The organism is Weizmannia sp. WK01 (assembly GCF_025905465.1).
In the GTDB taxonomy this organism is placed as follows: domain Bacteria; phylum Bacillota; class Bacilli; order Bacillales; family Bacillaceae_C; genus Weizmannia; species Weizmannia faecalis.
In genome coordinates, this window is the sequence record NZ_CP109616.1 from 2,531,466 (window position 1) to 2,589,136 (window position 57,671).

The 57,671-nt window shown below is 45.6% G+C and carries 52 protein-coding genes, 3 tRNA genes and 1 pseudogene (2 of these 56 cut by a window edge); 23 read left to right on the forward strand and 33 right to left on the reverse strand.

Annotation, left to right across the window (positions count from 1 at the left end; genetic code table 11):
- From OF158_RS12180 to OF158_RS12190, 3 genes are all read right to left on the reverse strand, one after another.
- Nucleotides 1-82, reverse strand: the 5' end (the start) of a protein-coding gene (locus tag OF158_RS12180; RefSeq protein ID WP_071646896.1) for a four-helix bundle copper-binding protein. 242 nt of this gene lie to the left of the window's left edge; 82 of the gene's 324 nt are visible here — the first part of the coding sequence; the start codon lies at nucleotides 80-82; its stop codon lies off the left edge, out of view.
- A 273-nt stretch (nucleotides 83-355) separates the two neighbouring features.
- Nucleotides 356-1,009 carry a YkyA family protein gene (locus OF158_RS12185; RefSeq protein WP_035184245.1) on the reverse strand — a complete coding sequence of 218 codons (654 nt, stop codon included), beginning with the start codon at nucleotides 1,007-1,009 and terminating at the stop codon, nucleotides 356-358.
- Nucleotides 1,006-1,941: a polysaccharide deacetylase family protein gene (locus OF158_RS12190; RefSeq protein ID WP_026685174.1), complete on the reverse strand. Its 936-nt coding sequence runs from the start codon at nucleotides 1,939-1,941 to the stop codon at nucleotides 1,006-1,008. Before OF158_RS12190 ends, OF158_RS12185 begins: the two co-directional genes overlap by 4 nt.
- Nucleotides 1,942-2,360: 419 nt before the next feature.
- Between OF158_RS12190 and OF158_RS12195 the strand changes: the two genes are divergently transcribed.
- The 5 genes from OF158_RS12195 to OF158_RS12215 all read left to right on the forward strand — a co-directional run bounded on the left by OF158_RS12195 (nucleotide 2,361) and on the right by OF158_RS12215 (nucleotide 6,111).
- Nucleotides 2,361-2,537 carry a hypothetical protein gene (locus OF158_RS12195; RefSeq protein WP_013860069.1) on the forward strand — a complete coding sequence of 59 codons (177 nt, stop codon included), beginning with the start codon at nucleotides 2,361-2,363 and terminating at the stop codon, nucleotides 2,535-2,537.
- A 196-nt stretch (nucleotides 2,538-2,733) separates the two neighbouring features.
- Nucleotides 2,734-2,807 (forward strand) — tRNA-Pro (locus OF158_RS12200).
- Nucleotides 2,808-3,505: 698 nt separating this feature from the next.
- Nucleotides 3,506-3,613, forward strand: coding sequence for a YjcZ family sporulation protein (locus OF158_RS12205; RefSeq protein WP_014097611.1), 108 nt, complete (start codon nucleotides 3,506-3,508; stop codon nucleotides 3,611-3,613).
- A gap of 309 nt (nucleotides 3,614-3,922) precedes the next feature.
- Nucleotides 3,923-4,084, forward strand: coding sequence for a hypothetical protein (locus OF158_RS12210; RefSeq protein WP_264302925.1), 162 nt, complete (start codon nucleotides 3,923-3,925; stop codon nucleotides 4,082-4,084).
- A gap of 851 nt (nucleotides 4,085-4,935) precedes the next feature.
- A complete protein-coding gene (locus tag OF158_RS12215) occupies nucleotides 4,936-6,111 on the forward strand; it encodes an IS256 family transposase (protein WP_017551449.1) in 1,176 nt (391 codons plus the stop codon).
- Nucleotides 6,112-6,733: 622 nt separating this feature from the next.
- Here the strand turns inward: OF158_RS12215 and OF158_RS12220 are convergent.
- The 5 genes from OF158_RS12220 to OF158_RS12240 all read right to left on the reverse strand — a co-directional run bounded on the left by OF158_RS12220 (nucleotide 6,734) and on the right by OF158_RS12240 (nucleotide 11,047).
- Nucleotides 6,734-8,056, reverse strand: coding sequence for a chloride channel protein (locus OF158_RS12220; RefSeq protein ID WP_225620991.1), 1,323 nt, complete (start codon nucleotides 8,054-8,056; stop codon nucleotides 6,734-6,736).
- Nucleotides 8,057-8,472: 416 nt separating this feature from the next.
- Nucleotides 8,473-9,834 (reverse strand): IS4 family transposase, encoded by a 1,362-nt coding sequence (locus tag OF158_RS12225; protein WP_043052472.1) that lies wholly within the window; start codon nucleotides 9,832-9,834, stop codon nucleotides 8,473-8,475.
- Between the two features lie 234 nt (nucleotides 9,835-10,068).
- Nucleotides 10,069-10,365, reverse strand: a complete 297-nt coding sequence (locus tag OF158_RS12230) for a rhodanese-like domain-containing protein (RefSeq protein ID WP_013860072.1) — start codon at nucleotides 10,363-10,365, stop codon at nucleotides 10,069-10,071.
- 81 nt (nucleotides 10,366-10,446) lie between these two features.
- The gene (locus tag OF158_RS12235) at nucleotides 10,447-10,689 is read right to left on the reverse strand and encodes a metal-sensitive transcriptional regulator (protein ID WP_225620992.1); all 243 of its coding nucleotides are present in this window, start codon (nucleotides 10,687-10,689) and stop codon (nucleotides 10,447-10,449) included.
- A complete protein-coding gene (locus OF158_RS12240) occupies nucleotides 10,571-11,047 on the reverse strand; it encodes a hypothetical protein (protein WP_225621026.1) in 477 nt (158 codons plus the stop codon). The genes OF158_RS12235 and OF158_RS12240 overlap by 119 nt, the downstream gene beginning before the upstream one ends.
- 241 nt (nucleotides 11,048-11,288) lie before the next feature.
- Between OF158_RS12240 and OF158_RS12245 the strand changes: the two genes are divergently transcribed.
- A complete protein-coding gene (locus OF158_RS12245) occupies nucleotides 11,289-12,077 on the forward strand; it encodes a thermonuclease family protein (RefSeq protein WP_035184240.1) in 789 nt (262 codons plus the stop codon).
- 102 nt (nucleotides 12,078-12,179) lie between these two features.
- Here OF158_RS12245 and OF158_RS12250 read toward each other — a convergent pair whose 3' ends face one another.
- The 3 genes from OF158_RS12250 to OF158_RS12260 all read right to left on the reverse strand — a co-directional run bounded on the left by OF158_RS12250 (nucleotide 12,180) and on the right by OF158_RS12260 (nucleotide 16,118).
- A complete protein-coding gene (locus tag OF158_RS12250) occupies nucleotides 12,180-12,689 on the reverse strand; it encodes a PTS sugar transporter subunit IIA (protein WP_017551018.1) in 510 nt (169 codons plus the stop codon).
- Nucleotides 12,690-13,092: 403 nt separating this feature from the next.
- Entirely contained in the window at nucleotides 13,093-14,694 is a 1,602-nt protein-coding gene (locus tag OF158_RS12255; protein ID WP_043052484.1) for a xylulokinase, read from the reverse strand.
- Between the two features lie 17 nt (nucleotides 14,695-14,711).
- Complete coding sequence (locus OF158_RS12260) at nucleotides 14,712-16,118, reverse strand: sugar porter family MFS transporter (protein WP_026685165.1); 1,407 nt, start codon at nucleotides 16,116-16,118, stop codon at nucleotides 14,712-14,714.
- A 484-nt stretch (nucleotides 16,119-16,602) separates the two neighbouring features.
- Between OF158_RS12260 and OF158_RS12265 the strand changes: the two genes are divergently transcribed.
- Together OF158_RS12265 and araA (OF158_RS12270) are read left to right on the forward strand one after the other, a co-directional pair.
- Nucleotides 16,603-17,301 (forward strand): L-ribulose-5-phosphate 4-epimerase, encoded by a 699-nt coding sequence (locus tag OF158_RS12265; RefSeq protein WP_035184229.1) that lies wholly within the window; start codon nucleotides 16,603-16,605, stop codon nucleotides 17,299-17,301.
- A gap of 31 nt (nucleotides 17,302-17,332) precedes the next feature.
- Nucleotides 17,333-18,757: an L-arabinose isomerase gene (gene araA, locus OF158_RS12270; protein ID WP_035184237.1), complete on the forward strand. Its 1,425-nt coding sequence runs from the start codon at nucleotides 17,333-17,335 to the stop codon at nucleotides 18,755-18,757.
- Nucleotides 18,758-18,929: 172 nt separating this feature from the next.
- Here the strand turns inward: araA (OF158_RS12270) and OF158_RS12275 are convergent, their stop codons facing one another.
- Entirely contained in the window at nucleotides 18,930-20,069 is a 1,140-nt protein-coding gene (locus tag OF158_RS12275; RefSeq protein ID WP_035184227.1) for a GntR family transcriptional regulator, read from the reverse strand.
- 416 nt (nucleotides 20,070-20,485) lie between these two features.
- Between OF158_RS12275 and chvE the strand changes: the two genes are divergently transcribed.
- The 5 genes from chvE (at nucleotide 20,486) to OF158_RS12300 (ending at nucleotide 27,671) form a co-directional block, all read left to right on the forward strand.
- Entirely contained in the window at nucleotides 20,486-21,559 is a 1,074-nt protein-coding gene (gene chvE, locus OF158_RS12280; RefSeq protein WP_014097595.1) for a multiple monosaccharide ABC transporter substrate-binding protein, read from the forward strand.
- A gap of 120 nt (nucleotides 21,560-21,679) precedes the next feature.
- The gene (gene mmsA, locus OF158_RS12285; RefSeq protein ID WP_080738172.1) at nucleotides 21,680-23,206 is read left to right on the forward strand and encodes a multiple monosaccharide ABC transporter ATP-binding protein; all 1,527 of its coding nucleotides are present in this window, start codon (nucleotides 21,680-21,682) and stop codon (nucleotides 23,204-23,206) included.
- 6 nt (nucleotides 23,207-23,212) lie between these two features.
- Nucleotides 23,213-24,376 carry a multiple monosaccharide ABC transporter permease gene (mmsB, locus tag OF158_RS12290; protein WP_017550147.1) on the forward strand — a complete coding sequence of 388 codons (1,164 nt, stop codon included), beginning with the start codon at nucleotides 23,213-23,215 and terminating at the stop codon, nucleotides 24,374-24,376.
- Nucleotides 24,377-24,497: 121 nt separating this feature from the next.
- Complete coding sequence (gene araA / locus OF158_RS12295) at nucleotides 24,498-25,919, forward strand: L-arabinose isomerase (RefSeq protein WP_035184224.1); 1,422 nt, start codon at nucleotides 24,498-24,500, stop codon at nucleotides 25,917-25,919.
- A gap of 150 nt (nucleotides 25,920-26,069) precedes the next feature.
- Entirely contained in the window at nucleotides 26,070-27,671 is a 1,602-nt protein-coding gene (locus OF158_RS12300) for a xylulokinase (RefSeq protein WP_043052483.1), read from the forward strand.
- Nucleotides 27,672-27,865: 194 nt separating this feature from the next.
- On the opposite strand, the gene OF158_RS12305 is transcribed toward OF158_RS12300, so the two are convergent.
- From OF158_RS12305 to OF158_RS12320, 4 genes are all read right to left on the reverse strand, one after another.
- Nucleotides 27,866-29,014, reverse strand: a complete 1,149-nt coding sequence (locus tag OF158_RS12305) for a GntR family transcriptional regulator (RefSeq protein WP_026685163.1) — start codon at nucleotides 29,012-29,014, stop codon at nucleotides 27,866-27,868.
- A gap of 272 nt (nucleotides 29,015-29,286) precedes the next feature.
- Entirely contained in the window at nucleotides 29,287-31,338 is a 2,052-nt protein-coding gene (locus OF158_RS12310) for a methyl-accepting chemotaxis protein (RefSeq protein ID WP_035184216.1), read from the reverse strand.
- A 219-nt stretch (nucleotides 31,339-31,557) separates the two neighbouring features.
- Entirely contained in the window at nucleotides 31,558-32,244 is a 687-nt protein-coding gene (locus tag OF158_RS12315; protein WP_035184213.1) for a lysophospholipid acyltransferase family protein, read from the reverse strand.
- Nucleotides 32,237-33,331, reverse strand: coding sequence for a glycosyltransferase family 2 protein (locus OF158_RS12320; RefSeq protein ID WP_035184211.1), 1,095 nt, complete (start codon nucleotides 33,329-33,331; stop codon nucleotides 32,237-32,239). Before OF158_RS12320 ends, OF158_RS12315 begins: the two co-directional genes overlap by 8 nt.
- Nucleotides 33,332-33,687: 356 nt before the next feature.
- Between OF158_RS12320 and OF158_RS12325 the strand changes: the two genes are divergently transcribed.
- Nucleotides 33,688-34,470, forward strand: coding sequence for an SDR family oxidoreductase (locus OF158_RS12325; protein ID WP_035184209.1), 783 nt, complete (start codon nucleotides 33,688-33,690; stop codon nucleotides 34,468-34,470).
- A 278-nt stretch (nucleotides 34,471-34,748) separates the two neighbouring features.
- On the opposite strand, the gene OF158_RS12330 is transcribed toward OF158_RS12325, so the two are convergent.
- Nucleotides 34,749-35,219, reverse strand: a complete 471-nt coding sequence (locus tag OF158_RS12330) for a divergent PAP2 family protein (protein ID WP_017554802.1) — start codon at nucleotides 35,217-35,219, stop codon at nucleotides 34,749-34,751.
- 61 nt (nucleotides 35,220-35,280) lie between these two features.
- A pseudogene (gene solA / locus OF158_RS12335) lies at nucleotides 35,281-36,413 on the reverse strand (N-methyl-L-tryptophan oxidase).
- 412 nt (nucleotides 36,414-36,825) lie between these two features.
- On the opposite strand from solA, the gene OF158_RS12340 reads away from it, so the two are divergent.
- Nucleotides 36,826-38,049, forward strand: coding sequence for an IS110 family RNA-guided transposase (locus tag OF158_RS12340; protein ID WP_013858393.1), 1,224 nt, complete (start codon nucleotides 36,826-36,828; stop codon nucleotides 38,047-38,049).
- A gap of 218 nt (nucleotides 38,050-38,267) precedes the next feature.
- Here OF158_RS12340 and OF158_RS12345 read toward each other — a convergent pair whose 3' ends face one another.
- From OF158_RS12345 to OF158_RS12370, 6 genes are all read right to left on the reverse strand, one after another.
- Nucleotides 38,268-39,434: an NAD(P)/FAD-dependent oxidoreductase gene (locus OF158_RS12345; protein WP_035184196.1), complete on the reverse strand. Its 1,167-nt coding sequence runs from the start codon at nucleotides 39,432-39,434 to the stop codon at nucleotides 38,268-38,270.
- Nucleotides 39,435-39,961: 527 nt separating this feature from the next.
- Complete coding sequence (locus OF158_RS12350; protein ID WP_014097581.1) at nucleotides 39,962-41,431, reverse strand: aldehyde dehydrogenase family protein; 1,470 nt, start codon at nucleotides 41,429-41,431, stop codon at nucleotides 39,962-39,964.
- A 14-nt stretch (nucleotides 41,432-41,445) separates the two neighbouring features.
- Nucleotides 41,446-42,375, reverse strand: a complete 930-nt coding sequence (locus OF158_RS12355; protein ID WP_035184194.1) for an ornithine cyclodeaminase family protein — start codon at nucleotides 42,373-42,375, stop codon at nucleotides 41,446-41,448.
- A gap of 12 nt (nucleotides 42,376-42,387) precedes the next feature.
- Nucleotides 42,388-42,606 (reverse strand): hypothetical protein, encoded by a 219-nt coding sequence (locus OF158_RS12360; RefSeq protein WP_264302926.1) that lies wholly within the window; start codon nucleotides 42,604-42,606, stop codon nucleotides 42,388-42,390.
- 412 nt (nucleotides 42,607-43,018) lie between these two features.
- Nucleotides 43,019-43,091: transfer RNA gene (locus OF158_RS12365), tRNA-Ala, on the reverse strand.
- A gap of 18 nt (nucleotides 43,092-43,109) precedes the next feature.
- Nucleotides 43,110-43,182, reverse strand: a tRNA-Ala gene (locus tag OF158_RS12370).
- 166 nt (nucleotides 43,183-43,348) lie between these two features.
- Here OF158_RS12370 and OF158_RS12375 point away from each other — a divergent pair.
- Nucleotides 43,349-44,350, forward strand: a complete 1,002-nt coding sequence (locus OF158_RS12375; protein ID WP_035184188.1) for an NAD-binding protein — start codon at nucleotides 43,349-43,351, stop codon at nucleotides 44,348-44,350.
- 117 nt (nucleotides 44,351-44,467) lie between these two features.
- Here the strand turns inward: OF158_RS12375 and OF158_RS12380 are convergent, their stop codons facing one another.
- Nucleotides 44,468-45,817 carry a glucose-6-phosphate isomerase gene (locus tag OF158_RS12380; protein ID WP_014097578.1) on the reverse strand — a complete coding sequence of 450 codons (1,350 nt, stop codon included), beginning with the start codon at nucleotides 45,815-45,817 and terminating at the stop codon, nucleotides 44,468-44,470.
- Between the two features lie 156 nt (nucleotides 45,818-45,973).
- Here OF158_RS12380 and OF158_RS12385 point away from each other — a divergent pair, with 156 nt between their 5' ends.
- The 3 genes from OF158_RS12385 to OF158_RS12395 all read left to right on the forward strand — a co-directional run bounded on the left by OF158_RS12385 (nucleotide 45,974) and on the right by OF158_RS12395 (nucleotide 47,387).
- Nucleotides 45,974-46,204, forward strand: coding sequence for a DUF378 domain-containing protein (locus tag OF158_RS12385; protein ID WP_014097577.1), 231 nt, complete (start codon nucleotides 45,974-45,976; stop codon nucleotides 46,202-46,204).
- Between the two features lie 143 nt (nucleotides 46,205-46,347).
- Entirely contained in the window at nucleotides 46,348-46,827 is a 480-nt protein-coding gene (locus OF158_RS12390) for a GyrI-like domain-containing protein (protein WP_225620993.1), read from the forward strand.
- Nucleotides 46,828-47,189: 362 nt separating this feature from the next.
- Entirely contained in the window at nucleotides 47,190-47,387 is a 198-nt protein-coding gene (locus tag OF158_RS12395; protein ID WP_014097574.1) for a hypothetical protein, read from the forward strand.
- A 315-nt stretch (nucleotides 47,388-47,702) separates the two neighbouring features.
- Here OF158_RS12395 and yugI read toward each other — a convergent pair whose 3' ends face one another.
- Nucleotides 47,703-48,089, reverse strand: a complete 387-nt coding sequence (yugI, locus tag OF158_RS12400) for a S1 domain-containing post-transcriptional regulator GSP13 (RefSeq protein ID WP_014097573.1) — start codon at nucleotides 48,087-48,089, stop codon at nucleotides 47,703-47,705.
- Nucleotides 48,090-48,354: 265 nt separating this feature from the next.
- Here yugI and OF158_RS12405 point away from each other — a divergent pair, with 265 nt between their 5' ends.
- Nucleotides 48,355-48,564: a helix-turn-helix domain-containing protein gene (locus OF158_RS12405; protein ID WP_014097572.1), complete on the forward strand. Its 210-nt coding sequence runs from the start codon at nucleotides 48,355-48,357 to the stop codon at nucleotides 48,562-48,564.
- A 503-nt stretch (nucleotides 48,565-49,067) separates the two neighbouring features.
- Here OF158_RS12405 and OF158_RS12410 read toward each other — a convergent pair.
- Nucleotides 49,068-50,099 (reverse strand): NADH:flavin oxidoreductase/NADH oxidase, encoded by a 1,032-nt coding sequence (locus OF158_RS12410; protein ID WP_035184184.1) that lies wholly within the window; start codon nucleotides 50,097-50,099, stop codon nucleotides 49,068-49,070.
- A gap of 198 nt (nucleotides 50,100-50,297) precedes the next feature.
- Between OF158_RS12410 and OF158_RS12415 the strand changes: the two genes are divergently transcribed.
- Both OF158_RS12415 and OF158_RS12420 read left to right on the forward strand, forming a co-directional pair.
- A complete protein-coding gene (locus OF158_RS12415; RefSeq protein WP_014097570.1) occupies nucleotides 50,298-51,155 on the forward strand; it encodes an aldo/keto reductase in 858 nt (285 codons plus the stop codon).
- A 173-nt stretch (nucleotides 51,156-51,328) separates the two neighbouring features.
- Nucleotides 51,329-52,171 carry an aldo/keto reductase gene (locus OF158_RS12420; RefSeq protein WP_026685150.1) on the forward strand — a complete coding sequence of 281 codons (843 nt, stop codon included), beginning with the start codon at nucleotides 51,329-51,331 and terminating at the stop codon, nucleotides 52,169-52,171.
- 487 nt (nucleotides 52,172-52,658) lie between these two features.
- Here the strand turns inward: OF158_RS12420 and OF158_RS12425 are convergent, their stop codons facing one another.
- From OF158_RS12425 to OF158_RS12435, 3 genes are all read right to left on the reverse strand, one after another.
- On the reverse strand, nucleotides 52,659-53,909 hold the full coding sequence (locus OF158_RS12425; RefSeq protein ID WP_014097567.1) for a L,D-transpeptidase family protein: 1,251 nt from the start codon (nucleotides 53,907-53,909) through the stop codon (nucleotides 52,659-52,661).
- 415 nt (nucleotides 53,910-54,324) lie between these two features.
- Nucleotides 54,325-54,531, reverse strand: a complete 207-nt coding sequence (locus OF158_RS12430) for a hypothetical protein (protein WP_014097566.1) — start codon at nucleotides 54,529-54,531, stop codon at nucleotides 54,325-54,327.
- A 137-nt stretch (nucleotides 54,532-54,668) separates the two neighbouring features.
- Nucleotides 54,669-55,268: a peptidylprolyl isomerase gene (locus OF158_RS12435; protein WP_014097565.1), complete on the reverse strand. Its 600-nt coding sequence runs from the start codon at nucleotides 55,266-55,268 to the stop codon at nucleotides 54,669-54,671.
- Nucleotides 55,269-55,402: 134 nt separating this feature from the next.
- Between OF158_RS12435 and OF158_RS12440 the strand changes: the two genes are divergently transcribed.
- Entirely contained in the window at nucleotides 55,403-55,786 is a 384-nt protein-coding gene (locus OF158_RS12440; RefSeq protein ID WP_014097564.1) for a kinase-associated lipoprotein KapB, read from the forward strand.
- A gap of 142 nt (nucleotides 55,787-55,928) precedes the next feature.
- Here OF158_RS12440 and OF158_RS12445 read toward each other — a convergent pair whose 3' ends face one another.
- The 3 genes in view from OF158_RS12445 to OF158_RS12455 are tightly spaced (at most 53 nt apart) and all read right to left on the reverse strand, a layout consistent with a single transcriptional unit that may run on beyond the window.
- On the reverse strand, nucleotides 55,929-56,180 hold the full coding sequence (locus tag OF158_RS12445) for a hypothetical protein (protein ID WP_017551365.1): 252 nt from the start codon (nucleotides 56,178-56,180) through the stop codon (nucleotides 55,929-55,931).
- Nucleotides 56,181-56,213: 33 nt separating this feature from the next.
- The gene (locus tag OF158_RS12450; protein WP_035316804.1) at nucleotides 56,214-56,405 is read right to left on the reverse strand and encodes an RpnC/YadD family protein; all 192 of its coding nucleotides are present in this window, start codon (nucleotides 56,403-56,405) and stop codon (nucleotides 56,214-56,216) included.
- Between the two features lie 53 nt (nucleotides 56,406-56,458).
- On the reverse strand, nucleotides 56,459-57,671 hold the 3' portion of the coding sequence (locus tag OF158_RS12455; RefSeq protein WP_043052472.1) for an IS4 family transposase. The gene runs 149 nt beyond the window's last position; only the last 1,213 of its 1,362 coding nucleotides appear in the window; its start codon lies beyond the right edge, outside the window; it ends in the stop codon at nucleotides 56,459-56,461.

Sequence of the window (57,671 nt, forward strand, 5' to 3'; positions counted from 1 at the left end):
TTAAACAGGCACTGTAGCACTGATTACAGGCTTCCATACACTCCTGGCAGGCTTTGATGCACTCTTCATAGGACGTGTCCATTTGTATCCACCTCCAAATTGTCTTCCCCTATTTTTGCCCGTTCTGTTTAACATCCAAACTGCACCATTTCTGCACATTTTCTTATTTATGTATGATTATTTTCGCTTAATTAAAGACCGATAAAGCAGATTTCTTTTAAAATATATAGGATTCTACTCCAAATCGAAAACGATCAATCTGTATCATCCAATTTCACAGTCGTTTTCCTGTCCCGAAAAAGAAGCCCGAGAACCGGCATAAGCCGATCTCGGGCTTTTTAAAAAAGCGTCCAATTTAATAAAGTCCTGCTTTTTTAAAATACTTATCTTTTTCGCGATTATACCGTTTCGTATCCTGGTTGAATTGGCGAATCGTTTCTTCCATTTTCCCATTGTATTCATTTATTTTTTTAATTTGTTCGTCTAACTCATCCGGGCTGAACTTCTCCAGATTTTCATAAAAGGTGCCTTGTAACGCCAATTGTTTTTTATAATCATCAAAAAAAGTGTTCATATATTTTTTACGTTCATCCATGATGGTGAGCAGCTTCCGTGCTTGTTTCTGCTGCCCGCTATCTTTAATTTGCTCCACGTTCTCTTTTATAGATGCCGATTGTTCATATGCCTTTTGAAAATTCTTTTTGGATTCCCGCAGCTCTTTCTGCTGCTTTTCGGTATAGTTGTCCGCCTTTTTTAATTTCTGCTTCACTTCCGGGCGGTTTTCGTCATTCAGTTCAAGCTGGTTTAGATCAGCATAAATGGATGCCACTTTTTCTTTGTATTCGTCCAGCTTCTCCTGGTTCGCAACAAAATCTTTTTCATACGAGGCGGATTTCTTTAATTTTTCGTATATGCTGTCCGCTTGTTTTTTGTCTGAATGGCAGCCGGCAAGAAGCAAAAGAAGCCCCGGCAACATCATTCCCAATACAATAAATCTTTTCACCCTCATCTTCTCCCCGTTTCAACTGGATGGTGGATTGGGTGACAGCGGCCTTCACACGGAAACGTTACCGGGGGCGTTTCATTGGTCAATACTTTTGTTTTATAGCCCTGCTTTTTGATAAACTTTAGCAACTTCGGCAAATATTTAACGGTTTCCGGTTTGTCATGCAAAAGGATGACCGGCGTTTCCCCCGCTTGTTTTTTTTGCCGGATTTGCTGAATCGTATACTGGACATAGCGTCCATTTTTTAATTCCCAGTCACTGCTGTCCACGTTCCAATCCCAAATGTGGAAACCACTTTTATCCAGTAAATCGCGCATTTCATCTGTTAAATACGGAATACTTCCATACGGGAGGCGTACCATATAAGATTTTACACCCGCCACGTTTTCCAATATTCTTTGATCCTCAGCCATTTCGTTTAATGGCGCGGACGTACTGCTGTAAATTGTTCTTGCTTTATGTGTGATCCCGTGCAGTGCAAGCCCGTTTCCATCTTTTAGCATGCGTTTTACGACTGCCGGATGCTCTTTCATCCTCGGCCCGAGCATGAAAAAGGTAGCTTTCATCTGATAAGTTTCCAACAGATCCAATAACTGGTTGGCCGCACTCGACGGGCCGTCATCAAATGTTAAGTAAATGGCATTTTCTTTCAGATCTTTCTCGTTTTGCTTCGCAACTTCTTTTTGTCTCTCCGCTTCTTTTTTCTGCCGCTGTTGCCCGATCATCGATTTGTATAAAGGAGAACCCGCAAACGCTGTCATCGGCGCAGGCGAAAAAGATAAAGTGCGCAGTGAGACAGCATGTGCATCTTTTCCTTTGTCTTTCGCTGACATCTTTTCCCCTTTGCCAACGAGTCCGGCCAAAACAACAACAATCAACGTAAATAAGAGCGCCAACACAACTTTTCCCTTGAAATTTAATTTCCTGCCGCGCATATCTCTCTCCCCTGCTCAAAGGCTCACCGTATTTTTCATTCGCTGCCATCTTCCGACATCATCCGCAAAAACTACCAAACATATATGATTCAGTATACATGAATATCCACAATTTTACCATACTCTACAAAATCTTAATTGTTTGATCATTTTATTCTACATCTTGCTGCATACAAATTTCGACAGATTCAAACACGCATGGTCATATCACTGCTCTTGCTTATCGCCTGCTGCGGCCGTTTTTTTGTTTTTATTCCCTTAGAATTTTTGAAAAAACGTTCCACTCTAAGCACCTTCCCTTATTCCTGAACCCTCCCGCCTTTCCCCCTGCCTGTTTGTAAAAGGCAGCGCAACCCGCTCATGGCGAATGATAAAGCTGAAGGTGATGAAATGAAGGCCATTTTAAAAGCATGATTTTTATGGCCTTTCAGTTTCAGGATTGCCCGGCGTTAGCTGCATTATTTTCAATGGACCGCTTCATCCAACATAAAGAAATGCCGATGAAAGAAGCAATGCTAGCTTCGCTGGAAAATACGGGAGTCGACATCATGCCGGCGGCGGTGATTCCCGGTGATATTCCTTTTTCCTGGAAATAACATACCTCTAAGTTTTTTCCAAGCCGCCAAACCTTCTTATTTTCCAGTTGAAAAAGGAATGGCTGCCGTCTCGAAACCAGACCAGAAAAAATTTCTTTAAAAAAAATAAAAAAAGGCTTTGACAAACGAAATTTATTGTCGTAGAATAATATTTGTCAGCAAGAGCTAAGGAGTTGGCAAGCAAAAATAAAATAACCGGGAAGTAGCTCAGCTTGGTAGAGCACTACGTTCGGGACGTAGGGGTCGCAGGTTCAAATCCTGTCTTCCCGACTCTAAAAACCTTGATGTATCGCGGATGCATCAAGGTTTTTTTCGTTTTCAGCCGGGTGATTTTTGGTGTGAGTTGCCGTTGTTAGCGCATTCCCGTCACCAGTTCGTTAACAAGCCAGGATTAAAAAAAGAGAGCCATTATGATTAGAATTTCAATGGTGATGAAAAAACCATTTTTTCACCCATTATAGTACATCATTCCTTCATGCTCTATGCGTGTTAACTGCTCTTGCTGCTTGTCCGGATGGAATGTCCCCTGTCTCTGTCCTTCCATACATCCCTAAACGTATATTTCTTTTTCATTAAGATGTTTGTCCATTCCTATCCAGCTATTCCTTCATTTAATGTAGAGAGTTCATGATGAGGAGGTGTGTAAATTGCATTGCAGACCAATGGTTGCTGCACCAAGATATGTAGTTCGTAATCGTGTTGTCCCGCGTTTCCAGCCAATCATCCATCCACTTGTGGAAGTGAACCGTACAAATGTCGTTACAGTTCCGAGGCATATTATGAAGCCGATCAGGAAAAATGAAGTGGTTTATCACAATTGTCCTTTTCCACGCCGGCATTTTTGGTAGTGCCAGAAACAATAACCACTTCGCCTTTTCTTCATCCCTTTCACGTTTGTCCTTTACGCCTTTCTTTGAAACAGCATATTTTAAAATGCAAGATATCTTAAGGAAAGGAGGTGAAAGTCAATGACAGATGGCGGTTACAGCATGGGCTCATCTTTTGCCCTGATTGTCGTTCTCTTCATCCTGCTTATTATTGTAGGAGCGTTTTATATGGGTGGCTCCGGATATTAAGCAGAATCAACAAACGAGAGAGAAAAAAGTTTCGTCTCCACCCAATAGCCCCCATTCTGAAGCGTATCATTACGCTTCTTTTTTTATTCACTTTGTCATTGAACAGAGAGGTCCATGTCATGATGAAAGCAACCACAAAAGGATGAAAAGCAGTTGGCGCAATTTTTCGGAGCAGAGTCGATTGGAACAAGGATGGAATGGTCTGCGTATTTTGAGTGAATACATGTTCCGTCTATAGAAAAAAGGGGAAGCCTTAGATTGGTTTAAAAACTTCCGATTAACACACCCTATGTTTTGGAGGTGATAAAAATGGAAGAAGAAAGTAGTTACAAATCCAATACTTACTCGTACAATAATCAGCTCGAAGGAAATGTTCAGTCGCAAAATACCGGCAGCGAAGAGGAAGAAGGGCTGGCTGATACAATCCAAAATGTAATTAACAAAGTTACCGGACTCGGGGAAACCGAGTAAAGCGAGAAGGCTGCCGCAAAAAACCGTTGAGACGATTCTCAACGGTTTTTTGAACGCTTCTTGCAAAAAAATCGGCCCGGTCCGCAAAGTTACTTTACTCAGAACGGCCCAACATTAAGATTGGCGAGATTTTGGCACGCTTCTTTTACACAGGAATATGTTAAGACAGACGCGCATTTCAGCGTCCTTTTTTTAGTTAGGGCGGCCCTTCTTTACTTAGAATACTCCTACGTTAAGGTAGACACACTTTTGGGCGACCTTCCTTTACATAGAGCGGCCCTATGTTAAGATAGACGCAGATTTTGCCGGGCTTCCTTTACGTAGAACGCCTCTATGTTAAGATAGGCACGCTTTTGGCCGGTCTTCCTTTACATAGAACGCCCCTACGTTAAGTTAGGCACGCTTTTGGGTGGCCTTCCTTTACTTAGAGCACCTCTATGTTAAGATAGACTCGCTTTCGGCCGGTCTTCCTTTACTTAGAACGCCCCTATGTTAAGTTAGACGCAAAATTTGAAGGCCTTCCTTTACATAGAGCGCCTCTACGTTAAGTTAGACACATTTTTTGCCGGGCTTCCTTTACTTAGAGCGCCTCTATGTTAAGATAGGCACGTTCTTTGCCGGGCTTCCTTTACTTAGAGCGCCTCTACGTTAAGTTAGACTCGCTTTTTGCCGGTCTTCCTTTACATAGAACGCCCCTACGTTAAGATAGGCACATCTTCTGACCGGCTTCCTTTACTTAGAGCGGCCCTATGGATTAAGTCCGTATAATTGTGTAAAAAGAAGGAGTCATTTTATCAACTCTTGGCAACACTGTTTTCAACGACGATAAACTAATGAAAAGAGGAGATAAAATGACTCACTTACAGTTTAACTTAAATTTGGATGTTTTAAAAGAAGCCATCATGACTTCCGATCTTGACGCGGTAATTAAATCAGCGGTTGTCCTCGTGTTAAACGAGTTTATGGAAAAGGAAAGGGATGACTATTTAAAAACGAGCCCTTATGAACGCGCTGTTGAACGCCGGGATTACCGGAACGGTTACTATGAACGCGAGCTGTTGATGAGCATCGGCAATGTTACATTAAAAGTTCCCCGGACACGTAATGGCGAATTCTCAACTACCTTATTTGAAAAGTATGCCAGATGTGACCAAGCTTTCGTCCTTTCTATGTTGGAGATGGTCATCAATGGCGTCTCTACCCGTAAGGTCACAAATGTCGTAGAACAGCTTTGCGGTAAGAATGTATCCAAGTCGTTTGTCTCTTCCCTTACGCAAAAACTGGATCCCATTGTGAATGCTTGGGCCGAGAGACCGTTGAATACAACCTACTACCCTTATGTGTTTGTGGACGCCATGTATATAAAAGTACGGGAGCACCATAAGGTCATATCAAAGGCTGTTTATATTGCGACTGCCATTACAGAGAAGAATACACGTGAAATACTGGGTTTAAGCGTTGACCATGCAGAAAGTTTGGAGAGTTGGAGTTCATTTTTTAAACAACTTAAATCACGTGGACTCCAATCACCAAAACTCGTTATTTCCGATGCTCACATGGGCCTTCAGAAAGCAATACAACGGGAATTCATTGGCACTGCTTGGCAAAGGTGCAATGTTCATTTTAAACGCAATATCATTGAAAAACTGCCCAAAAAAGATACTGCAGAAATCCGGGTGATGATTAAGCGCGTGTTTGAGGCCGTTACGATTGAGGACATACGCAAGTTTAAAGATGAATTAATAAACAAATTTGGTACAGAAGCAAGATTTGAAAAAGCCCTGGCCATTTTAGATGAAGGTTTTGAAGATACTATCCAATACATGAACTTTCCTGAGAATATTCGTATGCACATACGGAGTACTAATTCCCTCGAGCGGCTTAACCAAGAGGTTCGTAGAAGGGAAAGGGTCATTCGCATTTTTCCTAATACCCAATCTGCTTTTCGTTTGGTTGGTGCCGTTTTAATGCAGTATCAAGATACAGAATACTCGAAGAGGAAGTCACTTATGGGAAAGAATAGTTAGCAGCATTTTCAGCTTAACTTCCATCATGGATGATTTCATCTCCGGGAAGGGATGTCAAATTGAAAGGCATTTGACATCCCTTCCCGGAGATGAAGAAAAAAATCCATGGAAGTTAAGCCGAAAAAATGAAGGGGTGGTTGAAAACATTTGCCCATAAATTTACACAATAACCTGGACTTGACTGCCCTATGTTAAGATAGACGCAGATTTTGCCGGCCTTCCTTTACTTAGAACACCTCTATGTTAAGATAGACGCAAAATTTGAAGGCCTTTCTTAACGTAGAAAGCCTCTACGTTAAGATAAGCACACTTTTGGGCGGCCTTCCTTTACGTAGAACGCCCCTATGTTAAGATAGACGCAAAATTTGAAGGCCTTTCTTTACGTAGAAAACCTCTACGTTAAGATAAGCACACTTTTGGGCGGCCTTCCTTTACTTAGAACGCCTCTATGTTAAGATAGGCACGCTTTTTGCCGGTCTTCCTTTACTTAGAACACCTCTATGTAAGATAGGCACATCTTCTGACCGGCTTCCTTTACGTAGAGCGGCCCGCCCTATGCTAAGATAGATCCATTTTTAACAGGAGTGCTTAACATAAGCCTGATCATAAACGGCTTTTCCCACTACCACGGAAGATGGAACCGTCCAGTCTGATTTGAAGTACCGCTTGAAAGGCGGATAGATTCTTTCCTCAGTTCGACTCCCGGTTCCAGCTGCACCCATAAAGACTTTGGATCGTACACAAGCTGGTCGCGATAAACGCTGCGGTGCCCGATGATCAAATACCCGGCGATACAGGCGGCCAACATATACATCCCCGTAACATGACCGTACAGCTCATATCCAAGCAGCACAGCGGAAACCGGCGTATTGGATGCAGCTGAAACCACCGCCAGCATGCCCGCAGCCGCCCCTAATACAGGATTTATCCCGAGCAAAGCGGCAAATGCATTTCCGGCGGCAGACCCGATGACGAGCTGTGGGGTGAATGTTCCTCCGTAAAAGCCGGAACCAAGGGTAACCGCCACAAACAGGATTTTCCACAGAAATGCGAAAAAGCCGACATGGCCCCCGTGCATCGCTTTGTCCAAAAGCGGCAAGCTCAGCCCCAAAAAGTCGGCGGGAAAAATGAATAATGCGGCAGCAATGAGCATACCCCCAACACAGGGCATCAGGAAGGGAGGAAGATGCAATTTTTCCCGGACAACCGAAAATAAGCGGCCCCCCTGCTCAATAGATTCAACAAACAGCCATCCAGCCAGGCCGCAAATCATGCCAAGGGCAGCCACTTTTAAAAGCAGCAGAACAGAAAAAGACGGCATGGCATGGATCATGAAATATTCATAAGGCGTATGCAACAGCCTTTTATTGACTTCAAAAGCGGCTATGCCGGAAACCGCCGAAGGGAAAAGAAACTGGTGCCGGATTGACCCGATAGCCAATACTTCCAAACCAAACACGGCTGCTGTAACGGGCGCGCCAAACAGGCTGGCAAAAGCAGCACTGATTCCGCATACGATCAGCTGGGCCCGAAGAAACGGCTGAATATGAAAAATTTTCCCGATCCATGCGGCAAGTGAACCGGCAAAGTGGGCGCTCGGCCCGAATTTTCCAGCTGAACCGCCGGATACAAGTGTAATGAGGGCAGCCAGATACTTGGCCGGGAAGCTTCTGTCAAAGGGCGGTTCCCCTTCCGAGTGCACAGCAGCAATGGCAGAAGGCGCCCCCGGTTTCATTTTATACAACAACAGGCCGTTCAACAGGCCGCCGACCGGAAGCAGCAGCATCTTATAAGGCACGGGCAGCGCACCTGTTTTTCCGCTTAAAAAATTTAAAGCTTTCAAAAACAAACCGACCGTGGTTCCGGCCACAATGCCAATCAGTACGGCTATAGCGACATAGACGATCATGGTAATAAACATCACGGCAGGCTCAATGTATTTCATTTGGTTCACGTTTTCCCACTCCTGCATGTCAAAACATTGTTAGTTTTATTATACACCCAGTAATATCGAGGGCTAACACAAACGGACAGAGCGGGCTCTTTATACCGCGCGAAAAAATGGGCCGGGCACTGCATCCGGGCCGCAGGGTTAACAGGCTCAGCTAATGCCTTCGGTCTAGGTTCTTGATTGTGAAAAACCCCGCCCTTCTAAGAAGGACGGGGTTTAACAGATTATGTATGTGCCGCAGTTGCCGTAATCAAACTAAGAAAGTTTTAGAACCACACTCCTCAAAGTGGGTGTCCGCAAAAGCGTTCCTGCCATCCTCCCTGCCAAACGGCAAAAGGCTCGGCATTCCCGCAATAATGTTAAACTCCCTATAACAGTTTAAAGGTTAAAACTTTATTAATATTACGTACTCAACTTTCGCAGACTGAAACAGGTAGGTATACCTTGATATAATTCGGCAGACCCGCAATCCATTGTTGTAGTTGACTTTTGATCAGTTGTTGAATTTTCTTATTACTTTTATCCAGAGTATCTTCAAGAATCTCGACTAACTGCTGCAATGCAACAGCCCAATCAAGGTCATCTATTTCATCACATAATTCATAAAACATGCCACCTAATGTTCTGTCATCTACACTGCAACGGTTTTGCCATGACAAGACAATATACCTTGCAAACACAATGGTCGTGTGGCTGATAAGCGCGTCATATGAACGACTCTGGAATTCCTTTTGTAGTTTTAATAGGGACTTTGTTGTTTTGAAGAAAACCTCAATATCCCAACGCATCCCGTAAATACGGATGATTTCCTGGTCACTCAGTGTACAGTCTGTACTCAAAATCGCCAACCAGTCGCTTTTCTTGTTGCGGTTGCGAACAAAGACAACTTTAATTGGCACGCCATTGGCCTGCGTTGTATGGATGGAACGCAAGATTCCTTTCTTTCCACTAGTCGGTTTAGCTAGACGATACAATTCATCTAGGCTAACACGCTTACCATCGACAAAATAGCGTTGTTTTAATTTTTTGACCATACCAATTACGTCAAGACCTTGTTCTGTAATCTCCTTGATGAGAGGTTGTTGGGTGAACCACGAATCCATTAGAACATAGGAAGCATCGATACCAGAATTCATCGCCCGGGCAATCATGCCAGGAATCTGTTCTGGTGCCGTTTGTAATGCTTCTTTTCGGCGCTTATAACCGGAGCTGCGTTTATCGATATTTTCGGATATGCCGTTGATCTGGCTCTTTTTCGAACTCAATAATGAGAAGTCAACGGGTAGGAATGTTGCGCCATCAGACCATCCTAATGTCAACATGCGGAATCCTTTGTAAAAACGCATTTTTTGAGATGCATGATCAAAGCAGCGAGCCAGAAGCTCAACGTGTTTGCTTCGGTTCCGGTCATAAGATGAATCATCTAAAATCAATACTTTCGGACGGTCATGACGTGTCAATTTCGAAACTTTTCCAATCACTGAGGCAACCAGTGAAAGGAGGAAACGACGCCAGTTGAACGTTGATTGGTTGAGAAACCGATAAACGGTATCTTTGGCTGGAATGTCTGTAGCTTTCTTACTTTCCAACATCCTGAACCAGTTTTTGTTTTCAAAGATCATACAAAAAATCAATTGAAAAATGTAGGCACAAGAAAAACCAAAGGACTTCGTAATACCGGCGATTCGCAAGTGTTTCAACATATTCAACTCTTTAAATGTTGATTTTATTTCATTTGGTAGTTGATTATTCAGGCTGTTTTTCGCTATCATAGTAGGAGACACCTCTTCTATTTGGTAGTGATTTTCGATAAATCAACTATACCAAAAGTAGAGGTGTTTTTTCATATATTAATTTTACTGTCAAGTGCTGTATCTGAGACGTAATAGACATTAGCCAGCACTGAATTTATTATGATTTTCTAGGTGCGAAAGTTGAGTTACGTACAACGCAGCTTGTACTCTTATACTACGCTTTATGCGCCGTAAGATCAAGAGGAAAATTTTTCATTCCGTTTCACCGGTCCAGGCCATCATGCCGCCTTCCAGGTTTGTGACATCAAAACCCTGGCTTTCGAGAAACTGGCATGCCATATAGCTCCGCCCGCCGGAATGGCAAACGACAATATAGTCTTTGGAACGGTCAAGATCCTCTAGGCGGAATCCCAGCAAACCGAGCGGAATATGCAGCGCGCCCGGAATTTTCCCTTCCGCCACTTCCTCCGTTTCGCGCACATCGATAATATTGAGTTTTTCACCCTTGTTCAGTTTTTCCTCGACTTCCATCGCAGAAATTTCTTTCATCAAAATTCCTCCCTCGTAAAACAAAATCCCCCGATTTTTGCGAAAAGTTCGGCCTTGCCAGCAGCAATTTTGTGAAAAGGGTCAGCGGCTTTTCACAAGCAGGTTGACCGCTTCTTTTACAAGGCTTCCCGCGTCTTCCCCGTTTTGTTCCGCATTTTTCACACATTCCACCAGATTGGCACTGACAATGACGCCGATCGTGCGGTCAATTGCCGTCCGGGCGGCAGACAACTGGGCAATGACCTCTTTGCAATTGTCCTTTTCTTCCATCATCCGCAGTACTCCCCGCAATTGCCCTTCGATTCTTTTGACACGGTTTTTGATTTTCGCATCGTATTCCACCTTTTTCCCTCCCCGGTTCCAAGATCGTATAAGAATAAATATGAAATCCTTTTCTGCGTAATAAACGGATGCTGAAATTGGCTTCAAGCCGGCTGGAAACAATAAGGTGAAGACTGCCTTTTGGAATTTCGCCGGAAAACCGCTTTAAATAAGCCGTCGGAATCACAATGGCATCCGCGGTACCGCTTCCCACATGCTGGTAATCCCTCACATCGACCACCACTTTATGTTCAAGCACATCTTTTCTTAAATCCGCCCGCACAGCACCGCGAACGGGAACGTAACGTGTATAGCCGGTTTTCGCGAGAATGAGCGCAAGAACGAGCAAAACAATATACATTTATACGGATGACCTCCTGCCCGAAGTTCGGTTACAACCCCCATCATATACCCCAGGCGGTATTATTGTCAAATGGATGGCTTAAAGAAACCCGCTTAAAATGGTAAAATAATGGAGCTATATAAAATGAACTTAAGTTTTTACAACAAGCTCGAGCACCAATTTGCATGATGACTTGGCAACAGAGCTGCGATATTTTGTTCATTTTATATACATTTTTTAAAAGCAAGGAGAAGGGGAAATGAAGACAAAAACAGCAAGCTGGTTCACGCTCTTTTTGGCTATGATGCTCGCCGTTGCAGGGTGTGAAGGGCATCAAAACAGCACAAAAACGAGTACAGAACAAAAAACAGCGCAACAAACAAATACCGGGCCAGGAGAAAACCGGCAAACGACAGGCAAGCAAATTGCTGTTAAACTCGCCGATGTAACCGATGGAGACACGATTAAAATTTATAATAATGGAAAAGAAGAGACGGTCCGCTATTTGCTCGTTGACACGCCGGAATCAAAAAAACCGAATATGTGTGTGCAGCCGTATGCAAAAGCGGCCTATTACCGGAACAAGCAGCTCGTTTCAAGCGGCAAACTGACGATCGAATTTGATCACGGGGCCAAACGCGACAAATACGGACGGCTCCTCGCTTATGTATTCGTAAACGGCAAGTCCGTGCAGGAAAAGCTGCTGAAAGAAGGGTACGCGCGCGTGGCCTATGTGTATGAACCGCCCTATCAATATTTGGACACTTTCAAAAAAGCCGAACAGCGGGCTAAAAACGAAAAACGCAGGGTCTGGTCGCAACCCGGGTATGCAACAGACCGCGGTTTTAACGGGTGCGAAAAAGGCAGTTCCGCATCCGATTCCAATGCTTCCGGCGGGGAGAGCCGTTCCAGCAACGGGAGCAGCAGTTTCCAAAACTGTACGGAACTGCGCAAAAAATATCCAAACGGCGTGCCGCGTTCAAATCCTGCCTACCGTTCCTATATGGACGGCGACAAGGATGGATACGCATGCGAACCATACAAGTAAGAAGCAGGCTTGCACTCAAGCCTGTTTTTTCTTTTTCTGGTGCAGGGTACCCCGGCTCGTGCCACCCTTCCCCGTCGCTTGCTTCAAGCCTGTTTTTTGGTTTCACAGACAAGCCCGCATGATTTCCGTCTGCCCGGCAACTGCCTCAACGCCGGTGCTTTTTTCGAGCGATTTTACAAGCTCCCCGTTTGTAATGATGATCGCTGTAATCGTGTCCGCTGCATTGGCTTTAATAAATTCCAGGTTAAAGCGAATCAGCGGGTCGCCTTTTTCCACTTTGTCCCCGGCCTGCACAACCGTTTCAAACCCCTTCCCATCGAGTGAAACCGTTTCCAGTCCGATATGAATCAAAACTTCCAGCCCTGATTCGCCGCGCAACCCGATCGCATGCTTTGTCGGAAATATCTGGATCACCTCGCCGTCAAACGGGGAAACGACCCGGCCCTCAATCGGCCTGATTGCCACGCCGTCCCCAATCATTTTTTCGGAAAAGATGGGATCAGGCACTTCCTCAATCGGCGTCACCTCTCCCCCCGTTGGCGCAAAAATATGCTCTTCCTTTCTTTTTCGGTGGAAAAATGGAAACAAAACGGACACCTGCCTTGTTTTCAACTAAATACATCTTCTATTTTAACATGTATGAAAAAAATCCGGCAGTTTTCATGGAAAATGCCGGATTTATTATCTGTACTCACTGGCGGGCCGGACTGCATGGCTCCCCAAAATGTATGCAATTGTCGAGCAGCGTCTCCGTTGGGATATGAACGGAGCGTTTGCGGATGCTGCGTGCATAGAAACTGGAGACTAAGGGTTATACCGGGAAGCTGTCGTGTCATTTCACTTCGTTTATCAGCGCGATTGTGCTTCTCGAGCAACCAAAGGTTTATACTAGGAAGCTGTTGTGTCACACCGGCAATGCTAGCATCACGTTTGTTTGACGGAATAACTAAGGGTTGGTTATACCGGGAAGCTATCGTATGTCCATACAGCTGTTTTGACGATTTTTCCGTTCCCGTTAAAAAATCGACTGGACAGCCATCGACTCAACCGGCAAGCCCGCCTCATATCTTTTTATAAAGGCTTCGTACCCTGAAACGCCTTCAGGTTCCGGGCTTAGCGTCATGCTTTCGGGATGGGTGAACACGTTTTGGTCCAAAAAGTCTTCCAGGCTTTGCTTCCCGTTTCCGGATTTTGCATAAACCGCGAGCACGGCCATCCCCCAGGCGCCTCCTTCACCGGCAGTGCTCATCACCGTAATCGGCGTATTTAATGCATTCGCCAATACTTGCTGGCCAATGACCGGCGTTTTAAACAGGCCGCCTTGGGCAATCAGGACATCCGTTTTGATTCCTTCTTCATTTTTCAAAATATCCATCCCGATTTTAAGCGGCGCAAATGCTGCATATAACTGGGCCTGGACAAAATTTGCCAATGTAAAGGCACTGTCCGGTTTCCTGACAAACAGCGGGCGCCCGGCCGGCATTTTTGTAATGTTTTCACCTGACAAATAACTGTAATTGAGCAAGCCGCCTGCATCCGGATCCGCTTTTGCAGCCACCAAAAATAGCGTTTCATATAAACGGTCCGCCGGCAAGTCAACACCGAGTCGTTCAGCAAATTGTTTAAACAGGTTTGCCCATGCATTAATGTCAGACGAGCAGTTGTTGATATGGACCATCGCCACGGGCGCCCCGCTCGGCGTTGTGACAATATCAATATCCCGGTACACTTTTTCAAGCGGCTGATCCAGCACGATCATCGAAAATGCCGAGGTGCCGACGGATATATTTCCGGTCCGTTTGCGCACACTGTTTGTGCACACCATCCCGGTTCCGGCATCCCCCTCAGGCGGAGCCATCAAACTGCCTGCCTGAAGATTTCCGTTTATATCCAATAATGCCGCCCCTTCGGTTGTTAAAGTACCCGCATATTCGCCGGCTTTTAATACTTTTGGCAGCACTTTCCTGATATGCCATGGATAGGGCGCCACATTTTCAAGCCGGTCAAACGTATCAAGAAAATCTTTCCGATATGTGCCTGTCTCTTCATCCACCGGAAAAACACCGGATGCATCGCCAATCCCTAACACCTTTTCTCCGGATAATTTCCAGTGTACATAACCGGCCAACGTGGTGATAAAGCGAATATCCTTTACATGGGGCTCCTGGTTTAAAATCGCCTGGTAAAGGTGGGCAATGCTCCATCGTTGCGGAATATTAAATTGAAATCGTTCAGTCAATTCATCCGCCGCTTGTTCGGTGATGTTATTACGCCATGTCCGGAAAGGAACGAGCAGCTCTCCGTTTTCTGCGAAAGCCAAATACCCGTGCATCATAGCGCTTACACCGATGGCACTGATTTTTGTCAAAGTGGTATGGTATTTCCCCTGGATGTCCGCCGCAATTTGGGCATAGCTTCTTTGAATCCCTTCCCACACTTCTTCCAACGAATACGTCCAGATGCCGTTTTCAAATTTGTTTTCCCAAACATAGCCGCCGGATGCGATTGTTTCAAAATCGTCCGTGACAAGTACGGCCTTTATCCGGGTTGACCCCAGTTCAATGCCTAATGAGACATTTCCTTGTTTAATCGCTTTAGAAGTATCCACTAAATTCATTTTTATTTACCTCCGTCTCATATGTGTAAGTGGGCACCTTTTTTTTCAACAGCTTTTTCTTCCCCAAATTTTTCAATTTCTTCCAACGTATGTCCCTGGGTTTCAGGTACGCGGGTCCGGATAAACAAAACACCAAGCAAACATATCACGCCGAAAATTGCAAAAACAGCTTCTTGGGACATGGAAGCAGTCATGATTGGGAACAGCAGCCCAACCAGGAAAGAACCAATCCAGTTAAAAGAGGAAGCCAATCCTGATGCGCGTCCACGAATGACAAGCGGGAAAATTTCCCCAACGATGACCCAGGTTAAAGGAGCCCAAGTGAAGGAATAAAGAGCTACATAAATGCTTAAAAACGCAACGATCATCATCGGGTTTGCATTTGGAATGAGCAAATTCAAAATGGCTGGCAAAATAAAGGACAGGCCCATAATCGTTCCGCCTACTGTCAACAAAGTGCGGCGTTTAAATTTATCAGCAATCCATAAGAAGACAAGTGAACCCAATACGAGAATGATCCCTTGAATAATCGGCCACATCAATGCAGAACTAGCAGCATGCCCTGTTGCTTTTTCTACAATTAAAGGAATATAGTAAAAAATAGCATTTGCGCCTTGAAATTGTTGGAAAGCCGCAACGCCCACACCGGCAATGACTAAATAACGGTATTTGCCGCTAAATAAAGTACCCCATGATGCTTTTTGATTTGCCTGTTTTTCTTCTCTGGCAGTCTCTTGAATTTGTTTGATTTCAGCATCAATTGCCTCTTTTTTAGCGCGAATATAGCTCAAAACCTTGCGTGCTTCCTCAAGTTTATTGTTCTTTATTAAAAAGCGCGGTGATTCCGGCAACTTTAACACACCAAAGAATAAGATCAATGCTGGTACCGCTGCCAAACTAAGCATCAACCGCCAAGCCAATGTTTCCGGCAAACCTTTTAATAAATAATCGACAATGTAAGAAAGTAACATTCCCGATACAATCATGGTTTGGTTAATCCCTGACAGACGTCCGCGCAAACGTGCAGGCGCCATTTCGGACATATAAGCCGGGACCAGTGCAGAAGCAGCGCCAACCGCTAATCCTAATAACATCCGGACGATGATTAAAAAGTATTGCCCGTTATGAGGGGATATGCCAGATAAAACCGATCCAACAACAAAAATAAAAGCTGAAATTAAAATCATTTTTCGCCGGCCCAAACGGTCGGAAAGTTGCCCCGCCAAAGCGCCGCCGAATATAGCACCGAACATTACAGCAGAGGTAATCCATCCAATAACGCCTGCACTGTTTTGAAGGTTCCAGTCATGTTCAAGGAATGGCAAAGCGCCTGTCATTACCCCAATATCATAGCCAAATAGAATGCCGCCAAAAGCCCCGAAAAAGTAAATGAATCCACTTGAGATTTTCTTTTCACCAACCATTAAAGTTCCCTCCTTGATGTTTCAGCCTTATTTTCTTCTTGCTGATGGCTTCTTTCTTTGTGAGCGGTATCATTTTAGAAAAAAGCGTTTTCATGCTGCAAGTACATGCTAGCACATTTATACCTATAAATCAACGACAAAAATATTTGTACTGATAACTGAGGAAAAATAACGTTTTCCTGCGTTTTTCTTAACCGCTTTCTTACCCATCATTATGCTACTTATATAGATGAAAGGATAGCAGGTAAGGGTACCCAATTGTGTATTTTTTGTGTCTGTAGCTATAGTGAAAAAGCTACGGAAGCTGTGACATAAACCACTCTTTTCCATCCAGTGAAAAACACATTTATGCATATAAATATTTTTTTGTTGACTTATACTGATAATTGATATAGCATTCTATTTGTAAGCGGTTAATCGCAGAATCCAAATGACATGTCAAAAACTTTTAAAGAATGATCAATTTCAAAGGGATGATCAATGAATGCTAGAAGAACTCAAGAAAGAAGTCTATGAAGCAAACATGCTGCTGCCGGAATATAATCTGGTCACCTTTACATGGGGAAATGTAAGCGCAATCGACCGTGAAAAGAATCTTGTGGTCATTAAGCCGAGCGGTGTCGAGTATGAAGCATTGTCACCAGAAAAAATGGTCGTCGTTGATCTTGATGGAAATGTGGTGGAAGGCGAATTAAATCCATCAAGCGATACCGCAACACATTGTGTGCTTTATCGCCACTTCCCGAATATTAAAGGAATTGTCCATACGCATTCACCCTGGGCGGTTTCATTTGCGCAGGCCGGCATTGATATTCCAGCGGCAGGAACGACACATGCCGATACATTTTACGGGCCGGTTCCGGTCACAAGGGCCATGGAGAAAGAAGAAGTCGTGACGGAATATGAAAAACAGACCGGTGATGTGATTGTTGAGACTTTTGAAAAGCGGCATATTGATCCGGACCAGGTTCCGGCTGTTCTGGTAAATGATCACGGCCCTTTTACGTGGGGAACATCCGCCCATGATGCCGTGCACAATGCCGTTGTGCTCGAAGAAGTAGCGAAGATGACCTACCACTCGCTACAGCTGAATCCGCATCAAATCAACATGGATCAATTTCTTTTGGATAAACACTATTTACGCAAGCACGGAAAAAATGCCTATTATGGGCAAAAAAAATAAATGTCTTGTACATTCCGGGGAGGAAAACAGCATGTTGAAAATAAAAGATTACGAGTTTTGGTTTATCGTCGGAAGCCAGCATTTATACGGCAAAGAAACACTGGATGCTGTAAAGGAAGATGCGGAAAAAATCATTGATGAAATCAACGCAAGCGGCAAGCTACCGTACCCGATCGTATTTAAAACGGTTGCCACAACAGCCGACAGTATTACAAAGGTCATGAAAGAAGTCAACTATAACGATAACGTCGCCGGTGTCATCACCTGGATGCACACATTCTCGCCTGCGAAAAACTGGATCAGGGGAACGAAACTGTTACAAAAACCTTTGCTTCATCTGGCTACACAATTTCTCGACCATATTCCGTGGGAAACGATCGACATGGATTATATGAACCTGCATCAAAGCGCCCACGGCGACCGGGAATACGGATTTATCAATGCGAGACTGAACAAAAATAACAAAGTCGTTGTCGGCCATTGGAAAGATGAAAAGGTCCAAACCCAAATCGGACGCTGGATGGATGTTGCCGTTGCTTATAATGAAAGCTTTAACATTAAAGTAGCGAGATTCGGTGACAACATGCGCAATGTCGCAGTCACGGACGGCGATAAAATCGAAGCACAAATTCAGTTCGGCTGGACAGTCGACTATTACGGCATCGGCGACCTTGTTGCGGAAATGAAAGAAGTCACTGATCAGGAAATAGAAGCCGTTTATGCGGAATGCCAGGAAAAATATGAATTGGTGGTTGGGAACAATGACCCGGCCTATTTTGAAGACCATGTGAAAGAGCAAATCCGGATTGAAATTGCCTTGCGCAAATTCCTCGACCGTGGTGGGTACACAGCCTTTACTACAAACTTTGAAGATTTGTGGGGCATGAAACAGCTTCCGGGCATGGCGGTCCAACGGCTGAATGCGGAAGGTTACGGGTTTGCCGGTGAAGGGGACTGGAAGACAGCCGCACTCGACCGGTTGGTGAAAATCATGGCACATAACGAAAAAACCGGTTTTATGGAAGATTATACGTACAACCTGGTAAAGGGCCATGAAGAAATACTGGGTTCCCACATGCTTGAAGTAGACCCAACTTTGGCAAGCGGCAAAATCAGGGTAGAAGTCCATCCATTAGGCATCGGGGACCGCGAAGACCCTGCACGGCTTGTTTTTGACGGATCAGATGGAGATGCGGTTGACTTAACGATTTCCGACTTTGGCGACAAATTCAAAATGGTGATGTATGAAGTAGAAGGAAAGAAACCGGCTGAAGCAGCGCCGAAACTGCCTGTCGCACGCCAGCTTTGGACACCAAAAGCAGGTTTCTATGAAGGGGTCCAAAAATGGATTGAAAACGGTGGCGGCCACCATACAGTATTCTCCTTTGCCGTAACAGCGGAACAAATTGAGGATTTTGCAAAAATGGCCGGTATTGAAGTTGTGAATATAAAATAAGTTGATTCCTGTTTACTGATTCTTTGAACATGAAAAAGCATCCTCCAAATTATTTTAGCTGAAGGATGCTTTTTTGTATCAATGAGACCGATTTACTTGGGTCACTCGTTATCTTCATGAGCAAAAGTTGATTTTGTTTATCTGAATGGTGCGAAGGAGTCACGATTTTTGTTTAATGTATATTTGATTTCTCTGCAGCGTCTTTTTTATCCAAGGTAGAATTTCTGACAATTAAAACCGGTTCATAAATAATGGAGTTACGGCTTTTTTCATAATGGTTTTCTGCTTTTTCAACTGCTGCGACGATCCATTTTGCAGCATCGATCCCCATCTGGGTTTTAGGATGTGTAACGGTAGTTAGTTTAATTTCCGAGGCAACCGCAAGATTAGAGTCATCAAACCCTGTGATAGAAATATCTTGCGGAATTTTGATGTCTAATTCTCTTAGCACTCGGATCACTTCGATTGCCATCTGATCATTGTAACAGACAATTGCAGATGGTCGTTCCTTTGTGTTCTTTAAAAACACTTTATAATCCTCAATCATTTGATTCATATTTTCTGTTGAATACGTTTTCACCATGTTTTGAAAAAAAGGCACATGGTTTTCTCTGAGCGCATTTAAATAGCCTTTCATCCGGTACACACCCTGAAGGTCGTCTGTTTTAAACAACCCGGCGATTTTACTGTGGCCTAGCCTGATCAAATGTTCAGTCACCATGTAGGTGCCTCGTTCATCGTCAACGATCAAATGAGGCGGATTCAGCTGCTGATAAAATTGATTGATCATAATATAGGGAATGTGTAGCCTTTCCAGTTCTGTATAAAAGCAAACATTTGGATTAAACCCGCTGCTTTTTGTCGGCTCTACAATGAGTCCGTCAATTTCCCTACTCATCAACGTTTCTAAACATTGTTTTTCTTTTTTTGGATCGTTATCGGTACTTGCTAAAACAAGAGAGTATCCCTTTTCTGTCAAATAGGATTCGATCCCATTCAAAATTGAAGGGAAAATATAATCGGAAATGTAGGTTGTGATGACGCCGATTGTTTTTGTATTTCCGGATGAAGGTTTTTGACGGATTTCATGAAAGTTTCTATCCGCACAAAATGTTCCGGATCCCTGCTCCGTATATAACCACCCCTCGTTTACGAGCTGCCTGATGGCTTGGCGGACAGTGTGGCGGCTGACACGAAACAGTTTAACCAACTCATTTTCTGAATATATTTTTTCTCCCGGTTTAACTTGTCCGTTCAAGATCCATTCTTTAATTTTTTCTTGTACTACAACATATTTTGGTGATTCTGCCATACGTTTCACCCTTATTGTCGTTATTTTTCTGGACTTGAATACAAGTGTCTTACTTTACTATAACAGATGCCGGCCTGATTATCTATTATCTTTAAAGGAATGCTCCGGTGCTCTTGCAGAGATCTTGTTCCGCGGTGAAGGAAATATCTGTTCTGCATTCGGAAGCATTTATTCTGCGTAACAATCCATACTGTTCAACTTTATGGAATGACCGTTTATTTGTTCGTACAAATTTTTGAAATATAATGTTGACATGTACGGATGACTATAATACACTAGGGACAAATAAGAATGCGCTTACAAAATGCGTATTTACTGAACCTAGAGGAAGGAGTGGGTTACATACCAAAAAAATGTAAGCGTTGACAAAATTGAAAATTTGGTTTTCTAATCTAACTATACGAGGGGGAAACATTGTGAAAAAATGGTTTATAACGGCCTGTGCACTGATTCTTGTTTTCGTCCTAAGTGCCTGTGGCAGTTCGGGGGCAAGCTCTGGAAAAAAAGGGTATGTAGGAATAGCAATGCCGACGAAATCATCGGAACGCTGGATTAAAGATGGAAACAATATGAAAAAGCAGTTTGAAAAGATGGGCTATAAAGTCGATCTGCAATACGCCGAAGATGATGTGCAAAATCAAGTATCACAGATTGAAAACATGATCACTAAAGGGGCGAACGTCCTTGTTATTGGTGCTATTGACGGAGAAGCACTAACCGATGTTCTGAAAAAAGCGCATGACCAAAAAATTAAAGTAATTGCATACGACCGGTTAATCCGGAATACGAAGTACGTAAACTATTATGCTACTTTTGATAATTACAAAGTCGGCGTTATTCAAGCAAAATATATTGAAGATAAACTCGGCTTAAAACAAAATAAAGGGCCATTTAATATTGAATTATTCGGGGGATCTCCGGACGATAACAACTCGCTCTTTTTTTATAACGGGGCGATGTCCGTTCTGAATCCGTATATAAAGTCCGGAAAACTTAAAGTGTTAAGCGGCCAGACGAAGTTCAACCAAATTGCAACGCTTCGGTGGGATGGGGCAACGGCACAATCCCGGATGGATAATATTTTAAGTGCCAAATATACAAATGCAAAAGTAGATGCAGTGCTCTCTCCATATGATGGCATCAGCATTGGCGTGATTTCATCCTTGAAGAGTGTCGGCTATGGCTCAAAAGACAAACCGATGCCTGTGATTACTGGGCAGGATGCAGAGTTGGCTTCTGTAAAATCGATCATCAAGGGTGAACAAACCCAAACCGTATTTAAAGATACAAGAAAATTGGCAAAACAGACAGTGAAAATGGTTGATCAGATGCTGAATGACAAGAAAGTGGATGTCAATGATACAAAAACATATGACAATGGCGTAAAAGTTGTTCCGTCTTATCTTTTGGATCCTGTTTCTGTTGATAAATCGAATTATAAAAAGGTGTTGGTTGACAGCGGTTACTATAAAACAAGCGAATTGAAATAATATTTGGCAATGGGCTTTCCATTTAGAATGACGTCCTGGAACAGGCGGATCAAACAGTCGTGATAACAGGTACGGTTTTCTTTTTGGAATGCCCTTTTCTGTATAACGGGGGTGAATCAATTGGCTGAATATATATTGGAAATGAACGACATTACAAAAGAATTTCCTGGGGTTAAAGTACTTGATAATGTGAATTTAAAAGTAAAAAAAGGCGAAATTCATGCCCTGTGCGGTGAAAATGGCGCAGGAAAATCAACCCTCATGAAAGTATTAAGCGGTGTTTACCCTTATGGAACGTATTCGGGAGACATCTTATTTAATGGAGAAATTTGCCAATTTAAGGATATAAAGCAAAGTGAGGCTCTGGGAATTGTCATTATTCATCAGGAATTAGCGCTTATCCCCGATCTTTCAATTGCTGAAAACATTTTTTTGGGCAATGAAAGGGCAAAAAATGGCGTGATTAATTGGGCAGAAACATTTATTCAAACTGAAACGTTATTGAAAAAAGTCGGTCTGAATGAATCACCAGATACATTAATCCGCAACATTAGCGTCGGAAAACAGCAGTTGGTTGAAATCGCAAAAGCTTTGTCAAAAGAAGTAAAACTACTGATTTTAGACGAACCTACCTCCGCTTTAAACGAAACGGAAAGTGAAAACTTGCTTTCCCTTATTTTGGAGTTTAAGGAACAAGGCATTACTTCTATTATTATCTCACATAAATTAAATGAAATTATGAAAATTGCTGATTCAATTACGATATTGCGGGATGGCAAAACCATTGAAACGCTGAATGTAAAAAAAGATAACGTAACGGAAGATCGGCTCATTCGCGGAATGGTGGGAAGAGATTTAACGCATCGCTTTCCTGATCATACACCAAAAATAGCTGAAACCATTTTGGAAATTAAAGATTGGACCGTTTGGAACCCTGCCAACCCGGAACAAAAAGTTGTTGATCATGCAAATATTACAGTAAGAAGAGGAGAGATTGTAGGAATTGCGGGTTTAATGGGAGCTGGCAGAACCGAGATGGCGATGAGTATTTTTGGACGGTCATATGGAAAGAAAATGGAAGGACAAATAATCAAAGATAACAAACCGATTGAAATCAAGTCGGTTCAGGAAGCAATACGCCATGGTTTTGCCTATGTAACGGAAGACCGGAAAAATCTTGGTCTTAACTTGATCTCAAGCTTGAAAGAAAATATGACGCTGGCGAATCTAAGAAAAATTTCCAACAAATCGGTAATCGACGAGGGAAAAGAGATTGTAAGTGTTGAGGAGCTACGTAAAAAGCTGAGGATCAAGTCTTCCAATGTGATGCAACTGGTTGGGAATTTGAGCGGTGGCAATCAACAGAAGGTTTTGCTGAGTAAATGGGTCTTTACCGAACCGGACATCTTGATTTTAGATGAACCAACCAGGGGTATTGATGTCGGTGCGAAATATGAAATCTACACCATTATTCATCAACTGGCTGATCAGGGGAAAGGCATCATTCTCATTTCATCAGAACTTCCGGAGTTACTGGGAATGGCCGACCGGATTTACACCATGAACAAAGGAAAAATTACCGGGGAAGTCTTAAAAGAAGAGGCAAATCAGGAAATTTTAATGAAATATATGACGAAAGTTGGGTGACCTCAAATGGATTCTATCCTTCAAATGATGAAAAAAAACATGAGACAGTATGGCATGTTTATTGCGCTTGTTCTGATTATGGTTCTTTTTCAAGTAATTACGGACGGGATCTTGTTAAGGCCGTTAAACATTACCAATCTTGTTATGCAGAACAGTTATGTATTGATACTGGCCATTGGTATGGTCCTCATCATTATTGCCGGCCATATTGATTTATCTGTCGGTTCCGTTGTAGCTTTCATCGGAGCAATATCTGCTGTCCTGTCCATACACATGCATCTGCCGACAATTGTTGTTTTTGTCATTTCTTTAGCAATTGGTGCATGCATTGGTGCCTGGCAGGGATTTTGGGTTGCCTACGTAAAAATTCCGGCATTTATTGTGACGTTAGCTGGAATGCTCGTTTTTCGGGGCCTGACGATGCTGATTCTTAAAGGCGAATCACTAGCCCCTTTTCCGAGAAACTTCCAACTTGTCAGTTCTGGTTTTATCCCGGATGTTTTTAAAGGAAGCTCCTTAAATATTTTGACCATCGCGGTCGGGCTGTTATGTACAGTTGCCTATATCTTCATTGAATTAAATGGAAGAAAAAAGCAGAAAAAATATCAGTTGCAAACAACATCGGGACCGTTGTTCGTTGCTAGAATTATTGTTATTGCATGTTTGATTAATGTATTTTCGTACATTTTTGCGACGTACGAAGGAATCCCTTACATTTTGGTAATCTTAATAGCCTTAATTCTTGCTTACTCATTTGTTATGAAAAGAACAACAATGGGTAGACAGGTATATGCAATTGGCGGTAATGCAAATGCAGCGAGTTTATCAGGGATCAAAACACCACGCGTAACATTTTGGATTTTTGTAAATATGGGCGTGCTTGCCGCATTGACGGGATTAATTGTTGCAGCCCGTCTAAATGCAGCAACGCCAAAAGCGGGAACGAACTTTGAACTTGATGCCATTGCAGCCTGTTTTATCGGCGGAGCTTCTGCTTATGGAGGAATTGGCACAGTCGGCGGAGCAATCGTAGGTGCGCTCGTAATGGGAGTGATGAACAATGGTATGTCCATTCTTGGCCTTGGCATAGATTGGCAACAAACGATTAAGGGCCTTGTCTTGCTTCTTGCTGTTGCGTTTGATGTTTATAACAAAAATAAAGCGGTTTAAAAAGAAATTGGCGCAAGGCTGTGCAAGTTTGCCTTGCCTCAATTATGTACCTTTAAGTACGTAAATGCCTATTAAGCACAAACAAAATAAATGTCTTGTACATTCCAGGGAGGAAAACAGCATGTTGAAAATAAAAGATTACGAGTTTTGGTTTATCGTCGGAAGCCAGCATTTATACGGCAAAGAAACGCTGGATGCTGTAAAGGAAGATGCGGAAAAAATCATTAATGAAATCAATGCAAGCGGCAAGCTACCATACCCGATCGTATTTAAAACGGTTGCCACAACAGCCGACAGTATCACGCAGGTTATGAAAGAAGTCAACTATAACGACAATGTTGCCGGTGTCATCACCTGGATGCACACATTCTCGCCTGCGAAAAACTGGATCAGGGGAACGAAACTGTTGCAAAAACCTTTGCTTCATCTGGCTACACAATTTCTGGACCATATCCCGTGGGAAACGATCGACATGGATTACATGAACCTGCATCAAAGTGCTCATGGCGACCGGGAATACGGATTTATCAATGCGAGACTGAACAAAAATAACAAAATCGTTGTCGGCCACTGGAAAGATGAAAAGGTCCAAACCCAAATCGGGCAATGGATGGATGTTGCTGTTGCTTTCAATGAAAGCTTTAACATTAAAGTAGCGAGATTCGGCGACAACATGCGCAATGTCGCAGTCACGGACGGCGATAAAATCGAAGCACAAATTCAGTTCGGCTGGACGGTGGACTATTACGGCATTGGTGACCTTGTTGCGGAAATGAAAGAAGTCACTGATCAGGAAATAGAGGCCGTTTGTGCGGAATGCCAGGAAAAATATGAATTGGTGGTTGGAAACAATGACCCGGCCTATTTTGAAGACCATGTGAAAGAGCAAATCCGGATTGAAATTGCCTTGCGCAAATTCCTCGATAGGGGCGGGTACACAGCATTCACTACAAACTTTGAAGATTTGTGGGGCATGAAACAGCTTCCGGGCATGGCGGTCCAACGGCTGAATGCGGAAGGTTACGGGTTTGCCGGTGAAGGGGACTGGAAAACAGCCGCACTCGACCGGTTGGTGAAAATTATGGCACATAACGAAAAAACCGGTTTTATGGAAGATTATACGTACAACCTGGTAAAGGGCCATGAAGAAATACTGGGTTCCCACATGCTTGAAGTAGATCCGACTTTGGCAAGCGGCAAAATCAGGGTAGAAGTCCATCCATTAGGCATCGGGGACCGCGAAGACCCTGCACGGCTCGTCTTCGATGGCACGGATGGAGATGCTGTAAATCTCACGGTTTCTGATTTTGGTGACCAGTTTAAACTCGTTATGTATGAAGTGGATGGGAAAAAACCAGCTGAAGCAGCGCCGAAACTGCCTGTCGCACGCCAGCTTTGGACACCGAAACCAGGTTTTTATGAAGGGGTCCAAAAATGGATTGAAAGCGGCGGCGGACATCATACTGTCCTGTCGTTCGCAGTCACTGCTGAGCAAATTGAAGATTTTGCGAAAATGGTTGGCCTTAAAACTGTAAAAATTTGAATTTAGCAGTAAACAAATAAAAAGATACACTTCTTTAACAATTTGCCACAACGATTAGGCTGGCCGGAAAAAAATAATCCGCAGTACCGGTGTCCGGCAGAGCCAGGGCTAGGAAGAGGTAATGATTTTAAGACTTGGGAAGTGAAAAAAATGAATTTAATCGAAACTTCACAGGCAATTCAGCAGGGAAATGTTTCTCTCGGCATCGAACTGGGCTCAACCCGGATAAAGGCCGTACTTGTCACGGACGATTTTGAAACGATCGCATCCGGCGGCTATGTTTGGGAAAACAAATTTGAAAACGGCATCTGGACGTATTCGTTGGAAGAAGTGTGGGAAGGGATTCAAAGAAGCTATGCCCAAATTGCGGCAGACGTCCAGGGGAAATACCATACCACTTTGACAAAAATCAGTGCCATTGGTGTAAGCGCTATGATGCACGGGTATTTGGCTTTTGCAGAAAACGGAGAGCTGCTCGTGCCTTTCAGGACATGGCGTAATAACATCACCGAACAAGCGGCGGATGAATTGACTGAACGATTTCAATTTAATATTCCGCAACGATGGAGCATTGCCCACCTTTACCAGGCGATTTTAAACCAGGAGCCCCATGTAAAGGATATTCGCTTTATCACCACGTTGGCCGGTTATGTGCACTGGAAATTATCCGGAGAAAAGGTGTTAGGAATTGGCGATGCTTCCGGTGTTTTTCCGGTGGATGAAGAGACCGGCACCTATCGGGAAGATTTTCTTGATACGTTTGACCAGCTTGAAAATGTGGCGCCCTATCCATGGCATATCAGCGAAATCTTGCCAAAAGTATTAAAAGCCGGCGAATATGCGGGCACTTTAACACCCGAAGGCGCGGCCTTATTGGATGTAAACGGAAATCTTCAGGCAGGCAGTTTGATGGCTCCGCCTGAGGGGGATGCCGGCACCGGGATGGTGTGCACAAACAGTGTGCGCAAACGGACCGGAAATATATCCGTCGGTACCTCGGCATTTTCGATGATCGTGCTGGATCAGCCGCTTGAAAAAGTGTACCGCGATATTGATATTGTCACAACGCCGAGCGGGGCGCCCGTGGCAATGGTCCATATCAACAACTGCTCGTCTGACATTAATGCATGGGCAAACCTGTTTAAACAATTTGCTGAACGGCTCGGTGTTGACTTGCCGGCGGATCGTTTATATGAAACTTTGTTTTTGGTGGCCGCAAAAGCGGATCCGGATGCAGGTGGCTTGCTCAATTACAGTTATTTGTCAGGTGAAAACATTACAAAAATGCCGGCCGGGCGCCCGCTGTTTGTCAGGAAACCGGACAGTGCCTTTACATTGGCAAATTTTGTCCAGGCCCAGTTGTATGCGGCATTTGCACCGCTTAAAATCGGGATGGATATTTTGAAGAATGAAGAAGGAATCAAAACGGATGTCCTGATTGCCCAGGGCGGCCTGTTTAAAACGCCGGTCATTGGCCAGCAAGTATTGGCGAATGCATTAAATACGCCGATTACGGTGATGAGCACTGCCGGTGAAGGCGGCGCCTGGGGGATGGCCGTGCTCGCGGTTTATGCAAAATCCGGAAACGGGAAGCAAAGCCTGGAAGACTTTTTGGACCAAAACGTGTTCACCCATCCCGAAAGCATGACGCTAAGCCCGGAACCTGAAGGCGTTTCAGGGTACGAAGCCTTTATAAAAAGATATGAGGCGGGCTTGCCGGTTGAGTCGATGGCTGTAAAGTCGATTGGATAGCAGAAGGCGACGGCATACAATAGAAGCATAACCAACAGGGCTTGCCATTTAGCAAGCCCTGTTGACTTTATACCGGATCCGGCTGCTTCAGAATATCTGACTACCGGAATCATGATCTATTAAAGGCAGATATCATTACAAAAACTTTTGGCCTATTCATAAGTTGTTTTCGAAAAAAGGCAGAATCCATGATATTACTCATCGTTATCACAGATTGCTTTCTCCTCCCTATTTTTTTCCGTCCAATTGTCATTTGAATGATCAAGCGGCTTTACTGAATCCCTTTTTACCAATTCTGGTTCATATATTTTTGAGGTGACTGGTTGCTTATTAAGCATATCAATGATCATTTTACCAGCATCAAGCCCCATCTTTTCCTGCGGATGGCGAACAGTCGTCAATGCCGGATTGATAAACTTTGAAAACTGGTAATCATCAACTCCAATAACGGAGAGATCTTTTGGTACGTTCAGACCGATTTCTTTGACAAAATTCATGACTTGAATGGCCAGTTGATCGTTGTAGCAAACAATTGCAGTCGGAGCAAACTCAGGGCGCGACAGTATTGTATGAAGTTTTTTAAACAGATTGATTTTGTTTTCCTCTGTCTGGTACATCATGATTTCACCCATATTCGAAATCTCAGGGTGCTTCTGAAAAGCTTTGATGTAACCGTTCATTCGATGTATACCTTGCTTATCGTCCACTTTAAAAATCCCGACAATTTTTTTATGCCCCAGGGAGATTAAATAATCTGTGACCATTTCGCCGGTTTTTAGATCATCCATGACCAAGTACGGGATATTCATGTCATCGTAAACCGCATTAATAAACAGCATTGGAATGCCCAGTGATTTGATGTTGTCGTAAATGCTTTTATTGGTATTGCTCAATGCGCTTTTTGTCGGTTCAATGATTAATCCGGAAATTTTATTTGACAATAAATTGGACAAACTTTTCCGCTCTTTCTCCGGATTGTTTTGTGTGTTGGTAATCAAGATGGAATATCCATAGTTTGATACATAGTTATCAATTCCCGTGATGATATTTGGAAAAATATAATCGGATATATAAGTTGTAATCAAACCGATTGTTTTATTTTTCATGACGGTTTGGGGTTTGCCTTTCCAATCGTCAACAAAAATCCCCCCGCCCTGAATACGGTAAACGAAATTTTCTTTCTCCAGCTCATCAATTGCACGCCTTACTGTAAACCGGCTTACCTGGTACATTTCCATTAGTTCTGATTCGGTTGGCAATTTTTCACTTACTTTGTACTCTTCCGTTAAAATTTTTTCTCTAATATCCTGCTTAATTTTTTCGTATTTTTTGCTCATATTCATGTAAGTTTCCTTTTCTAGTATTGAAGAACTTAGCAAATCAGCAATGATTGTTACGTACATATCCGGCAAAAAAATAAAATTTGTGATCTGGGTGGCCACGGTGGCGTAATCCAGTTTCCTTTCGATATTTGTACGTATCATTATAACACGAATGCCCTTGCACAGGAAGAGGACTAAAAAACCGTCTGTTATTCCCGTAATGTATTTTATTCATCTGGATGCAGCAGGCAAAAATCAGGGAGTGCAAGCACGGCTTTCACTCCCCTCCTGTATCATTTTTTAATTGTAAACTCCCCAATCTCCCTCTCCAGTTCCTCCGTGAGGGTGAACAGTTTTTCTGTGTAGCGGGAGAGTTCGCCGGCTGAGGCGGCTTGTTCTTCCATGGAAGATGAGATTTCTTCTGAAGCGGCAGCGGTTTGCTGGGAAACAGCGGAGAGGTCTTCAATCATTTGGACAACGGCATCTTTTTGTTCCCCGATCGAGCGGATCGATGCAGCTTCCTGTTTGATTGAGCTGAGCATCTTCTCCAATCCTTCGGCCAAAACGGCAATTGAAGTGCTCACGGAGTTGACCGCTTTTCTCTGCCCGGTACTGATTTCATTCGTTTCCTCCATGACGTCCACCAGTTCTTTCATGTCTTGGAGCACGTCCGCAATCGTCGCCCGGATATCTTTTGCCGACTGTTTCGACTGCTCGGCCAGGCTTCGCACTTCATTGGCGACAACGGCAAAGCCTTTCCCGTTTTCACCGGCGCGCGCCGCTTCAATCGAGGCATTTAATGACAATAAATTCGTCTGTTCAGCGATTTGCGTGATCACATCCGCGACTTGTGCGATTGATTTCGATTTTTCATTCAGCCCGGCCATCATCGATGTGACTCTTTCAAAAGCCTGTTCCAGTTTTTGATAAGAGGCTTCAAGATTATCGACCTGTTTCGTACCGGATTGGATCTCTGTTCCTGCTTGATCCACCGCATTTTCAATGACCTGCGATTGTGCGGCAAGCTTTTCGATTTCGCCGCCCAAATCGCGCATTGCATTTGATCCGGTTTCAATATGATCGGACTGGTTGGCTGCGCCTGCCGCAATTTCTTCCACTGCCTTAGAAACATCCGTCACAGCCGCTTCATTTTCTTTTGTTACCGTACGAAGGCCGGCAGCCGCTTTGTTGACGTTATCGACACTGTCGCTTACTTTTGCAATCAGGCTGCGCATATTGTGAAGCATGGCATTGTAACTTTTAGCCAGTTCCCCGATTTCATCATTGGAGCGGAACGCAAACGCTGTAACCAGATCCCCTTCCGCCGTTTTTGCCAGCACTTGCTGCAGGTTTTTGATAATCTTCACGAGCCGGCCGGAAATCAACACAGCAAAAACAATGCCGATCAAAAGCCCGATCCCGATGGAAAGGAGGCCCATTTCCTTTATTTTTCCAATCTGAGCGCTGAACTCGGACTGCGGGTTAAACGAGGCTACTTTCCAGCCAGTTTTCGGGATCGTTGTGGCATAGACATCATACCCTTCCCCGTTCCAGTGAAAAGTTGCGGTCGCTGTCTTTTGACGATAAATCTTTTCGACAAAAACAAAATCTTTGTCAAGCCGGGTGCTGCTTTCAAAATCTTTTACCCCTTCTACTTTTCCGCTATTTGCCGGCTTGGCATTTTTCCCGTCGCCGTTTTTTAAAAACGACGTCACGATCACGCCCTTTGCATCGAAAATCGCAAGTTTGTTGTTTGAATCGCGTTCGATGTTTGTCCGGATCTTGCCCATTTCGGATAAATTGATGTCATATCCGACGGCGCCTGCCATCTTTCCGCCCGAAAAAACCGGCGCGACAACGGACGTCATAATGGCGCCTGTCACCTTGTCTTTGTAAATATCCATCCACTGCAGTTGCGGCTTTTTCTGCAAATAGCGGTATGTATTCGTATTGCGCACGTCCAGATCAAGCTTCGCATCCGGGGAAATATGGAGTTTTCCCGTCCGGAAATCCATATAATAAGCGGAAACGAGTTGCTTGTTCCGTGTCTGGACCGATTTGATTTTGGCTTCAATATCCTGCATCTTGTTTTTCCGCTGGAGATCCGTTCCGACAAGGCCGGCGAGCTCGTCAAGCGAGGTTTCGTATTTTGCAAGTCCTGCTTCCACCTGCGATGCCGCTTCGTTTGCAACCATTTGATTAACATCGCGGTTTTTCGTTTTTAACAGATGGCTTGTAGTGGCATATTCCAGTCCGACCGTCGCCAAAATGGATATCAACATGGCGGCGCAAATCAGACCACCCCATTTGACGGTAAGCGGAATGAATTTCTTTTGCTTTTTCAATGCTGTCTCCCCTTCGTTGTACGTTCTCACTTATTAGGTATCGGAACCATCCCGCAAAAGCTTTAGGCAAGGGCTTGAATTCGTTGTTTTTGAAAGTTTTTGATATTGGGGGCCCGGCTTCAGGACCAAAGCCAAAACGGAAGGCATCTATAGCGACGGAGTGGGATTCATTTTGCAGCAAAAAAACGGCGGAGCATGCCCCTGCCGTTTTTTCGCCTGCTATTCGCCGTACTGCGCTGCGAGCCGGTTCAATGCCTTGTGCAATTTTTCATATACCACTTCCTTCTCCGTCCGGAAATCTTCCCCTTCCCGGAAAAAAACCGGCGTGCCTGTAACAAGCAATCGTTTCGTCTTGCTGGCGTACAAAGGGACAAACTGGACGTGGCGGCCGGTTTCTTTGTAAAAATATTTTTCCAAATACAGGAAACCCTCGTACATCCCTTTTACACCCGCCGCGTTGTCTGTGTAGTCAATATCGGGATAAATGGCGATGCTCTCCCCGTTCTTTAACGCTTCGACGCTTTCCTGAAACGTCCGGATGATTTTGCGCGAGCTCCGGAAAACGGGAATGCCTCTCCCGGATTTCAGCAGCTTTGTGATCATGAATGAGAGAAAAAAGGCGGCCGGGTTCGCCAAAGCCCGCGGAAAGCCGAATCTTTTTGTGAACGTGTAATCGGCGTATTGCCTGCTGCAAGATTTGCGGTCAAGAAAAACGTGCAAAATCCAGGTGCGGATAAATTCCGGATACCAAAGCAATATAACAAACGGGCCGAATAAATTGCGATGGTGTGAAACATAAACGGCAGGTCCGGCAATTTCCCCGGAAATTTGCGCTTTGTAAGACGGATAAACGAAACGCACAAGTTGGCGCACTGATTTAAAAAATAGTCCGTAACCTTTAGCCATGGCGCCTCTCCCCTGCCAGTTGCCCATATTCCGGGTAGCCGGAAAAAATTCCCCAATGAAGCTGGAGCTGGTAGAAGAAAAGGGCAAGAAAAAGGCTTGCAATCGTTTTTGCCAGCACGGGATCAAATTGAAGCAGACCGGATCCGGCTTCGATTAATAAGAAAGAGACCACGATGAACAACAGGCATGCCATCAAGTACCGGACTAAAAATCGTTTCCATTTTAAAAGCCTGTATTTGACCATAAGAAAGGCGGCAAAGGCAACCACCTGTGAGGCAGCAGTGGCCGCGAGCACTTTCCATACATGCGGAATCCCTGCCAGGACATACCGGTATAAAAGCGAGAAACTGAGCATATCTGCGATTAAAAAGATCAGTGCGGGAAAAGCATAATAAAAAAGCCCGGATATGATTTTACGGAAGATTTTCAACGAATCTTTAACCGGCCGGTAATGGGTACCTTCGTTGCGGTTAAAATAAATGGTGCGGATCGGCACTTCCCGGATTTTTACGTTCATTTTTCTTGCATAAATGAGCATGTTCATTTCATACTCAAACCGTTCGCCTTTCAGCGCCAGCAGCCAGCCGAGCTCCTGCTTCGGGATGCCGCGCAAGCCTGTCTGCGTATCGCCGATCTCTGCGCCGTACAGGGCTTTAAAGAGAAAGCTTGTCAAACGATTGCCGAACCGGCTTTTGGGCGGGACATGCTCCAGGCTAAAATCCCGTGCGCCGAGAATGATGCTGTGCGGATGTTGCCGGAGGCTTGCTGCCATTTTTTCAACATCTTCCGGACTGTGCTGGCCGTCACAATCTGCTGTGACCACACCGGAAAGGCTGCCGTGATGCGCCAAAATATGGGCAAAAGCTGTTTTCAGCGCACGCCCCTTCCCGCGGTTCGCCGGATGATGGAGCACGGTGCATCTCTCTTTTTGCGACAGCATCTGAAAAATCGGCGCACATGCCGGGCTGCTTCCATCGTCCACGACAATAATCCGCGCCGCTCCTTTTGCCAACAGGCGATCGGCATAATGGACGAGCTGCGCTTCCGGATTCAGTGCCGGAATGACAACTGCGACATTTCCGATCATATCATCCAACCCCCTTTTAAACCAATCTGTCTAGAAAAATATCCTATTTTCATATTACATGGAAAAGAGGAGAAAAACAAAGAACCGGCATTGTTCCGGTGCAGGGAAACGGCCGTTTTTCCGAACGCCAATGCCTTACTCTTAAACGGCAGCGCGTGCCCATTTGCCCCGGGAAAATGCTCAATCGAATGGTCCCCGGCTTCCTTTTTACTCCATTCGCAAATGCTTTTCCGACAAAGTCCAGGTGCTCTTTTTCAGTAACTTCCCGGCGAGTGTTTTCCCCCCGCCTGTTTGTTACAAACGGTTGAAGAACGGGTAAACTACTGTCGTATTCCATCGGAGAGGAGTAAATGAAGATGAGATTGAAAGATAAAGTAGCGATTGTAACCGGCGGCGGGTCCGGCATCGGGGAAGCGTCCGCCTTGAAACTTGCTGCAGAAGGCGCAAAAGTTTGCGTAATGGATATTGAACAGAAACGGGCGGATGAGGTCAAAAGACGGATTGAACAAAATGGCGGGGAAGCGATGGCTTTGGAAGTCGATGTCACTGATCCGGAACAGGTGAAAACGGCTGTTGACAAGACAGTCAGGGAATGGGACCGGCTTGATATCGTATTCTCGAATGCCGGCATTAACGGGACCGTGGCACCGATTGAAGACTTGTCCCCGGATGACTGGGATCAAACATTGACAACCAATTTAAAAGGGACATTTCTCCTCACAAAATATGCAATCCCGCATATGAAAAATAGGGGTGGCAGCATCATCATCACGAGTTCGATCAACGGCAACCGCATTTTTTCGAACATCGGCATGTCCGCTTACAGCAGTTCAAAAGCCGGGCAGGTAGCGTTTATGAAAATGGCGGCTTTGGAACTTGCCCGCTATAAAATCCGGGTCAATGCCGTTTGCCCAGGAGCGATTGAAACAAAAATCGAGCAAAACACGAACCGTACGGAAGCGCTCGAGAAAGTGCAAATTCCGGTTGAATTTCCGGAGGGCGACCAGCCGCTTTCCGAAGGGCCGGGAAAACCGGAACAAGTTGCCGATCTCGTTTTGTTCCTTGCATCGGACGATTCCAGCCATATTAGCGGCACAGACATCTATATCGACGGGACGGAATCGCTGCTGCGGGGATAACGTTTATTGACGCATCCGGCCCCGGCCATCCGCATGTTGAAGGTGCGCAGAGCTTTTCCTAAAATCATGTTTGGCATCCTTTCCAAGCCCAATTTAAAAGGCGGCGTTGTCTCTTTGAAGCCACTGAAAAAGCACTGCAAAAATAAAAAAGACGTTGACACACTCCTGCTATTTGTGTTTCAACGTCTTTTTGCATTCTATATGTTGTATGCACGGTAATACAAAATCACTTTTTTAATGGCGTTGTCTCTTTTCGCCGCCTTTCTTTTTTTGCGATTTTAAAACGGATAAAATATGAATGCCAACACGGCAGTGAGGATGCCCGTAATGATCCCGAAAAATACTTCTGCCGGTTTATGCCCTAAAAGTTCTTTCAGTTTCTGCCGGGATTCCGCATTTGTTGTCTCCGGATCTTTCATTGTCTCCATGAGGCGGTTAAAGTCGGCGAGCAGGCGGTTCAGCACTTCTGCATGGAAGCCGGCCTGCCTGCGCACACCGGTGGCATCGTAAATGACAATGGATGAAAACACGATGCTGATGGCAAAGGCATTGGAACCGAATCCGGAAGTCAGCCCGATCGCCGTTGTAAGGGCAATGACCATCGAGGTATGCGAACTGGGCATTCCGCCTGTACTGAACGCCATTCTCCAGTCAAATTTCCCTGATGTGATGAAATGAATGGGCACTTTTATGATTTGTGCTACAAGCATTCCAAGTAAAGCGGATAAAATCGGATACGATAAAAACATTTTTCCTCCTTCATGAAAAAAACTATTTTTTTCTGTCCGGCTGTGTACGCTGCGATGATGATCATGCAAGAGCCGCCCGGTTAATTGAAAAAAGCGGCAATGGGCATTCGGCATTTTCTTTTAACACCATTTGGCTGAGCATCTCTCCGACACTGCTTGCAAATTTAAAGCCGTGTCCTGAAAATCCTGCGGCTATGGCCACATTGGGATATACAGGATGGGTATCGATGATGAAATGTTCATCCGGCGTATTGGTGTACAAGCATACTTTTCCCTTTTTTAAGCGGCCGGATGCCCCCCGCATGTATGTTTTCAAAAAGGCCCGGATATCTCCTTCGTCTTCACGGTATGCGCCAAATTCCCGGTTCATTGTATCAGGGTCTGCCGCCTGCCCGCCGTCATGGCGCCCGACTTTCACGCCGCTTCCATTAAAACTTGGAAAACCGTAGTATGTTCCTTCGTATCCGTCCATTGTAAAAGCCGGAAACACATCTGCATTGAACAGCGCTTCGTCCGCTTCAAACCAGCCGACCGTTTTCCGGACCGGCTGAAGCGGCAAATTGAGCCCTAAGTTTTCAAGCAGTTTCCCGTTCCACGCACCGCCGCTGACAATGCATTTTTCAGCGGTGAATGTGCCGCTTTCTGTTACAACAGTGACAGTCCGGCCGTCGGTTTTCAGATCTGTAACCTGGGTATTGGCAAGCAGGCGCGCACCCTTTGCTTCCGCCAGTTTACGGCAGGCGCGGATGCAGTTTTCCGGAAACAGGACGCCGGCATCCGGTTCATAAATGGCACGGTAGCCCTGCCGGGCCAGCGTTTTTCCACTTCCACTCCTGCCATCGTTTCAATCGGGAGGTTGTATGTATTTGCGCTTTCGATTGCTTCGTTTAAAAAGGCCGCATGATCCTCCGGGCTGAAACTGAGGACGCCGGTTTTGGCAAAAATCTTTTCTCCGGAGGCCTTTTCCAGTTCATCCCAAAGCGTTTGCGCCCGCAACACGAGCGGCACGTAATCCCGTCCTTCCCCGTAGGCATGGCGGATGATTCTCGTTTCGCCGTGGTGGCTGCCGGATGTATGCGGCGGGTCAAAAGCATCCAGCAAAAGCGTTTTTACACCTTGCCTTGCCAGAAAATAACCGGCTGCCATTCCCATTGAACCGGCACCAACGACAATAACATCGTAATGTTTCTCCATTGTATTCCCTCCCTCGTATAATAAGTTTAAATCCAAAGTGGATGTCAATTTCCAGTTCATTCTGCTGCTCATTGACAAGTGAATATAAGATTTTGTATTCCGGGCTCGCCCGGAATACAAGTTCGGACTTGGACGCTTCGCGATGTTCCCGGATAATGGTCTTAGGATCGTTTGGGTCAATGCTTCCCCTCCTTGTAGCCTGACTACTCGAAAAGTCTGCATCCCCAGGTTCTTGCTTGAACGTCTAACCCGTAGGCCGTTCCTCCGGATCTCCGTGCTGGAAATGAGCAGTTCCAGGCAGCCCACGGCCCGGATGAGTTCTCATACGCGAGGCTGACAGATCGGCAAGCCATCTGGGGATATCCCGAAGCGTCCGATTCCATCGATCCCAATACAGAGAGGAGGAAATCATATGCCCTTATTTGTCGGTATTGACGTGAGCTCCAAAAACCTCGATGCCTGCCTGATGGATGGAATGGGGGAAACGTTGGCCACCCAAACGGTGACAAACAATCTTCCCGGTGCCTCTGAGTTAAGAGACGCCATCCTCCAACATGCGGAGGCGGATGACACCATCCAGATCGCCATGGAGGCCACATCTGTGTATAGTTGGCACCCGGCAATGTTTTTCCATGAAGATCCCGAGCTGAAACAGCGTCGTACAAAGGTGTTTACCCTGAATCCGAAGCTGGTGAGAAATTTCAAAAAGGCTTATGCCGAGATGGACAAGACCGATCCCAAAGATGCCTGGGTAATTGCGGACCGCTTGCGTTTCGGGAGATTGCCGAAATCCGTGATTCAGTCAGAACAATACCTTGCCCTTCAACGGTTAACACGGATGCGCTATCACCTGATTCAAAGTTTAACCCGGGAACAACAGGTATTTTTGAATCATCTGTTTTTCAAATTCAGTGCCTTTAACCTTGAAGTGGATACACCGGTCTTCGGCCATGCCATAACGGAATTTTTGCTTGAGGCCTATAGCCTCGATGAAATTGCCCAAATGCCTCTAGAGGACTTAGCGATGTATCTCCAGACCAAAGGCCATGGCCGCTTTAGCGATCCCGAGGATTTGGCCGCATCCATCCAAAAAGCTGCCCGGTCCTCTTACCGGCTTTCTAAATGTGTGGAGGATTCGATTGACTTGGTCCTGGGCAGTTCTATTGAGATCATCCGGCATCTTAAACGCCAAATCAAGGATTTGGATAAGGCGATTGCCCGCGTTCTTGATGGAATCCCGAATACCCTCCAGACCATTCCGGGAATAGGCCCGGTGAGCTGTGCTGGGATTCTCGCTGAAATCGGCGACATTGAGCGCTTTGACGACCAAGCCGCGATCGCAAAATTTGCTGGATTGTTCTGGCCCCGCCACCAATCGGGTGATTTTGAGGCTGATGACAAAATGCTTGCGCGTACAGGCAATCGTTATCTCCGGTATTACCTGGTTGAGGCTGCCAATCTGGTCCGGCGACACGAACCTGAGTACCGCGCCTTTTACCAAAAGAAATATCGTGAGGTGCATAAGCACTCACACAAACGCGCCCTCGTCTTAACGGCAAGAAAACTGGTGCGCCTGATCGATGCGCTGCTCCGCAACGATCAAATTTATGCGCCGAAAAAGAAGGTGACGCGATGAGGTAACCAGGTAACCATCATCGATAGCCTGAACTTGAAAACTTCCAGATTATTCCAATTATCTGGAGGCTTAGTTCAGTATTGCCATTTTTACGACATAGAGCCAACAAAATTTCCAATTCACTTGTTTTTAACCCTTGACATCACACCGTAGGACTTTCCGTTATTATAACTATACCATGTAGTTTGGAAAATGAGGCAAAAACAGAAGATGCCCTTTTAATAAATGGCATCTTCTGTAACAAGGTCGTTTTCTGCAAACCGTTCGACCCGGAGCGGTGTAAGATCAATGGTTTCATACTTTCCGGTCCGGATCAGGTCCGACAGCCCCTTTCCGACGGCCGGTGCCTGCTGCATGCCGTGCCCGCTGAACCCGAATGCGACAAAATACCCTTTCATTTCCGGATGCTCGCCGATGATGGCATTATGGTCGGCCGTATTGTAGTCATAAAGGCCGGCCCAGCCGCGTTCGACTTTTACCTTTTCAAAATTCGGGATGCGGCCAGCGAGAACAGGCCAAATCTGCTCCTCAAATTCGGACCGTTTCCAGCTGAAGTCGATCGCCGGCTTCTCCTCTTCCCCGTATCCGGCAATAATTTTGCGCCCCTCGTGCCTAAAATAGACACCGGTCGGATCCATCGTCAGCGGCAACGGTTTTGCGAGGGGTTTTTCCACATCAAACATAAAAATCCGCCGCGGTACCGGTATAACCGGAAGCGGCAATCCGGCTTTGCTGCTCAGTCCGGAAGCCCAGGCGCCCGCACAGTTCACGACAACAGGCGCAAAAAACGCCCGGCCATCCTTGAGCTGCACACCTTTTATCCGGCCCTCTTCCGCTAAAAAGCGGTCCACTTCTTCATACATATACTCCGCGCCGAGATGTTTCGCATTTTTTATAAACCCTTGCATCGCCGTGTACGGGTCCAAATACCCGCTTTCCGCACAATACAGCCCGCCTGCAAGATCACGCGTGTCGAGTTCGGGAATGAGCCCCAGCAGTTCTTTTTTTCCGAGCCATTCAGGTGAGACGCCGTTTTGGTGCTGGAGTTTCAAATGCTTTTTAAAATGCGGCATCATACTTGGTGTTGCCAAAAACAAGTAGCCCCGCTGTTTCAAATCAACTTCAAACGTTTCGCTGCCGATTGTCATTGATTTGGAAAAGTTTCGGTAAACTTGCAGGCTGTACCGGCTCATTTGAATATTGACCGCCGTTGTAAAAAGCTGCCGGATGCCGCCTGCGCTCCGCGGGGTTGAGGCATATGCATACGAAGGATCCTTTTCAAATACAATGATTCTGCCGGCAAATCCATCCGCGAGCAAATGGTACGCCACACTCGAACCGATAATCCCGCCGCCAACAATGATCACATCCGCTTTGTTTTTCATCCCATCCCGCCTCTATTCTAAAAATAGTCGCCTCATTCTTCCGCTGGCGCCGTATGCACGGGCCTCTATCCTGAAAATATGTGCCGGCTAACTTTCATTCTTTTGCTAGAGCCGCGTTCAGTGCGGCATGGGCGTCTACCCTGAAAATATGCATCGCTGATTTTTATTCTCCCGTTGGCCCATAAGCATGGGCCTCTATCCTAAAAATATGTGCCGGCTGATTTTCATTCTTTTGCTAGTGCCGCGTTCAGTGCGGCATGGGCGTCTAATTGTTGTCGACCTCTCTTTTTTGTCTTTGCCAATCCACTGATGGCGCTGCATGCATGGGCGCTAATTGTTGTCGATTTTGATATCGCGTACGCCTGATTCCACTTTCAACTTGTGGTTTGGAAAATCTTAAACATTCATGCTGATCATTTTGCCCCTGTTCCTATTGGCGCGAAGATAAAGCATGGCACTTTTTACCTGCCAAACATGTAATGATGTGCTGATCCGTTTTCACCCTGCTGCCCGTGCGGCAGAGGAGCCTAATTGTTGTCGATCTGGGCGCGCTGCAGTTTCCCGCTGAAATCGACATACACGGCCTTCCATTCCGTGTATACATCAAGTGCTGCCGGCCCTGAGTCACGGTGCCCGTTGCCCGTTCCTTTTGTCCCGCCGAACGGCAGATGGATTTCAGCCCCTGTCGTCCCGGCATTGATGTAGACAATCCCGGTATCCAGATCACGCATCGCCTGAAAAGCTTTATTCACATCTTTTGTAAAAATACCGCTCGACAGCCCAAAAGTGACGCTGTTGTTAACGACAATCGCTTCTTCAAGGCTTGCCACTGGAATGATCGAAACAACCGGGCCGAAAATTTCTTCCTGCGCAATGACCATTTCTGGGCTGACATCCGTAAAAACAGTCGGCGCATAGTAGTATCCTTTTCCCGGCAAAATGCGCCCGCCCGTAAGCAGCCTTGCCCCCTCTTTTTTACCTGTTTCGACATACTGGTGGATGCGGTTGAGCGCTTCTGTATTGATAACCGGGCCGACTGCCACCGTTTCATCAAGGCCGTCGCCAATTTTCAATTCCGCCGTTCGCCGAATCAGTTTTTCCTCCAGTGCATCTTTGATCTTTTTATGGACGATGACCCGGCTTGTGGCCGTGCATCTTTGCCCGCTCGTGCCGAATGCGCCCCAAAGAATGCCGTCCACTGCAAGATCGAGATCCGCATCATCCATGACAATCACGGCGTTCTTCCCGCCCATTTCAAGCGAAGTCCGTTTCAGAAGGCCGCCCGCCCGTTCGTTAATTTTACGCCCGACTTCATTTGATCCGGTAAAAGAGATGAGACCGATGCCCGGATGTTCCACCATCGCTTCACCAATCACGGAACCGGAGCCATGGACAAGATTGACAAGCCCTTTTGGGAGCCCCGCTTCTTCATAAATTTTCACAAATGCGCACGCTGTTGCCGGCGTTTCCGTGGCTGGCTTCCAAATCACCGCATTCCCGGTTACAAGCGCCGGCAGTGACTTCCAGGAAGCAATGGCGATCGGAAAATTCCACGGCGTGATCAGCCCGGCAATGCCGACCGGCACACGGATGCTCATCGCAAATTTATTTTGCAGCTCAGAGGGTACGGTATCACCAAATTGGCGTCTCCCTTCCCCTGCCATATAAAAGGCCATGTCAATCGCTTCCTGTACTTCCCCGCGCGCTTCATCGATCACCTTGCCCATTTCGCTTGTAAGCGTGCGCGCGATCTGTTCTTTTCTTTGTTTTAACAGTTCCCCGACTTTGTATAAATAGTTTGCGCGCTCAGGTGCCGGGACGAGCCGCCACACGCTTTGCGCGCTTTTGGCAGCCTGGACGGCACGGTCAAGGTCCGGTTCGGCGGATTGCGCCACTTCGCCCAATGTTTTCCCGTTTGCAGGATTTACAACCGGGGCAAATTTTCCCGTTGACGGTTCGCACCACTCGCCATCAATGTAATTCAAATATTTTTCCATGTGTTGTTCCCCCTTTAAAAATCGAGCATTTGCCCGATTCCAAGCTGAATGGCTTTTTTATAAACCGTTTCTGCAGCCACCAGGTCAAACAGGGCCATGCCTGTTGATTTAAAAACCTGTAGCGTGTTTGGATCCGGTTTTACTTTTTGCGTGACAATTTTGGAAAACGGAATGGTTTTAAGCCGGCTGTCTACATCCCCGCTTTCCTTTGCGGCATCGTGCGAGTCGATATATATCGATTTCAAGTTTTTCAGAAGCGCATCAGGAAATTCGCGCATATGCGGCTGGTATGAGCCAATGCCAATGACAAGCTTTCCGTCGTAAAGGTCTTCTTCCGGCAGTACAGGTGTGGCAGATGATGTTGCCGTAATGAGGATATCGGCCTTTTCGGCAAGTTCACGGGCGGATTTGGCAATATGAACCGGGATATTTGGAATGAGCGTTTTGAACCGGCGAATAAACGGAGGAATGTTAGAAGGTGTCCGGTTGAATAAAAAAATGTTTTCGATGTTGCGTGCGGTGCAAACACCGGCAAGCTGATACAGCCCTTGGTAACCCGTTCCGATAAGCCCGGCTGTTTTGGCATCGCTTGGCGCAAGATATTTTGCCGCCGCCCCGCCGATTGCCCCGGTCCGGAGCCCGGTTAAAACCGTTCCGTCCATGAGCGTTTTCATGGATCCATTCCTGCTGTCGACGAGCAGCACAGCACCCTGGGTCACCGGCCGGTCCTTGTTGTCCGGGAAAACGGAGACGATTTTTGCGCCGGCTGCCTCATTTGTGCTGCACGGCATGAAAAGGACGGAGTGGTTCCGGATGGTAAAATGCGTGCGCAGCGGCATTTGATAACCGTTTTCTTCATAGATGTGGTATGCTTCTTCTACAGCTGCAACCATTTCCTGCATGGAGGCCGATTTGAGGACATCACTTCCGTTAAGGACAAGCAAGGCCGCACCTCCTTACTTCAGGGATTTGGTAAAAATATATGTGAGGCAAAGCAGGATCATGATAAAAAAGGATTTGGCAGCCGGGGAAGCAGCTTTGGGACCCGGACCTGCAGCTTTGTCGGATTGGGGGCTATAACGGGACAGTTCCTTGGTTTCCGGCCCCACATTTTGTCCTTCATCCACCCGATGAAAGACAGTTTGGCGTTCATGTCCCGGTGTTTTGTCTTTCATCAGCCTTGTGAAGGACAATTTGCCGTTCATGGCTCTGAGTTTTGTCTTTCATCGGCTCTACGAAGGACAATTCGCCGTTCCCCGGCCTGGGTTTTGTCTTTCATCGGCCTTATGAAGGACAATTTGCCGTTCATGGACCCGTGTTTTGTCTTTCATCAGCCCTATGAAGGACAATTCGCCGTTTATGGTCCTGTGTTGTTTTGTCTTTCATCAGCCTTATGAAGGATCAATTCTACCTGGGGCTTGTGTCTAATTGGACGCGCTATCGGGACAGTCCTCCGTGGAAGTTCAACGCTTTTGACTGATGGCGTACACCAACGGGACAGTTTCACAGGGGTTAATTTTATTTTTCCTCAGGGGCGCATATACGGAAAAACGCCCAAACCTGTAACAGGGTGGACGTTTTGTGTGATGGAGCATAGCGGGTTCGAACCGCTGACCTCTTGCATGCCATGCAAGCGCTCTCCCAGCTGAGCTAATGCCCCGTGATATAAAGTTGGGAATGGAGCATAGCGGATTCGAACCGCCGACCTCTACAATGCGAATGTAGCGCTCTCCCAACTGAGCTAATGCCCCGTTTTGTCATGATCACCGTTTTTCATCAGCGACAATGTTATTATACAATGCAAAAAATGATTGTGCAACTATTTTTTTAAAAAAATAGTTTCCCGTTTGCCGCCTTGTTTTTTCGCATTGCGGCCGGGGAATACTAATGAAGATACCAAAAAAGGAAGTGGACGGTATGTTTCATTTCTTTTATTACCGTTTTTTACGCTGGCCGATCATTGTCCGGATATTGAACCTGGCCCTTGCTGTGATCTTTGTATTCGGGCTGGCCATCCATTTTGTCGAACCGAAAACTTTCCCGACGGTGTTTGATGGTGTTTGGTGGGCAGTCATCACGACAGCAACAGTCGGTTACGGGGATTTGTACCCGGTCACTTTTGCGGGCCGGGTGATCGGCATCATCCTCATTTTATCGGGTGCCGGCATTCTGTCTGCCTATTTCGTGGCGCTGGCCGGTGCAACGGCTACACGGCAAAACGCTTTTTTGGAAGGAAAAGCGGCGTTTACGGGAGGGAAACAAATGGTCATTATCGGCTGGAACGAACGCGCCAGAAAAGTGATCGGGCAGCTCATGGAATTAAAAGAGCGGCAGCCCGTTGTATTGGTGGATGAAACACTTGAATCCAACCCTTACCCTTATGACAATGTTTATTTTATAAAAGGAAAGCCGTATCAGGACGAGACGCTGAAAAAAGCAAATGTCAAGGCAGCGAAGGCGGTGCTGATCACGTCCGACCAGCATAAAACGGAGACGGAAGCAGACATGGGCGCAGTCCTGACACTGCTTGCCGTCAAAGGCTTGAATCCGGATGCATATTGTATTGTGGAGATCCAGACAGCCGACCAGGTTGTAAATGCCAAGCGGGCGGGCGCGGATGAAGTGATCCAGGCAAATACACAGGCAAGCTTTGTCATGCTGAACAGCCTGATTTCAAACGGAATGTCCGATACGCTTTTGTCGTTATTGAACCAGCAGGAAAAAAATCACCTTGACTTTATTCCGGTGAAGCCGAAGTGGCGAAACTTGACGGTAAAAGATTTGAGCCGGCAGCTGCAAAAAGAGCGGAAAATTTTAATCGGCATCCAATCGGGGGATGACACCATGATCAATCCGCCCTTGGATTATACCATTACGGATGAAGAGCATTTGTTTGTCGTTTTGGAAAAAGACAAGTAACAATGCAAATGCAGAATCCCCTTTTGATCAGCCGAAAGTTTTGGCTTACAGTCGATCCTTGGCGCTTTCCTCAAATGAAAAAAAGCAGGGCTGCCCATTGCCCTGCTTTTTTCTGCATTATTTCAAACGTTTTTCGAGTGCTGCTTTTAAATCTTCATAGCCCGGTTTGCCGAGGAGTGCGAACATGTTTTTCTTGTATGCTTCAACACCAGGCTGGTCAAACGGATTGACGCCATTTAAATAGCCGCTTACCGCGCAGGCTTTTTCAAAGAAGTAAACGAGGTAGCCAAATGTGTAGGCATCGGTTTTCGGAATCGAGACGACCAGGTTCGGTACGCCGCCGTCTGTATGGGCAAGCAATGTGCCTTCAAATGCTTTGTTATTCACAAAGTCAACGGTGCGGCCGGCCAGGTAGTTCAAACCGTCCAAATCGTTTTCTTCTTTTTCAATTGTCAGTTCTTCGCGCGCCTGCTCGACTTTTACGACCGTTTCAAACAAATCGCGACGGCCTTCCTGTACATACTGGCCAAGGGAATGCAAGTCGGTCGAGAAGTTTGCGGAAGAAGGATAGATGCCTTTTTGGTCTTTCCCTTCACTTTCACCGAATAATTGTTTCCACCATTCAGAGAAATATTGCAGTCCCGGTTCGTAGTTAATCAACATTTCGATCGTTTTGCCTTTGCGGTACAGAATATTGCGGACAGCCGCATATTGATAGGCAATGTTTTCCGCTACTTCAGGGTTTGAGAAATCATCAACGGCTTTTGCTGCTCCGTCCATCATCGCTTGGATATCAACGCCGCTTACTGCGATCGGAAGCAGACCGACAGGCGTTAACACAGAGTAACGGCCGCCGACATCATCCGGAATCACGAATGTTTCGTAGCCTTCCGCATCAGCCAGCGTTTTCAATGCCCCTTTTGCGCGGTCTGTTGTCGCATAGACGCGGCCTTTTGCTTCTTTTTCGCCGTATTTTTCAATGAGCAGTTTGTTGAAAATACGGAAAGCAATCGCCGGTTCTGTCGTTGTTCCGGATTTGGAAATGACATTGATGGAGAAATCTTTTCCTTCCAGAACGTCCATTAAATCTTTCATATAGGTGGAGCTGATGCTGTTGCCGACGAAGAAAATTTGCGGATTTTTGCGTTTTTCCTTCGGCAGCACGTTCATAAAGCTGTGGTTGAGCATTTCAATGGCAGCACGGGCACCGAGATAAGAACCGCCGATCCCGATCACAAGTAGCACGTCGGAATCATTTTGGATTTTTGCTGCTGCTTTTTGGATACGGGCGAATTCCTCTTTGTCATAGTCTTTCGGCAATGTCAGCCAGCCGGTAAAATCATTGCCGACACCGGTTTTTTCATGTAAAAGTTTGTGGGCCAATCGAATCGGTTCGCTTAAGTATGTAATTTCATGTTCGTTAAAAAACGCGAGCGCTTTTGAATAATCAAACTGAATATGCGTCATTGTCCAGATCCTCCTGTTATCGATTTACCATCTCCACTTTACCGAATCTTTACCCTTTTCGCAAGGAATGTAACGAATTTCTCACATTTCCTGCATGCATAATGTTTGCAGATTCTTGCCATGCTATTCCTGTACATTGAACAAGGAGGTAGAGAAATGAGCATTGTACAAAGAATTGCGTTAATTTTCACGATTATTGGCGCGATCAATTGGGGCCTTATCGGTTTTTTCAACTTTGATCTGGTAGCGGCCATTTTTGGCGACAATTCCGCGATCTCCCGGGTCATTTATGGCATTGTCGGCATTTGCGGCCTGATTAACCTCGGCCTGCTTTTCAAACCGGATGCCGAAGTGGAGCGGTCCACCCAGGCAAAACCGACGAGATAAGAGATACAGCCTTGGGAAACCGTGTTTTCATTGTAACAAAGGCAGTGCAGCATGCCTGCCTTTTTTTGTGTTTTTTTATCTTATTTTCCTTTACGCCCGCTTCTTTTTTCATTTAAAATGAAGCTATAAAGATGAGCGGGGAAGTGTGCAGCTTGGAAATTCAAATTGTTCAGAAACATGCATTTAACGCAGTCGGGAGCAAATGGACCGGTACCTTCGAACAGGCAGCAAACGGGGAGATCAAAAGATTTTTCCATCAATTTAAGCAAAAAATGGGGAAAATCCGTCATTGCACGGATCCCAGTGTTGTGATCGGGCTTTCCTACCACTCGCAGGATGATGAAGGTTTGTTTTCCTTTTATCTTGTCCGTGAAGTGGCCTACATAGAAGCGGTTCCGGAAGGCATGACAGCTCTGACTGTTCCTTCCTATACATTTGCGGCTGCGAAATATAAAGGCGAAGACGTGCAAAAAGCGTATGCCGAGTTGTATAAATGGATCAGGAAAAACGGCTACACCGTCTTTCAGGGGCAGCTTGAGCATCGTGAAGATTATCCGACATCATACGAACCTTTAATCGATGAACCCGAATTGACCCTTTATATCCCGCTATATATCGAATAATACACGGGTGAGTTTTCCCGCGTTAGGCAAACGATTCTGCATGGCACATGGTTTCAGACAGATGCAACTGGTAAAGCGCATTCAGCATACGATATAAAATGAACTTAAATTTTTCGCGTCAAAATCAACCGACATTGCTTCTTGCAACACATGTAGTCATGTTTCGTTCAACTAAAAAGAAGAACAGTGCAGGATCATCATGGGTTTCAAAATTGATTTAAATATAAATAATAGGTGGAGGTGGGTTCTATGCTTAAAAAAAGAACGGATTTTGAAAACGTTAAAGATTATGCCCAATACACGGAATCTGTGGAATTTCTTTCACAATATTCCTTTAAAGGAAAAAGTTTGAGATTTATGATATGGCCCTCGATGTGAAAGGGGAGGAAAAAGCAGCTACTGATGTTTATGCTAAATTGCATAAACATGGAGATAACGGTGATTTTTCTGGCTTCGTTTTCAACATTGGTATACAGAATTGGGAGGAACAAAACGAACCTGACTGGGACATTCCAGATGACTTTATTCCTCTCCAAAGAAATGATGGCGATGGAAACTAACATGAAAAAATATATCGATGTTTATACCTAATAGGGACCCGCTTGACGAAAGGGACGAAAATCAGCCAATTGGTCTAACGGTGACCTGTGCGTACAAGCGATCTGCATCACGCTTTTCATGCGGCGGCGCTGACAAGTTTTCCGTTATTGGCCATTCTTCCCGCTTCATGCTGTGTGACAGTAGCGGGATTTTCGGCCTGATCTTGGCGGCACGGCACTATGATCCGTAAACTGAATGGTCCGCGCAGACTGCGGTATGCCCGGCTTTTTTCGGATAAAAAAATCCGGACAATCTATATGCCCGGAATCGCCCGATTATTTTTTAATTAAATCTTCACGTTTTGATTTTTCAATCCACTCTTTTAACTTATCGCGCAGCGTGTTGAACCCTTCCCCGGACTCTTCAGCGGCCTTCACGGCACCCTGACGCCGGCGCGGTTTCCTTGTGTCCTGGTGCGGTGCTTCTTCCGTGGCTTTAATGGAAAGGCTGATTTTGCCGTTTTCTTCGTCTACCGACAACACTTTTACTTTGACTTCATTCCCGATGTGGACATGATCGTGAATATCTTTGACATATCCGTGTTTAATTTCGGAAATATGGACAAGGCCTTGTGTCTCTTCATCAAGCGCTACAAACGCGCCAAACGGCTTAATTCCGGTCACTTTTCCGGTATATACATTTCCTGCTTCATAATTTGACATGAAAACACTCCTAGTATTGTTTTTTCCTGTTATACACAATAAAATATTATATCATAGTCACGGGTGCCTGTCATTCCCAAAATATTTTTCAGGCCTGGCCCCGGCTGGCACCCAGACATTATTTAACATTTTTATCGTGCCCGTGTTTAAAAAAGTTCAAAAAATTGCTTCAGCCTGCCACCCGCCTATATGCTACAATAAAATAAAGAAATGAAATGGAAAGGAAGTATTTTTATTCAAAATAATCGTTAAGGGAGGGCGTCTCATGAATAGCTTTGGCGAGAAGTTGAAATTTTACCGTGAATTAAGCGGGATGAGCATTGAAGAACTGGCCGTGAAAGCCCGGATTGGCAAGCATACACTCGAGCAGTACGAAACCGGGGAGCAAATTCCGACCACACAGACGATATTAAAACTCTCCACTGTTCTTGATGTAGCCGCTTCCGTATTTTTGGAAGCGCTCGGAAAAAAATAATTGTATAAGAGGTTTAAATTCACTTCACAACGGCTATCCTAATACTACAATGCTTTCTTTAGTGAGGGCGACTTTCGGGAAGCCGCACTATCATAAGTATTCCCCCTTTTTTTATTTTGCGGGTCCGGTTTTCCGGCCCCGTTTTTTGTATGCTGTAAAAGAAGAAAACAGCGCCCCGTTCAGTGTGCTGTTTTCCTGTTTTTGGATTCGCTTCATTGCAGGCCAAGTTGCCCGGTCCGGGATGCGCGGACGGCCGCTGCAAACGGCCTTCCTTATTTTTTTGGAAATTCTCTTGTTTATTGGACCGTTTTTCCAACGCGATACCGGTTTCGAGTGGTTGATTCAGGAACTTCCACGGACGGCCGCTGCAAACAGCCTTCCTTACCTTTTTGAGAACCCTCTTGTGTCTTGGACCGGCACACCTGCGTCTTTACAGGGCGCGATACCGGCTTCGAGTGGTCGATTCGGGAACTTTCACGGATGGCCGCTGCAAACAGCCTTCCTTACCTTTTTGGAAACCCTCTTGTATATTGGATCGGCACACCTGCGTCTTTGCCGAGCGCGATCCCTGCATTGAGCGCCCAATAAGGGTTGCGGAGCATGCCTCTGCCGACCGCAACAAGATCTGCTTCTTCGTTTCCGATTACCGCATTGGCAAGAACCGGGTCTTCCAGCCGGCCGACTGCAATGACCGGAACGTTTAAAGCCTCTTTGATCTGGCGTGCAAGCGGCACCTGATAAGCGGCGTGCGTCCCCGGGCGGCCGGCCGCACCGATATGGCCCTCGCCTCCGGAACTAATATGAAACAGGTCAACACCGGCTTCTTTATACGCCTTCGAAAGCGCAATACTTTCTTCAATGCCATACCCGCCATCGACATATTCACGGGCTGAAATGCGCATAATAAGTGGCATGTCGGCAGGCATTTCGCTTTTGGCAGCGGCAATGACTTCTTTTCCAAATAATGCCAAATCCTGTCCGTATTCATCTGACCGTTTGTTTGTATAGCGCGACTGGAATTCATGGATCAGATAACCGTGTGCGCCGTGCAGTTCGATCGTGTCAAAACCGGCCTGGACAGCGCGGCGGACAGATTCGCCAAATTTGCGGACGATTTCTTTGATTTCTTCCTTCGTTAATGCCTTCGGTGTTTTTGCATGGTCATCAAAAGGGATGGGGGAAGGGGCAACTGGTTGTTTTGCATCCTGTGCTTTTCTGCCGGCATGTCCGATTTGAATCCCGACTTTGGCGCCGTACTGGTGGCACGCTTCCACAATTTTGGCAAGCGGCGCGATCTGCTCATCAGACCATAAGCCGAGATCGTTGTCGGTAATTCTGCCGTCCGGCTCCACATCGGTCATCTCCATAATGATCAGGCCGGTGCCCCCGATGGCACGGCTGACGTAATGGACATAATGCCAGTCAGTGGCAACGCCGTCTTTTTTCTCAACGGAATATTGGCACATGGGAGGCATGACAATACGGTTTTTCACTTCAAGCGATTTCAGCTTGTACGGGGTAAATAAATCATTCATTGCAAAACCACTCCTTACGGCTGTTATTTTTGCACCTGAACCGCTATGTAAATTGGCGGAAAAGTTCGTTCCAAATATAACAAACCGATGTTCCAACCGTCAAAATTTGCGCTCACAGTCTTGTGCGTGGCACAAAGCTGCTTGATTGTGTTAAAATCATCGTACACTTACATATCTAAATGAAAGAGGGAATGAAGGATGGCTCAAACGATTCCAAATTTAAAATTCAATAACGGCGTTGAAATCCCGCAACTCGGTCTCGGTGTTTTTCTTGTAAAAGAAGAAAATGAGTTGAAAAACGCTGTGAAAGCCGCGCTGGAAACCGGCTACCGCCATATTGATACCGCGATGATTTACGGGAATGAAACATATGTCGGCGAAGCAATCCGGGAAAGCGGCGTAGACCGGAAAGAAATCTTCATTACGTCGAAAGTGTGGAACTACGACCATGGCTATGAGGAAACAAAAGCCGCTTTCCAGGCGAGCCTTGACCGTCTTGGCACCGATTATTTGGATCTTTATTTGATCCACTGGCCGTCACCGAAATATATTGAAACATGGAAAGCAATGGAAGAACTTTACCATGAAGGCAAAATTAAAGCGATCGGCGTATCGAATTTCCAAATCCACCATTTGGAAGATTTGCTGGCCCATAGCGAAGTGGTACCGGTGATCAACCAAATTGAGACACATCCGGAGTTTCCGCAAAATGAACTGCATGAATTTCTAAAGCAACACAATATTTTACATGAAGCATGGGGCCCGCTCGGCCAGGGCAAGAACAACCTGCTTGAGCAGCCTGTTTTGGTTGAGCTTGGGAAAAAATACGGGAAAACCCCGGCGCAAATTGTGTTGCGCTGGCACGTGGAACGCGGTATTGTCGTCATTCCAAAATCGGTGACCCCGAGCCGGATTAAAGAAAACAGCGAGATTTTCGATTTCTCGTTAACGCCGGAAGATATGGAAAAAATTGCTTCATTGAACACCGGGAAACGGTACGGAAGGAATCCGGATGACGAAGAATTTTTAGCACAAACTTCCGTAAGGCCGGAATAAAGATGGGCAGCTGTCCTCTGGGCAGCTGCTTTGTTATTTGCTTTTCCGGAAATGATGGCAGTTTTTCCTGATTTGCCTCCCGCTGACCCAAGGCAGCAAGATCAATCATCAAAATAGACGCATTTTCCAGTCATTGGTATACTGGTTACAAAATACGAAAGGAGCGATAGAAATTGTCTATTTCCATTCCTGAAATCAAACTGAACGACGGGATGACCGTTCCGGCTGTCGGATTCGGCACGTACAAACTGAACGGGGCGGCAGGCGTCCAGGCGATCGTAAGCGCGATTGACGCGGGTTACCGCCTGATTGATTCGGCGTTTAATTATGAAAATGAAGGGGCAGTCGGCGAGGCGGTCCGGCGCTCTTCTGTTCCGCGCGAACAGCTGCGCATCACTTCGAAACTCCCGGGGCGGCACCATGCTTATAAAGAAGCGGTCCAAACCATTCAGGAATCATTGTACAGGGCCGGCCTCGATTACTTTGACCTTTACCTCATCCACTGGCCGAACCCGAGCAAAGATTTATATGTGGAAGCATGGCAGGCGCTTATCGACGCGCAAAAATGGGGGCTTGTCCGCTCGATCGGCGTTTCCAATTTTTTGCCGGAGCATTTGCAACGGATCATAAAAGAAACCGGGGTTGCGCCGAGCATAAACCAGGTGGAACTCCACCCTTATTTTGCACAGGAGGAGCAGCGCGCCTGGCATGAGGAACATGGGATCGTGACGGAATCATGGAGCCCGCTTGGAAGAGCGAACCATCTGCTTGAAGATCCGGCGATTCAAAAAATTGCTGCGGACCATCAGAAATCTGTCCCGCAAGTGATTTTGCGCTGGCATACGCAGCTTGGCGCCATTCCGCTCCCGAAATCGGCTTCACCGGAAAGGCAGCTGGAAAACTTGTCTATCTTTGATTTTTCGCTTTCTGAAGAAGAGATGCGCACCATATCCGGATTAAGCCGCCCGGACGGCAGGACTTTCGGCCAGGATCCAGCAACGTATGAAGAATTTTAAAGACGTATTTGGTGAACGATGCAGATACGTATTTTGAGAAGGTTCCGGCAATCTATGAAAAATTTTAAAGCCATGTAAAAAAAGGGGCTATCCCAATAGTCGTTAAACGGCTGATGGGAGCCCCTTTTTTGTAAGCATGAGACAGTTGGGTGTTCGTTTCCGTCACGATGACCACAAACGTTTCATGAATCTCACAATCATCTGTTCAGGAGCCAAATGGGACTGCTCCTTTTTTTATAAGCACGATACAATTGGTTGTACGGTTTCCGTCACGATGCCCACAAGCGGTTCATGAATCTCACAATTATCTGTTCAGGAGCCAAATGGGACAGCCCCTTTTTTTATAAGCACGATACAATTGGTTGTACGGTTTCCGTCACGATGCCCACAAGCGGTTCATGAATCTCACAATTATCTGTTCAAGAGCCAATGGGACTGCCCCTTTTTTAAAACAAGAACCGGCCCGGATAGAAGCCGGTTCCGGCCATTAATAAACGATGACCGGTTCGTTTTGTTCCAGGTTGTCATAGACGGTTTTCATGACACTTGGCGGCGTGTTCACACATCCGCCGGAGCCGTGGTGGACATAGGCGTCCATGGCCCAGTTCTTCCGCCAGCTCGCATCATGGAAGCCAACACCGCCGAGCGTGAAAGGCGCCCAATATTTTACCTTAACGGAATAATTCGGGTTGCCCGCTTCACTGCCCTCCAATACAGACGGGGACTCTTTATATTCGATGTACCAAACCCCTTTTGGCGTATCTTCGTGTGTATCATGCCTTCCCGTTACAACCCGGGTCGTGACTTTCAGCTTGCCGTCCTTATAAATCCAGATGCGCTGGTCGGAAATCGACACTTCCGCATACGTATCGCCAATCCCGTTTTCGGCCAGGACATGGTAGCCGACGCCGATCGTGCTGTACCCTTCGCCGTAAATATTGTAAGCCTTGACGGTATCCTTGCCGTTTTGAAAGGCGTCCGCAATCCGTTTCGCTTCCGCTTTCGTATCAATCGCCCAGCCGTACGACTGGCCTTTTACGGAAATGACGGAGCCCGCATGCGTTTTGAAACTGAAGTTTTTATGGAGCGTCGATTTCTCCTTGTTCAACGCATCCAGCCGCGACTGGATGCCGGACGGGTCAATTGCTAGTTTCATATCTTTTGAGACGGATGCATTTTGAATTAGTTCACTTGCCTTGAACGGATATTTCTTTTCCTGCAGGATATAGTTGACAGTCTTGTTCGAGAGTTCCTCAAGCTTTTGCTTTTCCTGCTTTACAATTTTGCTGTTTTCGCGGACCGGTTGAAGTTTTACCGGGCGCAAATGAATTTCACTGTTGTATTTTTGTGTGTCATATGCCTTTAACATGGCGGAAATGTCGTATTGATTGCCGTTTTCGCTTTTCGATACACCAATTTTTCCGTCCTTCAGATAAGCCTGTGCATCTTTTGGTGCCTGCAGATGTTGATTTTGCTGTTCCAGTTTTTTGGAAACTTCCTGCTTCAGTGTCACATTGCGGTAGTGATCCGTCCGCCCCGGCATGACCATATAATTTTTCTCTTTAAAAGACGGAATCCATGTGCGCTGGGTTTTGAAAACGCGTTTTACCTTCGCCATATCACCGTCTGTAAAACGGACCTTTGTATCTTTCCCGTCCACCAAAACTTTGTTCCCGACATATACTTTATTTGTTAATGTCATAGACTTTAATTTTTTCATCGCCTGTTCAGTGGTCATGCCGCCGACTTTGACGTTGTTGATTTTGACATGCGGGTTAAAACGGGTAGCCTGGTAATAGCCGGCACCGCCTAAAAGAATGATGACAACTGCCGCAATGATGCCAATAAGAAGACTTTTCTTCCTGGTTATGGCCGATCACCCCAATAAAGTAGTTTATGTTACAAAAAGATTACATCATTTACATATAAGATATATGAATCAGTCCGGTTATACAAGTCATTTATTCCATTTCATCCAACGTTCACAAATCTTTGGGAAGCGCATGACGCCATCCCCTGCTTTTTCCCCCGGAAACAGCGGTGTTTTAGTCTGACATCTCATCTGCCTGCTCCTATAAAAAAGAAAACACAATAAGCGCTTTTGTAATGGCATGCCGTAACCACATCTGCCACCTCCTATAAAAAAGAAAACGCTAATCCGCATGCGGAAAGCGATTTTTCTTCATGATTTCTTCTTCCAGTTTTTTTGCCTGCTTCACCTGCTTTTCATTGATTTTCCGGAAAATGAAAAACACGAGCACCGCAAGCAGCACAAAAAAGGAAAGTGAGATCAACGCCGGGATATAATATTTTTTCTCCTGCGGAAATTGAACAAGAAATCCGATGAGATATGGAAACAATGGCACTTCCCCCTTTTCAACCATTATAACAGCCAGGGGCCGCAAATGAAACGGTTACAGCACCGCATTTTTCATGCGGTGCTGTTGAACAGGTTTCCGAAAAAAGCCGCAGGGCAGGCCGGCATGGTAACTCGCGATTAACGTATGGTGATTTTTTCGATGATGACATCGTGCACCGGTTTATCCTGCAGACCTGTACGGACGCCGGCGATTTCATCGACAACCTCCATGCCTTCCATGACCTGGCCGAATACGGTGTGACGGAAATCAAGCCACGGTGTCCCGCCTTTTTCCATATAAGCTTCTACGACTTCAGCCGGGTAACCCGCCTGTTCCATTTGCCCTTTCATGCTGGGATCAACCGTTTTGCTTTGGACGATGAAAAACTGGCTGCCGTTTGTGTTCGGGCCGCCGTTGGCCATGGACAAGGCACCGCGGAAATTGAAAAGCCGTTCTGAAAATTCGTCTTCGAACGGGGCGCCGTAGATGCTTTCGCCGCCGGTCCCGTTTCCGCTCGGGTCCCCGCCCTGGATCATGAACCCATCGATCACACGGTGGAACGTCAAGCCGTCATAGTAACCGTTTTTGCTGTGCGTGACAAAATTCTCGACCGTTTTCGGCGCAAACGCTGGAAACAGCTTGATCGTGATCGTTCCCATATTGGTCTGCATGTCTGCGACCGTTTCGTTTTCGCGCACGCCCGCTTGAAGTTGCGGATACATGGTTTCGTCTGCCATATGTTTAAAACCTCCATTTGTTTCACTATTCTTGTCTACTTTACTAAAATCCGGGCAAAAAGTCCAAACGTTTTCTTTTGCTTCTTTCCGGCTTTTTCACCATAATGGTAGTAAAAGCGCAAGGGGGAATCAGCTTGGAAGTTGGAGATAAGATTGTGACAACGAAAAAAACCGGGAAATATATTGGAGAAATTACGCAAGTGTTTCCCGACCATTATGTATTTAAGGTACTGGCCGTGTTAAAGCATCCCGCCCAGGGGGATTTGCACCACCCGAATGAAGGGGATGTACCGTTTTTCCATGAGCGGAAAGCTTTGGCCTTCGGAGAACAAGCGAATATCCCGCGGAAAACGGTCAAACCGTACAACGGCGAGATTCCGGATTACGAGGCGTCGCTAAAAACCGCTGTCCGCGAACTGATGGAAAAGCTTGAAAAAGAAGACACACTTTACAGCCGGAAAAGCATCGCCGCGTTAAAAAGTCTGATGAAAGAATACGGCATATCACCCGTTGGATGATTTTTCCAACGGGTTTTGTAATTGCTCTTAAAAAATGGAATTTAATTGCAACAGGGTGACCGATCAATTAAATTACTATATACACCCATTTCAAAACCATTTGTGCTATCGTGCCACCCTCCCGTTTCAAAGCCATCAGCCCTTATTCTTTTTCTAGCTTCTCCTTTATTTCAAGGATCTTTTTTTCGGAAAGACCAGTTGCTTTTTTGATAAAATCGAGGGATGACCCTAGTTTAATGAGGTTTCGTGTGATTTCTATTTTTCCTTCTCGTAGCCCTTCTTGTCTTCCTTCTCGTTTACCTTCTTGTAGTCCTTCTTCCCTTCCTTCTTTTCTTCCTTCTTCTCTTCCTTCTTTTCTTGCTCCTTGCTTTAGTTCATCTTCATACGTTATCATCGTGCCGCCCTCCCAATTCAAAGCCATCAGCCCTTATTCCTTTTCCAACTTCTCCTTTATTTCAAGGATCTTTTTTTCGGAGAGACCTGTTGCTTTTTTGATAGAATCGAGTGGTATCCCAAGTTTAATAAGGTTTCGGGTAATTTCAATTTTTTCTTCTTGTCTCCCTTCTTTTCTCCCTTCTTCTCTTGCTTCTTGTTTTAGTTCATCTTCATACGTTATCATCGTGCCGCCCTCCCAATTTTTGATTTCCTGGTCAAATTCCTTTTGGTAATGACTCAACTTTCGCAGACTGAAACAGGTAGGTATACCTTGATATAATTCGGCAGACCCGCAATCCATTGTTGTAGTTGACTTTTGATCAGTTGTTGAATTTTCTTATTACTTTTATCCAGAGTATCTTCAAGAATCTCGACTAACTGCTGCAATGCAACAGCCCAATCAAGGTCATCTATTTCATCACATAATTCATAAAACATGCCACCTAATGTTCTGTCATCTACACTGCAACGGTTTTGCCATGACAAGACAATATACCTTGCAAACACAATGGTCGTGTGGCTGATAAGCGCGTCATATGAACGACTCTGGAATTCCTTTTGTAGTTTTAATAGGGACTTTGTTGTTTTGAAGAAAACCTCAATATCCCAACGCATCCCGTAAATACGGATGATTTCCTGGTCACTCAGTGTACAGTCTGTACTCAAAATCGCCAACCAGTCGCTTTTCTTGTTGCGGTTGCGAACAAAGACAACTTTAATTGGCACGCCATTGGCCTGCGTTGTATGGATGGAACGCAAGATTCCTTTCTTTCCACTAGTCGGTTTAGCTAGACGATACAATTCATCTAGGCTAACACGCTTACCATCGACAAAATAGCGTTGTTTTAATTTTTTGACCATACCAATTACGTCAAGACCTTGTTCTGTAATCTCCTTGATGAGAGGTTGTTGGGTGAACCACGAATCCATTAGAACATAGGAAGCATCGATACCAGAATTCATCGCCCGGGCAATCATGCCAGGAATCTGTTCTGGTGCCGTTTGTAATGCTTCTTTTCGGCGCTTATAACCGGAGCTGCGTTTATCGATATTTTCGGATATGCCGTTGATCTGGCTCTTTTTCGAACTCAATAATGAGAAGTCAACGGGTAGGAATGTTGCGCCATCAGACCATCCTAATGTCAACATGCGGAATCCTTTGTAAAAACGCATTTTTTGAGATGCATGATCAAAGCAGCGAGCCAGAAGCTCAACGTGTTTGCTTCGGTTCCGGTCATAAGATGAATCATCTAAAATCAATACTTTCGGACGGTCATGACGTGTCAATTTCGAAACTTTTCCAATCACTGAGGCAACCAGTGAAAGGAGGAAACGACGCCAGTTGAACGTTGATTGGTTGAGAAACCGATAAACGGTATCTTTGGCTGGAATGTCTGTAGCTTTCTTACTTTCCAACATCCTGAACCAGTTTTTGTTTTCAAAGATCATA

Excerpts from the sequence above, each read along its gene's own strand:
- OF158_RS12185 (WP_035184245.1), bottom strand. The coding sequence starts at position 1,009 with ATGAGGGTGAAAAGATTTATTGTATTGGGAATGATGTTGCCGGGGCTT.
- OF158_RS12190 (WP_026685174.1), bottom strand. The coding sequence starts at position 1,941 with ATGCGCGGCAGGAAATTAAATTTCAAGGGAAAAGTTGTGTTGGCGCTC.
- OF158_RS12195 (WP_013860069.1), top strand. The coding sequence starts at position 2,361 with ATGGCCTTTCAGTTTCAGGATTGCCCGGCGTTAGCTGCATTATTTTCA.
- OF158_RS12205 (WP_014097611.1), top strand. The coding sequence starts at position 3,506 with ATGACAGATGGCGGTTACAGCATGGGCTCATCTTTTGCCCTGATTGTC.
- OF158_RS12210 (WP_264302925.1), top strand. The coding sequence starts at position 3,923 with ATGGAAGAAGAAAGTAGTTACAAATCCAATACTTACTCGTACAATAAT.
- OF158_RS12215 (WP_017551449.1), top strand. The coding sequence starts at position 4,936 with ATGACTCACTTACAGTTTAACTTAAATTTGGATGTTTTAAAAGAAGCC.
- OF158_RS12220 (WP_225620991.1), bottom strand. The coding sequence starts at position 8,056 with ATGAAATACATTGAGCCTGCCGTGATGTTTATTACCATGATCGTCTAT.
- OF158_RS12225 (WP_043052472.1), bottom strand. The coding sequence starts at position 9,834 with ATGATAGCGAAAAACAGCCTGAATAATCAACTACCAAATGAAATAAAA.
- OF158_RS12230 (WP_013860072.1), bottom strand. The coding sequence starts at position 10,365 with ATGAAAGAAATTTCTGCGATGGAAGTCGAGGAAAAACTGAACAAGGGT.
- OF158_RS12240 (WP_225621026.1), bottom strand. The coding sequence starts at position 11,047 with ATGTATATTGTTTTGCTCGTTCTTGCGCTCATTCTCGCGAAAACCGGC.
- OF158_RS12245 (WP_035184240.1), top strand. The coding sequence starts at position 11,289 with ATGAAGACAAAAACAGCAAGCTGGTTCACGCTCTTTTTGGCTATGATG.
- OF158_RS12255 (WP_043052484.1), bottom strand. The coding sequence starts at position 14,694 with ATGAATTTAGTGGATACTTCTAAAGCGATTAAACAAGGAAATGTCTCA.
- OF158_RS12260 (WP_026685165.1), bottom strand. The coding sequence starts at position 16,118 with ATGGTTGGTGAAAAGAAAATCTCAAGTGGATTCATTTACTTTTTCGGG.
- OF158_RS12265 (WP_035184229.1), top strand. The coding sequence starts at position 16,603 with ATGCTAGAAGAACTCAAGAAAGAAGTCTATGAAGCAAACATGCTGCTG.
- araA (WP_035184237.1), top strand. The coding sequence starts at position 17,333 with ATGTTGAAAATAAAAGATTACGAGTTTTGGTTTATCGTCGGAAGCCAG.
- OF158_RS12275 (WP_035184227.1), bottom strand. The coding sequence starts at position 20,069 with ATGGCAGAATCACCAAAATATGTTGTAGTACAAGAAAAAATTAAAGAA.
- mmsB (WP_017550147.1), top strand. The coding sequence starts at position 23,213 with ATGGATTCTATCCTTCAAATGATGAAAAAAAACATGAGACAGTATGGC.
- araA (WP_035184224.1), top strand. The coding sequence starts at position 24,498 with ATGTTGAAAATAAAAGATTACGAGTTTTGGTTTATCGTCGGAAGCCAG.
- OF158_RS12300 (WP_043052483.1), top strand. The coding sequence starts at position 26,070 with ATGAATTTAATCGAAACTTCACAGGCAATTCAGCAGGGAAATGTTTCT.
- OF158_RS12305 (WP_026685163.1), bottom strand. The coding sequence starts at position 29,014 with ATGAATATGAGCAAAAAATACGAAAAAATTAAGCAGGATATTAGAGAA.
- OF158_RS12315 (WP_035184213.1), bottom strand. The coding sequence starts at position 32,244 with ATGGCTAAAGGTTACGGACTATTTTTTAAATCAGTGCGCCAACTTGTG.
- OF158_RS12320 (WP_035184211.1), bottom strand. The coding sequence starts at position 33,331 with ATGATCGGAAATGTCGCAGTTGTCATTCCGGCACTGAATCCGGAAGCG.
- OF158_RS12325 (WP_035184209.1), top strand. The coding sequence starts at position 33,688 with ATGAGATTGAAAGATAAAGTAGCGATTGTAACCGGCGGCGGGTCCGGC.
- OF158_RS12330 (WP_017554802.1), bottom strand. The coding sequence starts at position 35,219 with ATGTTTTTATCGTATCCGATTTTATCCGCTTTACTTGGAATGCTTGTA.
- OF158_RS12340 (WP_013858393.1), top strand. The coding sequence starts at position 36,826 with ATGCCCTTATTTGTCGGTATTGACGTGAGCTCCAAAAACCTCGATGCC.
- OF158_RS12345 (WP_035184196.1), bottom strand. The coding sequence starts at position 39,434 with ATGAAAAACAAAGCGGATGTGATCATTGTTGGCGGCGGGATTATCGGT.
- OF158_RS12350 (WP_014097581.1), bottom strand. The coding sequence starts at position 41,431 with ATGGAAAAATATTTGAATTACATTGATGGCGAGTGGTGCGAACCGTCA.
- OF158_RS12360 (WP_264302926.1), bottom strand. The coding sequence starts at position 42,606 with ATGAAAGACAAAACACCGGGACATGAACGCCAAACTGTCTTTCATCGG.
- OF158_RS12375 (WP_035184188.1), top strand. The coding sequence starts at position 43,349 with ATGTTTCATTTCTTTTATTACCGTTTTTTACGCTGGCCGATCATTGTC.
- OF158_RS12380 (WP_014097578.1), bottom strand. The coding sequence starts at position 45,817 with ATGACGCATATTCAGTTTGATTATTCAAAAGCGCTCGCGTTTTTTAAC.
- OF158_RS12385 (WP_014097577.1), top strand. The coding sequence starts at position 45,974 with ATGAGCATTGTACAAAGAATTGCGTTAATTTTCACGATTATTGGCGCG.
- OF158_RS12395 (WP_014097574.1), top strand. The coding sequence starts at position 47,190 with ATGGCCCTCGATGTGAAAGGGGAGGAAAAAGCAGCTACTGATGTTTAT.
- yugI (WP_014097573.1), bottom strand. The coding sequence starts at position 48,089 with ATGTCAAATTATGAAGCAGGAAATGTATATACCGGAAAAGTGACCGGA.
- OF158_RS12405 (WP_014097572.1), top strand. The coding sequence starts at position 48,355 with ATGAATAGCTTTGGCGAGAAGTTGAAATTTTACCGTGAATTAAGCGGG.
- OF158_RS12410 (WP_035184184.1), bottom strand. The coding sequence starts at position 50,099 with ATGAATGATTTATTTACCCCGTACAAGCTGAAATCGCTTGAAGTGAAA.
- OF158_RS12415 (WP_014097570.1), top strand. The coding sequence starts at position 50,298 with ATGGCTCAAACGATTCCAAATTTAAAATTCAATAACGGCGTTGAAATC.
- OF158_RS12425 (WP_014097567.1), bottom strand. The coding sequence starts at position 53,909 with ATGACCACTGAACAGGCGATGAAAAAATTAAAGTCTATGACATTAACA.
- OF158_RS12435 (WP_014097565.1), bottom strand. The coding sequence starts at position 55,268 with ATGGCAGACGAAACCATGTATCCGCAACTTCAAGCGGGCGTGCGCGAA.
- OF158_RS12445 (WP_017551365.1), bottom strand. The coding sequence starts at position 56,180 with ATGATAACGTATGAAGATGAACTAAAGCAAGGAGCAAGAAAAGAAGGA.
- OF158_RS12450 (WP_035316804.1), bottom strand. The coding sequence starts at position 56,405 with ATGATAACGTATGAAGATGAACTAAAACAAGAAGCAAGAGAAGAAGGG.